This window comes from Streptomyces litmocidini, from assembly GCF_014649755.1.
Lineage (GTDB): Bacteria > Actinomycetota > Actinomycetes > Streptomycetales > Streptomycetaceae > Streptomyces > Streptomyces litmocidini.
The window spans coordinates 1-56,834 of record NZ_BMTQ01000023.1; the positions used below are offsets into that span (position 1 = coordinate 1).

Below are 56,834 nucleotides of genomic sequence, written 5' to 3' on the forward strand. Positions count from 1 at the left end.
CGCGACTGCCGCAGCCCTCGTCATCTGGCTCCGCACATGATCGGCCGGACAAGTCCTAGGTGGTTGCGGCGGGACCGGGCTGCGGTCGGCCGCATCGGCGCGCCGGCCGCAGATCGACCCAACTCACCCGGTCGCGGGGTACACGTTCATGTCGATGCTCACGGCGGCGTACTCGTTGATCACGTATGTGCTCGCGCCGTTGTAGAGGCCGCGGTCCTTGCCCGTGCGCGCGTCGAGGATGACGCCGTCGGCACCGGCGGTGGCGTAGACGGCGCCGTGGAAGGCATTGTGAACCTCGGGCTTCTTCCGTGAGGGGTCGTCCTCCGAGATGGTCCAGAGCACCTTGCGACTCTGGGCGTCGATGGCCCGAGCGACCTCCTTGGTGTCGCACACGATCACGGACCGCTGGTCGTTGAAGCAGTGGATGAAGCTGCCGTTCGGCGCGCTGGGGACGGGCTGGCCCGTGCGGCTGTCGCGCAGCGAGCCCGCGACGAAGAAGCCGCCGCCCACCTGCTCGACCTCCACGCTGGTACGGCCGTCCTGCTTCCAGCGCGGGGCGCCGTCCGTGAGGGCCAGACCCGCGAGGGCGAGGGCATCGTTGTTGGCGTGCCAGCCGTCTATGGCCTGGAAAGTCGCGTCGTCGCCGAGCTGGGCACCGATGACGACGCCGCTGTCCAGCGCGCCGCCTGCGAAGCCGTCCTTCTGCCAGGTGACGTGATGGGTCTTGAGGTCGACTCCGTAGGTGGTGGCACTCTGGCCGCCGTCACTGCTGGAATCGTCCGTGCTGGTGATGACCCTGACGGCCGCGGTGCCGCCCTCGGCACCGATCACCGCGGGCTCCAGGTCCCCGACGGTCGCTCCCTTTGGCGCGGGCAGCCGGACGGTCCAGGACACCTTGCCGCTGTCCGCGTCGACGGAACGCAGGTAGACGTCGGTCCGGTCGCGCTCGGTGCCCGAGCCCTTTGTGTAGTCGGCGTATGCGAAGAGGACGCCCGTGTGCCCGTCCTGCTGGGCGAAGACCGGGGGGATGGTCTGGTCGTCGCTCGGCTGGCCCTCCTTGCCGGTGTACCAGTCCTTGCGTCCCAGGGCGGACGACCAGAGCTTCCGTCCGGAGTGGGTGTCGTAGGCGTCGAGGGCCTCGGAGGTCCGGTGGTACAGGGTTGGCCCGAGCAGGGCGAACCCCCAGGCCTTGATGTCATCATCCACGGGCAGCGCGATCTCGTTGCCGAACTTCGCGGGAGGATCGAAAGCCTTCGCCTTCGCCGCGGCCGGAGGTTTGGCGCCGGACACCGCACCCGGTGCACCGGCGTCCGCATCCGCCCCGGACGCACCGTCGGAACAGCCTGCCAAAACGGTCAGTACGGTCACGAGAGCCAGATGTAGGACGTGCCGGTGCGTCGCTCGCACAGTGATCCCTCCGTTTGGACAACTCCGCGGCATCCTAGTGCCGTTGTCCACGCAGCACGTTCGCTTAAAGTTCCTGACAAAGGCGTTGGGCGTGTCGGTGGGTGATGAGGCAGGTGGCGAGGCCGAGGAAGGCTTCGTGGATGTCGTCACGTCGTTCCCAGCGGACGCGCAAGCGCCGAAAGCCGTGCAGCCAGGCGATCGTCCGCTCGACGACCCACCGGTGCACTCCGAGGCCGGAGCCGTGCGGGACGCCGCGGCGGGCGATGACCGGTTTGATGCCCTGGGCCCAGACGAGTCGGCGGTACTTGTCGTGGTCGTAGCCACGGTCGGCCAGCGGCAGGTCAGGTCGTCGTGGCCGGCCGACCAGGCCGGCCACGGAAGGGATCTTCGCGAGCAGGGGCAGCAGCTGGGTGATGTCGTTGCGGTTTCCGCCGGTCAGAGACACGGCGAGCGGGATGCCCTGTCCGTCGACGAGGACGTGGTGCTTGCTGCCCGAACGTGCTCGGTCGACCGGGCTGGGTCCACTTTTGGGCCCCTGCGGGCGGCGCGGACATGGCTGGAGTCGATCACCGCCCTCGACCGGTCCAGCTGCTTGGCCGACCGCAGCTTGGTCAGCAGGACCGTGTGGAGCCGGTCCCGGACGCCCGCCTCATTCCACGCGGCGAGCCGCCGCCGGCACGTCATGCCGGACCCGAAGCCGAGCTCCTGCGGCAGGTACTCCCACTGGATCCCGGTATGCAGCACGAACAAGATCCCGCACAGAGGAGAGTCGGCGATGACGGTGGCCTTCATGGTGTTCTGCTTCTTCTTGCCCGAGACGAACGCCCGGCGTCCGCCGCGGCCGGCCACGGGTCGGCGGACCTGGACTTCGGTGGCGTCCAGACGCAGCTCGACGCCTTCGGCCCGGGCGTAGGCGAACACATCCGTCAGGATCCGCAGCCGCAGGCCCGGACGTTCGGGGACCGCGCATCCACGTTCGGCCAGGATCCCGCGTATCTCTCCGATCGCACGGGTGACGGTGGAGCGGTCGACACCGGACAGCAGGGCGAGGACGGAGTGCGGGAGATCGTGCCGCAGATGGATCGGCGTGACGACCAGCCGGTCGACGAACACCAGCCGATGCCGGGTACCGGTCCCCGCCCCGCGTTTCCTGGCCCCGCCGCGTGCCGCGTGACGACGACCTTCGACCACGGCCTGCCACGGGACGGCCAACTCCTCGACCAGGCAAGCCGGATGCTGCTGGGAGATCCCTGTGAACAGCTGATGCGCGAGGATGTGCCGGTCGGCCGTGATCCCCACAGACTGGATCATCCCACCCTCACCCAGCCCCCCTTCCACCCCAATCACGCACCAGCTCGTAAGAGGAAAGCCCCTTCGGCTCCGGCACCTCATCTCCTGGTTCCTACACGGCGTCGGTCGACGTCACGATGAGGACAACTCAGGCGGGGCGCAGTCTCCTCGCGTGCGACAGAGTTCCAGCCCGCGCAAGAGAGCTCGCACAGGGCCGACACTTGGTGTGGCCGGATTTCCCGCATACAGTGCCGATCCTGCAGCAACCGCTACCCGAGGAACGACAGGCGCACCTGACGGTCGGGATTGTCCTTGTTGGTGTCCACCAGGCACACCGACTGCCAGGTGCCCAGCGCCAGTTCACCGCCGATCACGGGGAGCGTCGCGTGGGGCGGCACGATGGCCGGCATCACGTGGTCACGGCCGTGCCCCGGGCTTCCGTGGCGGTGCTGCCAGCGTTCGTCCGCGGGGAGGAGCTGGTGCAGGGCCGCCAGCAGGTCGCTGTCGCTGCCCGCGCCCGTTTCGATCAACGCCACGCCCATGGTCGCGTGCGGCGTGAAGACGTTCAGGAGTCCGTCTCTGCCCTGCGCCACCTCGGCCAGGAAGGAGGAGCACTCACGGGTCAGGTCGTAGACCGTCTCCGACGTCCCGGTGGTGATGTCAAGGGTGCGGGTCTGGAATCCGTGGCTCATGCCCCCATGGTGGGCGGCCGGGCCTCTCCGCTCAAACTTCACACGCGGATGACCCGACGGGGCCCCGGTCGCGGTCCGGGGCGAGGGGACGGGCCGGGGGCGGACGGAGACCGGTCGGGGTGCTCTCCTTCCGCGCCGTCGGGGGGGGGACCCGGCCGAGGTACGCCTCGCGCGCCACCGGGTCCGCGTGGGCCTCGGCCGCCGTCCCCGGCGGGGACCCGGCCGAGGCCGGGCACCGCGGCGCGTGAGCGGAGCTCCACGGCGAAGGCCGCGTCGTGCTCGACGAGCGGCGCCGCGCAGTTCTTCCCGTCGGCCGCGCGCCTACGGCAGCGGCGGGTACGGGGCGCTCCTCGCCGGCCGTCCGGCGCGCGGGATCGCGTCCGGAGCCCCACGGGAAATCTCCTCGCGCCCCGCGCGTTGAACCCTCCATGAGCCCCTTCTCCGACGGCATCCGCTTCTCCGTCCTCGACCGCTCCCGCACCCGGGAGGGCGAGGACCCCGCCCAGGCGCTGCGCGCCACCGTGCGCCTCGCCCAGGAGGTGGAGGCCCTCGGCTACCACCGCTTCTGGGTGTCGGAGCACCACGGCGTGCCCGGGGTCGCCGGTTCCGCGCCCACGGTCCTCGCCGCCGCCGTCGCCGCCGCGACCTCCGAGGTCCGGGTCGGTACGGGAGGGGTGATGCTCCCGAACCACCGGCCGCTCGTCGTGGCCGAGCAGTTCGGCGTGCTCGAATCCCTCTTCCCCGGCCGGATCGACATGGGGGTCGGCCGCTCGGTGGGCTTCACGGACGGCGTCCGGCGGGCCCTCGGCCGGGACAAGGACGCCGCCGACCGGTTCGGGGAGCAGCTCGCCGAGCTCCTCGGCTGGTTCACCGGTGAGCAGACGGCCCATCCCCGGGTGCACGCCCGGCCCGCCGAGGGCCTGCGGGTGCCGCCCTTCGTCCTCGCGACCGGGGACGGCGCCGGGATCGCCGCGGCCGCCGGGCTGCCGCTGGTCATCGGCGACCTGCGCGGCCGCGAGCGGCTGCTGAGGGCCGTCGAGACGTACCGGGCCGCCTTCCGCCCGTCCCCGTGGGCCGCCGAGCCGTACGTGGTCGTCGCCGGGACGGTCGCCGTGGCCGCCACCGAGAGGGAGGCGCGGCGGCTGCTGGTCCCGGAGGCCTGGTCCCTGGCGTACTCCCGTACCCTCGGCGTCTTCCCGCCGCTCATCGCGCCCGAGCGGATCGAGGGGCTGTCGATGTCCGAGAAGCAGCGCGGCTTCTACGAGGCGGGGCTCGACGGGCACGTGCACGGCACGGAGGAGCAGGTGGCGGAGGCGCTGGAGCGGGCGGTGAAGGAGACCGGGGCGCAGGAGGTCATGGTCACCACGAGCACGTACGACCGGGCGGCGCTGGGCGAGTCGTACCGCCGTCTCGCCCGGGCCGTCGGCCTGACCCCGCCGAACGCCTGACAGACTGGACGCCTCTCCACCCGACCAGCGGACCGCGACCACCGCCGCGGTCGAACCCCCTACGGTCCCGACCAGGACAGAAGTGAACCAACGCATGCAGGCCCCCTCCCACGACCCGTACGTCCGCGTCCGCGGCGCCCGTGAGCACAACCTCGACGGGGTCGACGTCGACATCCCGCGCGACGCGCTCGTCGTGTTCACCGGGGTCTCCGGCTCCGGCAAGTCGTCGCTGGCGTTCGGGACGATCTACGCCGAGGCTCAGCGCCGCTACTTCGAGTCGGTGGCCCCGTACGCGCGGCGGCTGATCCACCAGGTGGGCGCGCCCGCGGTCGGGGAGATCACCGGGCTGCCACCGGCGGTCTCCCTGGAGCAGCGCCGGTCCTCGCCGAACGCCCGGTCCTCCGTCGGTACGGTGACCACCCTCTCGAACTCCCTGCGGATGCTGTTCTCCCGGGCCGGCCGCTACCCGGAGGGGGCCGAGCGGCTCGACTCCGACGCCTTCTCCCCCAACACGACGGCGGGCGCGTGCCCTTCGTGCCACGGCCTCGGGCTGGTCCACGACACCAGCGAGGAACTCCTCGTCCCCGACCCCGGCCTGTCGATCCGTCAGGGTGCGATCGCCGCCTGGCCGGGCGCCTGGCAGGGGAAGAACCTGCGGGACGTGCTCGACGCCCTCGGCCACGACGTCGACCGGCCGTGGCGGGAGCTCGACGCGAAGGACCGGGAGTGGATCCTCTTCACGGACGAGCAGCCGGTCGTCACCGTGCACCCGGTGCGGGAGGCCGACCGGATCCAACGCCCCTACCAGGGGACGTACACGAGCGCCCGCCGGTACGTCCTGCGCACCTTCTCCGACTCGAAGAGCCCGTCCCTGCGGGCGAAGGCGGAGCGGTTCCTCACCAGTGCGCCCTGCCCGACGTGCGGCGGCGGCCGGCTGCGGCCCGAGGCGCTCGCGGTCACCTTCGCCGGCCGGAACGTCGCCGAGCTCGCCGCGCTCCCGCTCACGGCCCTGTCCGGCCTCCTGTCGACGGCGGCGGAGGAGGACGCCTCGGAGACCGCGCGCGTCCTCACCGCGGACCTCGTCGCCCGGATCGGCACGGTCACCGAGCTCGGCCTCGGCTACCTCAGCCTGGACCGCGCCACGCCCAGCCTGTCCAGCGGCGAGCTCCAGCGGCTGCGGCTCGCCACGCAGCTGCGCTCGGGCCTCTTCGGCGTGGTGTACGTCCTCGACGAGCCCTCCGCCGGGCTGCACCCGGCCGACACCGAGGCCCTGCTCGTGGTCCTCGACCGGCTCAAGGCCGCCGGGAACTCGGTCTTCGTCGTCGAGCACCACCTCGACGTCGTCCGCCACGCCGACTGGCTCGTGGACGTCGGCCCACGCGCCGGAGTGCACGGCGGGCGGGTGCTGCACAGCGGCCCGCCGGAGGAACTGGCCGGTGTCGAGGAGTCCGCGACGCGGCGGTTCCTCTTCGACCGGGCCCCCGCGCCCGCGCGGACGGTGCGGGAGCCGGCGGGCTGGCTGCGCCCGGGGCCGGTCACCCGGCACAACCTGCGGGCGGCGGATCCCGCCTTCCCGGTCGGCGTCCTCACCGCGGTCACCGGTGTCTCCGGTTCCGGAAAGTCCACCCTGGTGGACGCGCTCACCGAGGAGGTGGAGGGCGTGGACCGTCTGGTGACGGTGGACCAGCGTCCGATCGGCCGGACCCCGCGCTCCAACCTCGCCACGTACACCGGACTGTTCGACGTGGTGCGCAGGCTCTTCACGGAGACCGAGGAGGCGAAGGCGCGCGGGTACAAGGCGGGCCGCTTCTCCTTCAACGTGCCCGGCGGCCGCTGCGAGACCTGCCAGGGCGAGGGGTTCGTCTCGGTGGAGCTCCTCTTCCTGCCCAGTACGTACGCGCCCTGCCCCGACTGCCACGGCGCCCGCTACAACCCCGAGACCCTCCAGGTGCGGCTGCGCGGCCTCACCGTCGCGGAGGTCCTCGACCTGACCGTCGAGTCCGCCGCCGCCTTCTTCGACGACACCCCGGCCGCCGCCCGCAGCCTGCGGACCCTCCTCGACGTGGGCCTCGGCCACCTGCGGCTCGGGCAGCCGGCCACCGAGCTCTCCGGCGGCGAGGCGCAGCGCATCAAGCTCGCCTCCGAGCTCCAGCGGCCGCACCGCTCCCCCACGCTGTACGTGCTCGACGAACCGACGACCGGCCTGCACCCGGCGGACGTCGAGGTCCTGATGCGCCAGCTGCACGGCCTCGTGGACGCCGGGCACTCGGTGATCGTCGTCGAGCACGACATGGACGTCGTCGCCACCGCCGACTGGGTCGTCGACCTGGGCCCGGGCGGCGGCAACCAGGGCGGGCGGATCGTGGCGGCGGGTCCCCCGGACGGGGTGGCGCGGGCGGCGGACAGCCGCACCGCGCCGTACCTGGCCCGGGCCCTCTCCGGACGCCCCTGAGGCCCTCTCCGGACGGCCCTGGGGAGCCCCTCGCTCGGGCCGGGGCCGTGGGCGTCGCCCGTCGGTCCCTGTGGAACAGTGGCGGTCCCGAGGAAAGGCGGCACGCGATGACGAACGACGGGGACGACGGCGCCCGGGTGCTCGACGACCCGGTGGGCGAGTCGCTGCGCGGCCGCCACGCGGGGCTGGGCCGCCGGCGCGGCCGCGCCGCCACGTACCTTCCGGAGGTCGCGGGCTTCTCGGCGGTGCCCGCCGACGCGGACGCGGCGGACTGGGCCGATCTCGCCCGGCTCCTCGGCCGGGACGCCTTCGCCGACATGTTCGGCTGCACGGCGGCCCCGCCGCCGGACTGGGAGCCGGTCTTCGTCCTCGAAGGCCGGCAGATGGTGTGGCCCGCCGGTGCCCGGCCCGGGGCGACCCGTGCCGCGGTCGGCACCGAGACGGTCGAGCTCGGCGCGGCCGACGTGCCCGAGATGCTCGACCTGGTCGCGCGCACGCGGCCGGGGCCGTTCCGTCCCCGCACCCGTGAACTCGGCACCTACCTCGGGATCCGCGGGGGCGGCGGGCTGGTGGCCATGGCGGGCGAGAGGCTCCGGCCCCCGGGCTGGACCGAGCTCAGCGCCGTCTGCACGGACCCCGGGGCGCGGGGGCGGGGGTACGCCGCCCACCTCCTGGACGCGCTCGTCGCCCGCGTCCTGGAGCGGGGCGAGCGTCCCTTCCTGCACGTGGCCGAGGAGAACACGGCGGCGATCGCGCTCTACGAGCGGCTCGGCTTCACCGGCCGGAAGCACGTGACCTTCCGCGGCTTCCGCACCCCGTGACGGCGCCGGGGCCTGCCCGGATGTTCGCCCGTGGCGGTGTGTCCGCGTCAGCGCGTTCGTCCACACGTGCGTCCGCGACGGTGGGGCCTGCCCGGATGTTCGCCCACGGCGGTGGTCCGTCCGCACGTCCACGGCGGTGTGCCCGGACGTCCGGACATGCGGACGTCCGGACATGCGGACGCGAGGAGGGGCGGACGCGCGGGCGTACGGACATGTGAACATGCGGACGCGCGGACGTGCGGGGTTCAGCGCCGGGCGTCGGCGCGGCGGCTCGCCACCACGTCGGCGACGGCTACGGCGAGCGAGGCCCCGACGAAGGCGAGCGAGACGAGCAGGCCGTGGTCGTAGGCGGTGGCCCAGCCGTCCTGGGCGACCTGGTCGAAGAAGACCGAACCGACCGCGGCGATGCCGACCGCCGAGCCGACCCGCTGGCCGGTCTGCAGGGTGCCTCCGGCGCTGCCCGCGCGGCGCACCGGCACCTCGGAGAGGGTGAGGGTCTGGTTCGGGGAGATCACCAGGCCGCTGCCGAGCCCCGCGAGGAGCAGCGGGGCGAGCATCGCCCAGCCCGCGCCCCGGCCGGGCACCTGGTGCACCGCGAAGGCCGTCCCGGCGAGGCCGATCGCCACCATCACCAGGCCGAGGACCACGAGCGGCCGGCCGAAGCGGTTCACGAGCCGGCCGCCGATCCCGGCCGCGATCCCCGAGCCCAGGGCGAAGGGGGTGATGGCGAGTCCGGCCTGGAGCGCGGTGTAGTGCAGTCCGCTCTGCAGGTAGAGCGTGCTGACGAAGAAGATCGAGGTGAAGCCCGCGAAGTAGAGCAGGATCAGCAGCGAGCCGAGCCAGTAGGACCGGACGCGGAAGAGTTCCAGTTCGATGAGGGGTTCGCTGCCCGACCGCGCGCAGCGGCGCTCCCATGCCATGAAGGCCGCGAGCAGTGCGGCGGCGACGGGGAGCAGCAGGTACTTCTCGTTCCCCGGCCACTGCCGGGACTGGACGAAGGGCAGCAGCAGGGCGAGGACGGCGGCGCCGAGGAGCACCACGCCGACCGGGTCGAGGCGGCCGAGCCGCACCGGTTTGGCGTCCGGCGTGTCGGGCAGCAGCCGCCGGGCGAGGAACAGGCACACGATCCCGATCGGGAGGTTGACGTAGAAGACCCAGCGCCAGCCCTCCTCGGCTCCCGCCGTCTGGATCAGGAGCCCGCCGAGGAGGGGGCCGACGGCGGTGGAGATGCCGACGACGGTGCCGAACATCCCGAAGGCCCTGCCGCGCTCGGCCCCCCGGAACATCTGCTGGATGAGCGCGGAGATCTGCGGTGAGACGAGTCCTCCGGCGACTCCCTGCGCCAGCCGCGAGACCACCAGCCAGAGGCTCGACTGCGCCGCTCCGCAGGAGGCCGAGGCGAGCGTGAAGAGCGCGAGGCCGACGATGAAGACGCTGCGCCGGCCGCGCGCGTCGCCGAGCCGTCCGCCCGGGATGAGGGAGAGGCCGAAGGCGAGCGCGTACCCGGAGACCACCCACTGGAGGTCCGACTCGGGGGTGTCGAGGCCGGAGCGGATGGAGGGCAGCGCGACGTTCACGATCGACACGTCGAGGAGGGTCATGAAGCCCGCCACGAGGCAGACGCCGAGCGCCTTCCAGCGGTTCGGGCCGGGTTCCTCCTGCTGCCGGTGCAGGGCCTGCGCCGACTCTTGCCGGGTCACGTGTCCTCCTGGTTCCCTGGGGTACGGCCCGGTGGACGGCGCGCGACACGGACGTGTGCGCCTCCCGGCCTGCGAAAGCCCGGGTACCCCGCACACGCGTTCCCGATTCCTCCTTTTCGCCTGGATCATCCGTTGATGTCGGCAAATGCCTCGTGCCGCCGTCCCGGGACGGCCGTGGGGGCGCCCGGGGCGGCGGGGTCCGGAGCCCGTCAGGCCGCCGTGTCGAAGGTGTAGTGGGGCGTGTGGTCCAGCATGTCCGCGGGGGTCACGTCGTTCCACGGGCGCATGGTGTCGTGGAGGTCCACGACGTTCCGGGTGCCCGCGGCCGGCAGGTACGCCGAGCGGGGGTGGCGGGCCTGCCAGTCGGCCCACAGCTTGTCGACGAAGGCGTGGTGCAGCCAGAAGACGGGGTCGTTGGGGGAGACGCCGGTGGCCATCTGGCCGCCGACCCAGACGTGGACGCGGTTGTGGAGGTTCACCCCGCGCCAGCCCTCCAGGTGGTTGCGGAAGCCGTCGGAGGCGCTGTTCCAGGGGGCGGTGTCGTAGGTCTCCACGGCGAGGACGGAGTCCACCTCGGCGCGGGTGGGGAGCTGCCGGCCGCCCGCGCCGAGGTCGCGCCGGAGGTAGTCGCGTCCGTCGACGCGGACGGCTATCGGCCAGCGTCCGCCGGTCCGGGCGAAGGGGCCGTCCGTGACCTGGCCGTCGCGGGCGCGGCCGGTGCCGCCGAGGAAGTCGGGCGCCCACAGCGAGGAGCGCGGGGTGCGGTCGGCGGTCCAGTCCCAGTAGGGCAGGGTGACGGTCGCGTCGACGGACTTGAGGGCTTCCTCGAACTCGATGAGGAAGCGCCGGTGCCAGGGCAGGAAGGACGGCGAGCGGTGGCCGACGCGGTCGCCGTCGTCGGTGTCGCTCATGATGAAGGCGTTGTGCGTGGTGACGAAGGTGTCGTACCGCCCGGAGCGCTTGAGCTCCAGGAGGGCGGCGACGAAGCGCCGCTTCTCGTCGGCGGTGAGGGTGGCCTGGTTCTTGCGTACGGTCATGGTGGTGCCGCTCCTGGATCGGTCAGCCGAGGGTGAGGGGTACGAGCGGGGCGCCCTGGAGCTCCCGGACGGCCGCGCGGGCCAGTTCCCTGGGCGTGGCGACGGGCTCGTAGTGGTTGATCACGCTGATCCAGGTGCCGTCGGCGTTCCGCATGACGTGCAGTTCCCGACCGTCGATGGTGACGGTGTAGCCGCCCGCGTGGTGTCCCCCGTGGTGGCCGCCGCCGCGCGCGGGGCCGCCCTGGATGCGGCGGCCCTGGTAGACCTCGTCGAAGGAGGCGGGGTCGGGGTCGGCCGCCGGGGCGGCCGCGCGGGGAGCCGAGGCCGCGGCCGGGCCCGCCTGGGCGAGGGCCGTGACGGCGCCCGCGGCGCCGGCCGCGACGCCGAGGGCCCGGCGGCGGGTGATGCTGGACATGAGAAACCCCCAAGTGGTCGGTACGACCGGGGGTTTGGTCATATGCCCCCGGCAGGGCCCATCAGTACCCGGGGGTGCCGGCGCGTCGGAAATCGCCGACCGGCGGTTGGCCGCGAAATGGCCGACCTGCCATGGGGAGTGCAATTTTGAACGGATTCGATCTTGCTGTTCCGGAGCGCGGAAGCGCCCCGGAGCGAAGATCTTACGGAGAAGATGATCATTCCGTGAACGATCTTTCGCGCCGGGGCGCCGTATGTGGCGGAGCCCACGCCCTCGGATTGTCCGGATCCGGCCTCAGCCCCGGCCGGCCTTCCGCCGCGCCCGCAGCCACTCCCTGTTCATCGCCGCGATCGACGGGAGCGGGATGCCCTTCGGGCAGGCCGTCGCGCACTCGCCCGTCAGGGTGCAGCCGCCGAAGCCCTCCGCGTCCATTTGGGCCACCATGTCGAGGACGCGGGTCTCGCGTTCCGGGGAGCCCTGGGGCAGGACGTTGAGGTGGTTGATCTTGGCGGAGGTGAAGAGCATCGCCGAGCCGTTCGGGCAGGCCGCCACGCACGCGCCGCAGCCGATGCACTCGGCGTGCTCGAAGGCGGAGTCCGCGTCGGCCTTCGGGACCGGTGTCGCGTGGGCTTCGGGAGCCGAGCCCGTCGGCGCCGTGATGTAGCCGCCGGCCTGGATGACGCGGTCGAAGGCGGAGCGGTCGACGACGAGGTCCTTGACGACGGGGAAGGCCGAGGCGCGCCAGGGTTCCACGTCGATGGTGTCGCCGTCGCGGAAGGAACGCATGTGGAGCTGGCAGGTCGTGGTGCGCTCCGGCCCGTGCGCGTCGCCGTTGATGACGAGGCTGCACGCGCCGCAGATGCCCTCGCGGCAGTCGTGGTCGAAGGCCACGGGGTCCTCGCCGCGCAGGATGAGGTCCTCGTTGAGGGTGTCGAGCATCTCCAGGAAGGACATGTCGGGCGAGACGCCGTCCACCGCGTAGGTGACCATGGCCCCCTCGGTGTCGCCGTTCTTCTGGCGCCAGACGCGCAGGTCGATCCTCATGCGTAGCTCCGCTGGGTGGGATGGACGTACTCGAAGGTGAGGTCCTCCTTGTGGAGGACGGGGGCGGCCGTGCCGCGCTCTCCCGGGCGGCGGCCCCCGGCCCCCCGGAACTCCCAGGCCGCGGCGTACGCGAACTCCTCGTCGCGGCGGGCGGCCTCGCCGTCCGGGGTCTGGGACTCCTCGCGGAAGTGTCCGCCGCAGGACTCGGCGCGGTGGAGCGCGTCGAGGCACATGAGCTCGGCGAGCTCCAGGTAGTCGACGATCCGGTTGGCCTTCTCCAGGGACTGGTTGAACTCCTCGCCGGTGCCGGGGACCTTGACGCGGCGCCAGAACTCCTCGCGGATCTCGGGGATGCGGCGCAGCGCCTCGGTCAGGCCCTCCTCGGTGCGGGCCATGCCGCAGTGCTCCCACATGAGTTCGCCGAGTTCGCGGTGGAAGGAGTCGGGGGTGCGGTCGCCGTCGACGGAGAGGAGGAGGTTCAGGCGGTCCTCGGTCTCGGCGAGGACGTCGCGGACCACCGGGTGGTCGTCGTCGAGGGGTTCGCTCGACGGGTGACGGGCGAGGTAGTCGTTGATGGTGGCGGGGAGGACGAAGTAGCCGTCGGCGAGGCCCTGCATGAGGGCGGAGGCGCCGAGCCTGTTGGCCCCGTGGTCGGAGAAGTTGGCCTCGCCGATGGCGAAGAGGCCGGGGATCGTGGTCTGGAGGTCGTAGTCGACCCAGAGTCCGCCCATCGTGTAGTGCACGGCGGGGTAGATCCGCATGGGGACCTCGTACGGGTTCTCGGCGGTGATCCGCTCGTACATGTCGAAGAGGTTGCCGTACTTCTCCTCGACGGCCGCGCGGCCCATCCGCCGGATCGCGTCGGCGAAGTCCAGGTAGACCCCCTGCCCGCCGGGGCCGACGCCCCGCCCCTCGTCGCAGACGTTCTTGGCGGCGCGGGAGGCGATGTCGCGGGGGACGAGGTTGCCGAAGGAGGGGTAGAGGCGTTCCAGGTAGTAGTCGCGCTCGTCCTCGGGGATGTCGGCGGCCGGGCGGGTGTCGCCCTTCGCCCTCGGCACCCAGATGCGGCCGTCGTTGCGCAGCGACTCGCTCATCAGGGTCAGCTTGGACTGGTGGTCGCCGGTGCGCGGGATGCAGGTGGGGTGGATCTGGGTGAAGCAGGGGTTGGCGAAGTACGCGCCCCGCCGGTGCGCCCGCCAGACGGCGGTGGCGTTGGAGTTCATGGCGTTCGTCGACAGGTAGAAGACGTTGCCGTAGCCGCCGCTGGCGAGGACGACCGCGTCGGCGTAGTGGGTGGAGATCCGTCCGGTGATCAGGTCGCGGGCGACGATGCCGCGGGCCCGGCCGTCGACGACGATCAGGTCGAGCATCTCCGTACGGGCGTGCATCTCGACGTTGCCGGCGGCGATCTGCCGGGACAGCGCCTGGTAGGCGCCGAGGAGGAGCTGCTGCCCGGTCTGGCCGCGGGCGTAGAAGGTGCGGGAGACCTGGACGCCGCCGAAGGAGCGGGTGTCGAGGAGTCCGCCGTACTCGCGGGCGAAGGGGACGCCCTGGGCGACGCACTGGTCGATGATCTCGACGGAGATCTGGGCGAGGCGGTGGACGTTGGACTCGCGGGCCCGGAAGTCGCCGCCCTTGACGGTGTCGTAGAAGAGGCGGTGGATGGAGTCGCCGTCGTTGCGGTAGTTTTTGGCGGCGTTGATGCCGCCCTGGGCGGCGATGGAGTGGGCGCGGCGCGGGGAGTCCTGGAAGCAGAACTGGACGACCTGGTAGCCCTGTTCGGCGAGGGTGGCGCCGGCGGAGCCGCCGGCGAGTCCGGTGCCGACGACGATGATCCGGTGCTTGCGGCGGTTGGCGGGGTTGACCAACTTGGCCTGGAAGCGTCGGGTGTCCCAGCGCTCGGCGACGGGCCCGGCGGGGGCCTTGGTGTCGGCGATCGGCTCGCCGGTCACGTAGTCGGGGTAGCTCGTGTCGAGGTAGCTCATGTCAGCTCACCACTCCGGTCATGACGGCGACGGGGACGGAGACGAAGCCCGCGGTCAGGACGAGCGCGAGGGTGTCGGCGAGGGTCCTGAGGAGGCGCTCGCGGCGGGCGTTGCCGACGCCCAGCGTCTGGGCGGCGCTCCAGAAGCCGTGGCGGACGTGGAGGCCGAGGGCGAGCATGGCCACGATGTAGACCGCGTTGCCGTACCAGGTGGAGAAGGTGTCGACGACGTTCTGGTAGGGCTTGCCCTCCTCGAAGCCGCCGGGGTGGGCGGTGCCGGTGGTCAGGTCGAGGAGGTGCCAGACGATGAAGAGGGCGAGGATGATCCCGCCCCAGCGCATGGTGCGGGTGGCGTAGGAGGCGCGCCTGCGGCGGTGGACGTACGCGGTGGGGCGGGCCTTCAGGTCGCGCCGGCTGAGCTGGTACGCGGAGACGGCGTGGGCGACGACGGCGGCGAGGAGCACGGTCCGGACGATCCACAGGGCCCAGTGGTGGTGCAGGACCGGGGCGCCCATGACGCGCAGCCAGTGGCCGTAGGCGTTGAACTCCTCGGGGCCGAAGAAGACCTTGAGGTTGCCCGCGACGTGGGCGACGAGGTAGCCGAGCATGATCAGCCCGCTGACGGCCATGACCGTCTTCTTGCCGAGGGTCGACGACCAGAATCCACGGGACGGGGTCGGGGCGGGGGACGGCGGGCGGGCGGCCGTCCGCTCCCTCGTGGGTGCCAGAGCCATGTCCTCGACGCTAGGGCCGAAGGACCCGAGAGGTCCAAGACATGGTCCGGCTCATCTCGATAGGCTGTACCTATTCGTGTCCTCTACGCTGGGGCCATGCAGTTCCAGCAGCTCCTCTACTTCGTCGCCGTGGCCGAGACCCGTCACTTCACCCGGGCCGCCGAACGCGTCCACGTCTCGCAGCCCTCGCTCTCCCAGCAGATCAAGGCCCTGGAGCAGGAGCTGGGCGCGGAACTGTTCAGCCGCGCCCGGGGGAACATCGCCCTCACCGACGCGGGCGAGGCCCTGCTGCCCCTCGCGCGGCGGATCCTCGCCGACACGGAGACGGCCCGCATCGAGGTGCAGGAGCTGGCCCAGCTCAAGCGGGGCCGGGTACGGCTCGGCGCGACGCCGAGCCTGTGCACGGGGCTCCTCCCGGACGTGCTGCGGACCTTCCACGACCTGCACCCGGGGATCGAGCTGCTCATCGAGGAGGGCGGCTCGCACGACCTCGTGCGGGAGCTGGCGCGCGGCGCGCTCGACCTCGCGCTCGTCGTCCTCCCGCTGCCCTCCCCCTCCCCCGCCCTGACGACGGTCGAGCTGCTGACGGAGGACCTCGTCGTGGTCTCCGCCGCCTCGGAGCCGGCCCCGCGGCGGCCCGTACGGATCAAGGACCTGCGGGACCAGCCCCTCGTGATGTTCCGGCACGGCTACGACCTGCGGGAGCTGACCGTGGCGGCCTGCCGGGCGGAGGGCTTCGAGCCCGCGTTCACCGTCGAGGGCGGGGAGCTGGACGCGGTGCTCGGTTTCGTACGGGCGGGGCTCGGGCTCGCGGTCGTGCCGGCGATGGTCGCGGCGCGCGCGGGGCGGGACCTGCGGGTGACGGCCCTCGCCCGGCCGGGCCTGCGCCGCACCATCGCGCTGGCGCACCGCAGCGACGTGGCTCCGCCGAGAGCGGCCCGCGAACTCCAGAAACTGCTGCTCCGCCGCACCTGACCGCCCCGCCGGACGCCCGGGGGACGAGGGCCCGGGAAGCGTCCGGCCGGCCACGGCCCGCGGAGCGCGGAAGGCCCCGCGAGCCCGGCACGGGCCGAAGGACAGGCCCTACTGGACCGCGTCCGCCAGGAGGAGGGAGTGGATGCGGTCCGGGGCGCCGGGGCGGGCGTAGTACCAGCCCTGGGCCGTGTCGCAGCCCAGGTCGCGGAGTTGGCGCGCCTGGGCCCCGGTCTCCACGCCCTCGACGGTGACCGCCAGCTCCAGACTGTGGGCGAGCGAGACGATCCCCTCGACGATCTTGAGGTCGACCGGGTCCACCGGGTGCTGCTGCATCCCCCGGGTGAAGGAGCGGTCGAGCTTCAGGACGCTCACCGGCAGCCGCCGCAGATTGGCGAGGTTCGAGTAGCCGGTGCCGAAGTCGTCGAGCGCGATGTCCACGCCCATCTCGGCGAGCTGCCGCAGCGGTTTCAGCAGGTCCTCGTCGGCGCCGATGAGGGCGGACTCGGTGACCTCCAGGCAGAGAGCGCCCGGTTCGAGGCCGGAACGCTCCAGGACGTCGACGGTGTCGGCGACCAGGCGCGGGTGGTGGAGCTGCGTCGGGGAGAGGTTGACGTTGATGCGGAGCGGGCCGCCGTCGGAGTGCCGGGTCCGCCAGAAGCGGGCCTGGCGCACGGCCTCCTGGAGCACCCAGCGGCCGAGCGGCACGATGAGGCCGGTGTCCTCGGCGAGCGGGATGAACTGGTCGGGGCCGAGCACCCCGTGCTGCGGGTGGCACCATCGGACGAGGGCCTCCGCGCCGTGCACGCTGCCGTCGTCGAGGTGGACGAGCGGCTGGTACTCGATGAAGAACTCGCCGCGTTCCAGGGCGGTGGGCAGGGCGGTGGTGAGCCCGTGCCGGGTGATGGCGCGGGCGTCGGCCTCCGGGTCGGCGACCTCGAAGCGGTTGCCGCCCGCCGACTTGGCCCGGTACATGGTGATGTCGGCGCTGCGGAGCACTTCCGCAGGGGTGCGTTCCCCCGCCGGGCCCTCGACGACGCCGAGGCTGCCGCGGACGGTGAGTTCGCGGCCGTCGATGCGGAGGGGGGTGGCGAGGGCGGCGAGGATGCGGTCGGCGAGTTCGATGACGTCCCGTCGGCCGTCGGCGCCGGTGGTGAGGGCGACGAACTCGTCGCCGCCGAGCCGGGCGACCATCTCGCCGGCGCCGGTGACGCAGCTCTGCAGCCGGTCGGCGACCTCGACGAGCAGCCGGTCGCCGGTGGAGTGGCCGAGGCTGTCGTTGATGACCTTGAAGCCGTCGAGGTCGAGGTAGCAGAGGCCGAAGCGGGTGTTCTCGCCGGGGGCGAGCGCCTTCTCCAGGCGTTCGAAGAAGAGGGTCCGGTTGGGCAGTCCGGTGAGCGCGTCGTGGGTGGCCTCGTACCGCAGGCGCAGATGGAGCAGGCGCCGTTCGGTGGTGTCCTCCATGAGGGCCAGCTGGTACTGGGGGTTGCCGTCGGCGTCCCGGAGGAGCGAGACGGTGAGGTTGGTCCAGAGAACCGTTCCGTCACCCCGGTAGTACGGCTTCTCGACGCGGTAGTGCTCGCGCTCGCCGCGGACCAGTTCCTCGTACAGCTTCCAGACGTGCGGCCCGTCCTCCGGGTGGGCCCATTCGCTGACGTTCCGGCTGCGCACCTGGCCCTCCATCCCGCCGAACATGCGGGTGAGGGTCTCGTTGACCTCCAGGACGTTGCCGTCGAGGTCGGCGATGCCGATGCCGATGGCCGCCCCGTCGAAGACCGCGCGGAAGCGGCTCTCGGTGGCGTGCAGGGCGATCTCGGCGGCGCTGCGGGCGGCGAGCGCGGAGCGGGCGATGGCCTCCTGCTCGGTGAGGGTCCGTTCGCGCAGGGCGCCCGCGTAACCGGCGGCCATGGCGTGCTGGAGGCGGGCGCAGCGGGCGCGGAGTTCCTCGGTGGGGAGGTCCGACTCCGTGCCGCAGTAGAGCACCAGGTACGAGTCGACGACGCCGAGGCTGCGGCCGAGCGCGTCCGGGTCGGTGCAGTGGGCGGCGACGAGGGCCGCGCCGGTGCGCTGGGCCGGTGTCGTGTCGAAGGGCCGGGCGTGCAGGGCGTCGCACAGGGTGCGGGCCAGCGGCAGCAGGTGTCCCTCGAACTCGGCGCGGGTCAGCGAGGTGGCGGTCACCGGGAAGATCGCCCGGCTCCAGATGGTGACGAACCGCCTGAGTCTGTCCTCCGGGCCGTCGGCTTCGGCGACGGCACCGGACGGCTGCGACGGGACCTTCACGCCTTGCGCCCCACCCCTGCGAACCCGGAGAAGGCGTACGGATCCTCCTCCTCGGCCGGGCCGTCCGGCCGCCAGAGCGGCATGGGGACGAGTCCGGGCTCGATCAGTTCGGTGCCTTCGAAGAAGCGGGTGATCTCGTCGCTCGACCGCATCACCAGGGGGTTGCGGATGTCGCGGTAGACCTCGACGGTGCCGCCGGCCCGTTCCTCGGTGAGCGGGATGCCCTCGTACGAGGCGTGGGTGAGGACGACGAGGCTGCCGGGGGCGAGGGCGTCGATCAGTTCGGCGACCGCCCGGTAGGGCTCGTCCTCGTCCTCCAGGAAGTGCAGGACGGCGACGAGGAGCAGGGCCACCGGCCGGTCCAGGTCGAGGAGTCGGGCCGCCTCGGGGCTGTGGAGGATCTCGGCGGGCTTGCGCAGGTCGGCGGCGACGACGGCCGCGCTGTCGTCTCCCTCCAGGACGGCGCGGCTGTGGGCCACGGCGACGGGGTCGTGGTCGACGTAGACGACCCGGGCGGCGGGGTCGGCGGCGCGGGCGACCTCGTGCACGTTGCCGAAGGTGGGTATGCCGGAGCCGATGTCGAGGAACTGCGTGACGTCGTTGTCAACGGCGTGGCGGACGGCGCGCCGCATGAAGGCACGGTTCGCCTGCATGATCTTGGGCAGGCCCGGCATGAACTCCATGGCCTTGCGTGCCGCTTCCCGGTCCACTTCGAAATTGTGCGAGCCGCCCAGATAGAAGTCGTACATACGGGACACGCTCGGTACCGAAATGTCGATACCGGGCGGGGCCCAGGCGGGACGCTCCATCGATGTCTCCAACAAGTCGCCACGGGGATACGGCCATGTGTTCGCGGCCGGTGTTCGAGGTGAGGCTACTGATCGCCCGCCGAGAGGGCGAGTGGAAACGGAAATTCGCGGTCCGTTCTTGGTCACACGCCATTGGCACGTGCTTCCGGAACGCAGACTTCACGCCTTCAGGCCGTGCACATTCACGTGCATATGATCGTGCGTCGGTTCCCGGGAGACCGCCGACCGCGCCCGGTGGGGCCCCAGGCCCCTTCCGTACCTCGGCTGTTGCCGTTCTCGGGCCCGGTCGCCGGTGCAGGATGCCCTGCCGACCGGCCCGTCCGACAGGGCGACAACCGGACAGTTCTTCCTCCGGAGGCCTGAACGGACCGTCTCGGCCACCCGACCACAATCATCACGGCCTCCAATAACGGGCATTGCACCGAATCCGTCACCGACACCCGGTGAAACGTCAAGCCCTCACATCCGGAGATCCCCTCCATCTGGCGAATCCCGCGCGATTACGCCCCGGCGTGCCCCGCATGTGATCAAGCTCGACGGCGTGTCTCTGTACGGATCACTCCTCGCGCGGCCGCTGGCGGCCCTCGGTCTCGTGTGGTTGCTCACCGCACCGGTGCCCGCCGCCGCCGACGCCTGCGCCTACGCCTCGACCGGCCCGGGCGGTTCGCAGATCGCGGTGGCGGTCGCCGGTGGCGGCCACCACGACGTCGACGTCCGGGGGAACGGCGGCGGGAAGGGCCACGGGAAGGGCGAGGGCCACGAGCACCACGGCAACGGCAAGGGCAAGGGGCACGGGCATCACCACCACCCGACGCCCTGCGATCCCGACCCGCCCCCGCCGTGCCCGTCGCCCACGCCCACACCCACGCCTCCGCCCTCCCCGACGCCGACGCCGAAGCCGACGCCGAAGCCCGTGCCTCCTCCGCCTCCCGCGCCGGAGCCGGCCCCGCCCCGGCCGGTGCCGAAACCGCCGGCCCTCGCACCCGCGCCCCGCCCGGAGCCGCCGTCCCCCACGCCTCCGGCCCCCAGGCCGCCGGAGCCCGCGCCCCCGCCCCCGCCGTCCCCGACCCCGCCGCCCCCCGTTCGGCCCCGGCCGCCGTCCCCCTCCCCCGTGGCGCTGCCCCACTACCGCCCGGCGACGCACACCCAGCAGAAGGGGGGCACCTCCGTCGTCACCGCGACGCTGATGATCACCGCCCCGGCCGTCCTCGCGACGGCGATCCTGCGCCCGCGCTCCAAGTGACCCGCGGTCCCCTCCACCTGTCGACCCTCTGAATCCCGCCGGAGGAACCATGTCCGAATGGCTTGTTCTCTCTCTCGCGATGGCCGCAGCCTGCGCCGTCGTGCTCACCATCGTCGTCATCAACAACCGCCGGATCCCCGAGGACGACGACCCCAGCGAGACCCCGGACGTCATCGAGTACATGACGATGATGATCGGCGTGATCTACGCGATCGTCCTGGGTCTGGCCATCGCAGGCGTCTGGGAGGCCCGGGGGGCCGCCCAGGAGACCGTGCGGCAGGAGGCCCAGGCCATGCACGAGATCTCGGCGCGCGCCGAGGTGTACCCGCAGGAGGTCCGTTCCCGGATCCGTGCCGACGTCGACGCGTACGTCTCGTACGTGGTCCACGACGAGTGGGCGTACATGGCCGACAACGGCGAGCTCAGCGACGAGGGCACCGCGCTCCTGGAGAAGGTGCGGCGCAGCGTCACCGACTACCAGCCGGCCGACGACTTCGAGGGGCAGGCGTACCAGCCGCTGGTGGACCAGGTGGCCCTCGCCGACGACGCCCGGAACGCCCGCGGGCAGAACGCCGGCGAGACGATGCCGGGAGTGGTCTGGTTCGGCCTGATCATCGGGGCCCTGGTGACGGTCGGCCTGATCTTCACCCTGCAGATCCGCAGGACCGGCCGGGAGCTGCTGCTGGCCGGGCTCTTCAGCGTGCTGATCGCCTTCCTGCTGTTCCTCATCTGGGACTTCGACGCGCCGTTCGGCCGGGGCATCTCGGCCACCGCCGCGCCGTTCACCGACCTGTTCCCGCAGATCAGCGGCTGAGCCGGCCCGTGCGAATGGGCCACACGGGGGACCTCGATGCCCCATTCGCACCTCTGGGATCGCGGCTGTGGTAGTGCGCTCCTAGCGTTTCGGGCATCGAGGTGCACGGCCCTTCGCGGGAACCCCCTCCCGCGGCTGCCCCTCGGGACCCGGAGGATTCACCATGCGCGCGATACGTGCCGCGACCACCGCCCTGTTGGGAGCGGCCGCCCTCGCCCTGGCCGCCCCCACCGCCCTCGCGACGGACGGGGCGCCCGCCGCCCATCCACGGATGGCCAGGGCCAAGGCACCGGGCGATTTCGTCGTGTCGCCCTCGATCGTCGCCCCGGGAGGGCGGCTGACGCTGAGCGCCCCCGGCTGCGCCAGTACGGCGACGGCCACGGCCGGCATCTTCGACACCGCGACCATCGCACCCGGGGCGACGGTGACCGCCACCGTGGACGCCGACGCCAAGCGCGGCGCCGTGTACACGGTGCTGTTCAACTGCACGGGCGGTGTGCAGGACACCGTCGCCCTGACGATCAGCGGCGGCGCCACCGCCACCCCGACCATCAGCGCCACCGTCCTCGCTCCCCCGCGCGGGGTGCGGGGCGGTCTCGGCGGATCGATGACCCCCAGCACCACCGAACTGGCGGCCGGCGGCGCGCTGGTGCTGGCCGCGGCCTGCGGCACCGCCTATGTGGTCCGCCGCCGCCGCTCCGGCGCCGCCCGCCGTCACTGACCCGGTCTTCACGGCCGGGGGGCCGCCGATCGGACCGGGTCCTCACGGCCGGGGGGCGGCCCGCCGATCGCCCCCGGGTCCCGGTGGGGACTCGGGGGCGACGGGCACGGCGGGCCGACCGGGAGGTTCGGCCGGTCAGACTCCCGCGCCGGTCAGACGTCGGCGGCGGGCGATGAAGAGCCCTCCGCCGAGCGCGGCAGCGGCGACGAGGCTGCCGCCGACGGCCATCTCGGTGGAGCTGGGGGCCAGCGAGCCGCCGAGACCGCCGGCCGCGCCCTGGCCGGCGATGACCCGGAACGGCTGGGTGAGCGTACGGCCGCCGCACTGCACGGCCAGGTTGTACTGGCCGGGCGTGGCGTTGTTGAAGATGCGGGCGGTGGCGGTGGACACCCCGTTGACCGCGGGGCCGAGCGTGACCGTCGCGAAGGCGTTGGACGTGACCGTGCCGCCGGCGCAGCCGCGGACGGTGATCGTGAGGATCCCGCCCTGGTGGACCGCGAAGGGGGACACGGTGACGCCGTTGGAGTTGTCGCCGCCCCGCTCGACCTGGAGAGGGCTGACGGTGACGCTGCTGGGCCCGTTGGCGGCGGTGGCGAGGGGGGCCGCGAGCCCGACCGCCGCGAGCGCGGTGGCGGCCACCGCCAGAGTGCGTGCAGCACGCATGGTTGAACCTCCAGTGGAAGACGCCCCAAAGCGGTGCTCCGGGAGTTTCGACGAGTACGCCTTCCATGACGAACCATCACAAACCGGTGCGAGACATGCATGTCGGCATTGGTCCGGTCCGGTGAGGCGACACGCCGGGCAGGGGGCCCTCTGAACCGACGGAACCGCAGGTCAGGCCCACCAAGGGTGCTTATCTGACGATTACTCGGATGGGTCAGCCCGGCCGTCACCCGCCCGCCCTCCGCGCCCCCTTCCTCCGGGGTGCGCCGCCGCGTGCCCCGCGTCGGGGCCGGGGCACCCGTCCGGCGGCGGCTCCCACCCGTTCGCGCCGTCCGGCGCGACGGCCCGTGCGACCGCTCTTACCGTTCTGACGACGCCGAGAAGGGAGAACCATGCCCCCGAAGGACTTCCGCGTCTTCGAGCGCAGGAGACGCCAACCCTGGGGCGTCCTGGCCCTCGCCATGCTGTCCGGACTCGCGATGATGCGCAATGGGGTGGACGTCCCCCACGGACCGCCGCAACCCGCCGCGGCGGCCCGGCCGGTGGGGCGTCCGGCCGTCCCGCCGCCCGCCGCGAGCACCGGCCTGGAGCCGCTGCCCTACGCCCCGGCGTCCCGGGTCAAGATCCCGGCGATCCAGGTGGCGGCCCCCGTCATGGACGTGGGCCTGGACGAACAGGGCTGGGTGGCGGCCCCTCCCCCGGAGGACCCCAACCTCGCCGGCTGGTACCAGAACGGCATCGCCCCCGGCATGCGGGGCACCTCCGTCCTCGTCGGCCACGTCGACAACCTGAAGGGCCCGGCGGTCTTCTACGGCCTGGGCTCCCTCAGGAAGGGCCAGCACGTCGAGGTCGAGCGGTACGACGGCCGGGTGGCGGTCTTCGAGATCTACGGCGTCGAGGTGTACGCCAAGGACAACTTCCCCGGCGTGGAGGTCTACGCCGACACCGGCCAGCCGGAGCTGCGCGTGATCACCTGCGGCGGCGGCTACACGCGGGCGCGTGGCTACGACGGGAACGTCGTGGTCTTCGCGCGCATGGTGGGGTCGCGCTAGGGGACGCCCTCCCACCGGAGCCGATGCCGACGGATCGCGGAGCGGATCACCGGCCGTGGCGTGAGGGGCGGGGCGGTGGCGCGGGCCGGACAAACCCGGGCGCGGGGCTCGGGAGGCGCCCGGCGGGGGTCCGTACGACGCGGACTCCTTCCCCGGCGGGCTCGTCCCCCCGCGCGGGCCGGAGCACGCCGGGGCGTCGCTGCGCGGCCGGATCACCCTGCGCGGCCGGAACGGCAGGGGCCGGCCCCACGGCCTGTTCCCGGACAGCGAGGAGGGCGGGCGACGCGGCGCGGCGCGGCGCGCGGACGGCACCTGGTTCCTGGCGGCCGTCGGGCTCCAGGGCGTCGTCGTCGCCGTGGCGGGGCCGCGTCCGGGACGGCCGGCTGCTGCGGACGTGGGCGGCGCCGCCGGTCCCGGTGCTCCTCGCGGCGGGCGTCCGGCGGCACGTCCACCACCGGGTCCCGCTCGCCCCCGAGGCCGTCGACGGCACCTTCGAGCGCCTCCTCGCCGCGGCCCGGTCCCGGGCGGAGGTCGACCGGCCGGTCGCGATCGACCCACGATCGTGCGGGCCCCTCGGCACGCGGCCGCCCGAGGGGGTTCGAGGAGCGCGGCCCCGGACGCTCCCGCGGCGGGCCGGCCGGCGCGGAGGGCCCCGGCACCCGAGGGTGTCGGGGCCCTGCGCCGTCCCGGCGCGGTCAGCGTCGGGGGACGGTGATGTGGTAGCCGGCGTCGAGGAGTTCGGGCAGGTAGCGGCGGAGCGCGGCCACGCTCTGGGAGCGGTTGCCGCCGGCGTCGTGGGAGAGGACGACGACGCCGGGTGCGGCGCCGTCGAGGACGCGGCGGACGATGGTGCCGGTGCCGGGTTCCGTCCAGTCCAGGGTGTCGACGGTCCAGGCGAGCGGCTCCATGCCGAGCTCGGCGCCGATCTCGAAGGAGAGGCGGTTCCAGGCACCGTAGGGCGCGCGGTACCAGAGGGGGGCCGTGCCCAGGGCCTTCTCGATGACCTCGCTGGTGGAGCCCAGTTCGGCGCGGATCCGGGAGGGCCGCAGTTTCGGGATGAGCGGGTGGGACCAGGAGTGGTTGCCGACGACGTGGCCGTCCTCGGCCATCTCCCGCAGCAGGTCCTGGTTGTCCACGGCCATCTCGCCGCAGACGAAGAACATCGCCCGGCAGTCGTAGTGGCGCAGGGTCTCCAGGATGCCGGGGGTGTACCGGGGGTCGGGGCCGTCGTCGAAGGTCAGCACCATCGAGCGGCCGACCCCGGACATGCTGAGGAAGGGCCGCTGCCGCACCGGCGGCAGCGCGCGCCGGAAGGCCGGCGGCGCGTAGGAGGTCATGGGCTGGAGCCGGTACGTGGAGGGGCTCAGCCGGGCGGAGTGCGCCCGGGGGCCCGCGGCCGGGCCCACGCGACCCGTACCGGAGGCGCCCTGGGGCGTGGAGGCGGCGCCGGTGGCCGGGGCGGGGGCGGCGAACCGGTCCGCCGCGAGGGCTCCGACCGTGACGGTGGCCCCGAGGGCGGCGGCCAGCCGGAGCACCGCCCGACGCCCGCTGAGCATCTGATCCTTTTTCATGACCAATGGTTCGTACGGGCGAGGGTCCGAGCGGCTCAACGACACCGGCCGCCTGTCCGAAAACACCCGATGAGCCGATAACCTCGAAGGGTGAGCGCACAGCAGCCCCGCCCCTTCGAGCGCGGCACCGACGGCCCGAAAGTGATCATGGCGGGGATCGACGGCTCCGCCTCCTCCCTGCGCGCCGCGGCGTACGCGGCCGGACTCGCCCGGCGCCAGAACGCCCTGCTCGCACTCGTGTACGTCCAACCGGTGATCCCGGCGGGCGCGGCGCTCGGCGCACCCGTGACCGGGACGACCGAGGAGATCGCCGAGGACCTCGTCGCGGAGATCCGCGCCTCGGCGGAGAGGGTCAGGGACCTGTGGCGGATCCGGTGGGAGTTCCGCACCTTCCGGGGCGACGCCTACGCGGGCCTGGTCCAGGCGGCCGAGGAGCTGACGGCGGACGCCGTGGTGGTGGGCGCCTCGGAGTCGGCGGGGCACCGCTTCGTCGGCTCGGTCGCCGTCCGCCTGGTGAGGGCGGGCCGCTGGCCGGTCACGGTCGTCCCCTGACCGGCCGCACACCCGCCTTCCGGCACGCCCCTCCCCTACCGGCCGCACGCCCCCTTCGGCCGAAGCCGTTCCCGGCCGGCCGCACGCCCCTTCCGGTCGCGGTCGTCCCCGACCGGCCGTACGCCCTACTCGCCCATCACCAGGCCGTCCTCGGCGGCTCCCCGGCCGAGGACCACCTGCCGGACGGCGTCGCGGATCTCCTCCCGGTGCGCGTCCCCGCCCTCCGCCGCGCCGAGGCTCACCACGCGGCCGCGCGCGGTGTCGAACCACTGGGGGATGAACTCCGCCTTGGTGACCTCCCAGCGCCCGCCGGCGGTCCCGGGCGGGGCGAAGGTGAAGCGGCCGATGCTGCTCCGGTTGCCGCGCGGATCGTGGACGCCCTCGTGGTTGATCATGTCCCCGGCCACCTGGTCGCCCATCCCGTAGACGATCCAGGTCCCGTTGACCTTCTCGTAGGGCTGCGGGACGTGCGCGTGCGTGCCGATGACCAGATCCACGTCCGGACGCCCGCCGCTCCGTGAGGCGGTCAGCGCGCGGCCGAGGGAGAGCTGCCGTTCGTCGGGTTCGGTCTGCCACTCGGTGCCCCAGTGGACGCTGACCACCACCACGTCGGCGCCGGCCGCGCGGGCGGCGCGCGCGTCGGCGATCACCTTCTCCCCGTCGAGCAGCCGCACGGCCCAGGGCTGCCCCTCGGGCAGCGGACGGCCGTTGGTGTCGTAGGTGTAGGCCAGGTGGGCCACCGTGGCGCCGCCGGCCTTGAGCAGGGTGGGCCGCGCCGCCTCCTCGGCCGTACGGGCGGAACCGGCGTGCCGGACGCCGGCCCTGTCGAGCGCGTCGAGGGTGCGGCGGAGGCCCGCCGCCCCGTCGTCGAGGGTGTGGTTGGAGGCGGTGGAGCAGGAGTCGTAGCCGGTGGCCCCGAGCGCGGCGGCGACCTCGGGCGGCGACTTGAAGGCGGGGTAACCGGTGTAGGGCCCGCCCTCCTCTCCGTACACGGTCTCCATGTGGCAGATGGCCAGGTCGGCGCGGGAGACGACGGGCTTCGCGCCGGAGAGCATCGGGCCGAAGTCGTAGCCGGTCCCGTCCGCGTCCTCGGCGGCCCGCCGGATGATCGAGTCGTGCGGGAGCACGTCGCCGGAGGCGACGAGGGTGAAGCCGACGGGCGCGGAGGCCCGGCCGGGCGCGGCGGACGGGGTGGCGGGGTCTCCGGTGCCGGTGCGTCCGGCCGGACCGCCCGGGGTGGGTCCGCCGACGACCGGTCCGCCGCCACCGGCGCAGCCGGTCGTCGCCGCGAGCAGGAGCGCGGCGAGCGCCGCCGCCCCCGCGGGTCTGGTGCGTGAGGTCATGTACGGCGCTCCACCCGAATCATGTGATGAACATCTGTTCTGGCGAATTGACCTTTCGGGAAAGCCGCAGTCAAGGGTCAAGGCCGCACGGGGTGAGGAACCGCACCGAAACGGACGCACCGGCTCCGTCCGACCGTTCGCCGTGCCATTCGCCGCGCGGTGCGACCGTTCGTCGCAGAGCGATGTCCGTTCCCTGTCCCTCGCCGTCCGGATGCGCTCGTATACGCCCCGGACGACGAGTGCTGGAGAGGCGGGCAGAGCATGACGACGGCGACGGCGACGACCGACGAGCGGACCCTGGAGGAGTTGCAGCGGGACCACGGTCCGGCACTGCTCACCTTCCTGCTCGGCCTGACCTACGGGGACCGGCAGCGGGCCGAGGACCTCGCGCAGGAGACCCTCGTACGGGCCTGGCTCCACCCCGAGGCCTTCGACGGCCCCTACGCCTCGATGCGCCCCTGGCTGTTCACCGTGGCCCGCCGCCTCGCCATCGACGCCCGCCGCTCACGCCTCGCCCGGCCGGCCGAGATCGGCGACGGCCTCCTGGCGGCGACGCCCGACCCCGCCGACGCCACCGCCTCGACCGAGGCAGCGCTCGACGTGCGCGCGGCGGTGCGGGAGTTGAGCCCCGAGCACCGCGCGGTGCTCGTCCGCCTCTACTTCCACGGCCTGACCGTCAAGGAGGCCGCCGTCGAGCTCGGCATCCCCGCCGGAACCGTCAAGTCCCGCTCGCACTACGCCCTGCGGCAGCTCGGCCGCTCCCTGCCCGGCTACCGGCCGCGCCGCACGGCCGTTGCCCGGTCCCGCGCCGGAGCCCCACAATGACGCCGTGACGCTGACACTCGCCGCCGCCGAAAAGGTCCTCGCCGACAACTTCGCCCCCTGGGTGCTCGATCTGGGACTCACCGTCGAATCCGTCGAATCCGTCGGATCCCCCGGGCCCGCCGACGGTCACGGGGCCGTGCTCCGGCTCCCCTGGTCGGACCGGCTCGCCCGGGAGGGCGGCGGTCTCTCCGGCCAGGCCCTGATGGCCGCCGCCGACACCGCGACGGTCATCGCGGTCGCCGCGGCCCGGGGCGGCTTCGTGCCGATGACCACCGTCCAGCAGTCCATCAGCTTCCAGCGCGCGGTGATCGGCGCCGACGTCCTCGTGCGGGCCCGGCTCACCAAGGCGGGCAAGCGGATGGCCTTCGCCGACATCACCATGACGGCCGAGGGCACGGAGGAGACCGCGGCCCACGCGACCGCCGTCTACGCGCTCCTGGGCTGAGCCGGCCCGAACCGCCGGGACTCCCCCGCCCCACACGCCATCTCCGACCCGCCCGGCACCAGGAACCCCACCCGCACCGATCCGGTCGGAAAACGTATCCGAAACCACACGGGCGAGTTGAGCAAAGCGGGACCCGCGGACGCCCCTCACGGAGGAGGCTCTCCCCCGGGCCCCTGACGTCCGGGGCCCTCACGTCCGGGGAGAAGGTGGGAGCGTTGCTGCCCGAGAGCACGAACGGCGCCGGCGGCACGAGCGGCGGCGGCCTCGCCGTCCCGATGGCCTGGTTGTGCGCCGAGTACCTGGCCGACGAGGTGCTGCGGGCCGCCGCGCTCGTGGCCCCCGGCTCGCTGGAGTACCGGGCCGGCCTCCAGGCACTGGCCCTCACCGTCCACCTCGCCGGGGAACCGGACGGGCCGACCGGCCCGTGGGCCGGCCGCCGGGTCGACGAGTGGCTGCGGCACACCGCGTACGACCGGCCCTGGCCGCCCTGGGTCGAGGAGCGGCTCGCCGCGCGGCGGGCGGCCGGCGGCGACGGCCCCGACCTGGCGCTCGCGCGGACCGCCTGGGCCCGGCTGCGGGACACCTGGATCCACGCCGCCGACCTCGACGGCCGGACCGGCCCCGAAGGCCCGGTCGACGAGGCCGAGCAGGTCTGGCTCCCGGCATGGAAGCTGGGCCTCCCGCTCGCGCACCTCTCGCTGTACCTGCGCTGACACCTGCTGGACCGTGCGTCGAAGGCAGATCTCGAGCGCTGGATGATCACGGTTCGGGGCTCGGGGAGATCTTACGGACGGGCAGTGGGCGGTGTCGGAGCCGTTGCTGCCGAAAGGAACGAGGACGGGACGGCCGCCGGTCCGGCCGCGACGGCGGCTGATCGACGGCGTACGGTCTCGGGCCCGGGCCGCTCGCGCGGCGGGTTCGCCACAGAGCTGCGTCTCGACCCGGTCGGCTCCCGCGGGCGTCATGCGGTCGAGCGCGGGACCAACCGCCTCAAGAGACACCGCGCCGTCGTCACCCGGTACGACGAACTCGCGGTCCGCCACGGGGCCACTGTCCCCGTAGCGGCCGTCGACGCGTGGCTGTGATCGGCACGCTTCGCCCGAGGCAGTTCAGAGCTCGATGCCCAAGCCGTCCAGGAACTCCTGGGCCGCGTTCACGCAAGGAGGGGTGATTGTCGCAGAACTCCACTGTCGAACGGCCGAGCGCCCAGTTCCTCGGCTTGTCCGGCCGAGCCCTCTTGTCAGGTCCGACCAAGCTTCCACTCTCGGGCGAGCACCGCGTAGACGTACTCGCTGCCCCAGCGCTCGTCGTCGAGATCGTTCTCGACGAGGTGCGCCTCCCGGCGCATGGCGAGGCGCTCGCAGACCCGCACCGAACCGGTGTTGAGCACGTCGAGGCGGGCGAAGAGCCGGTGAGCACCCAGCTCGGCGAAGGCCAGCTCGGCGATCGCGCGCGCCGCCTCGGTGGCGTAACCCCGACCGCCGTACACCGGGTTGAAGATCCAGCCGATCTCCACCTGGCGCGCCCGCGCGCTCGCGAGCTTCAGGACGACCTCGCCGACGACCTTCGCCTCACCGACCGGGCAGACGGCGACCACCAGGTCGTCACCGTCCTTGGTCCACGCCGTGCCGGCCGCACGCCGCGCCAGGCTCTGCACGCACTGTTCACGAGTGAGCGGCGGCCGGTGGAGGTAGCGAGCGACTTCGGAGAGGCCCTGATACGCGTACAAGTCATCGAAGTCGTCCGGCGTGAACAGACGCAGCAGGAGCCGTTCCGTACTGAACGGCAGCGAAGACGTGGTCATCGATCTGGTGTTCCCTCCCCGAGAGCCGTCCGTCACCCTAACTGATCCGACCGCGGTGCCCTCGACACGAACGACGTCGTTCCACCGGGCCCACCACCCACGGCGGGAGGGCGGCCCGCCGGTCCCCTCGGCACCGGCTGCGCAACCGTAATTCCATGTCCTTGCGCTTCAGGGGGCGGAAGGGTGCACCCCGGGACGGTACTTGGGGATCCGCACCGTCACCTTCATCCCGGCGCCGACGCCGGTCTCGATGACGAGCCCGTGCTCCGCCCCGTACACCTGGCGAAGCCGCTCGTCCACGTTGGACAGGCCGATGCCGGAGCCCGCCGGGTGCTCCCCGCGCAGGACGGCGCGCAGCCGCTCGGGGTCCATGCCGATGCCGTCGTCCTCGACCGTCACCACCGCCTCGGCGCCCGCGTCCCGGGCGGCGATCGTGACGCGGCAGCCCCGCTCCCGTTCCTGGAGGCCGTGCTTCACCGCGTTCTCCACGAGCGGCTGGAGGCAGAGGAACGGCAGGGTCACCGGCAGCACCTCGGGGGCGATCTGCAGGGTCACCTTCAGACGGTCCCCGAAACGGGCCCCCGCCAGCGCCAAGTACTGCTCGATGGAACGCAGTTCGTCGGCGAGCTGGGCGAACTCCCCGTGCTTGCGGAAGGAGTAGCGGGTGAAGTCGGCGAACTCCAGGAGGAGTTCCCGGGCCCGCTCGGGATCGGTGCGGACGAACGAGGCGATGGCGGCGAGGGAGTTGAAGATGAAGTGCGGGGAGATCTGGGCGCGCAGGGCGCGGATCTCGGCCTCCACCATCCGGGTGCGCGAGCGGTCGAGTTCGGCCAGTTCCAGCTGGACGGAGACCCATCGGGCCACCTCGGTCGCGGCCCGGACGAGGACGGCCGACTCCCGCGAGCCGTAGGCGACGAGCGCGCCGAGGACGCCGTCCTCCCCGGTGAGCGGGGCGATCACCGCCCAGCGCAGCGGACAGGCCGGGTCGTCGCAGCCGCTGTGGACGGAGCGGCTGCGGCCGGTCGCCAGGGTCTCGGCGGCCTGCTCGGGGACGTGGGCCCGGTGGTGGTCCTCGCCCGGTCCGTCCCAGGCGAGGACCGCGCCCCGGTCGGTGAGGCAGAGCGCTTCGGTGCCGAGCAGCGAGCGGAGCGTGCGGGCCGCCTTGCGGGCGGTCTCCTCGGTGAGGCCGGCGCGCAGCGGGGGCGCGGCGAGCGAGGCGGTGTGCAGGGTGTGGAAGGTGGCCCGTTCGACGGGCGTGCCGAGGTCGGCGTCGGCGGCGCGCCCGCCGCGCCGGGCGGCGGACCGGCCGAGGACGAAGCCCGCGGCGAGCAGTACGGCCCCGGCGGCGGCCGCGGCGGCGAGGGCGATCCCGCTCATCGGCGGGCCCGGTCGTCGCGGACGTGCGCCTCGTGGTCGGGGCCGGGGGCGGTCATCGGCGGACCCGGCCGTCGCGGACCCGTGCCTCGTGGCCGGCGCCGGGGGACGGTCATCGGCGTGCCTCCTGGGCGGGTGCGGCCCCGGTGATCTCCTCCGGGAGGTGGAGCCGGGCGAGGATGGCGGGGGTGCCGGGCGGGATCCGGCGGGGGGTGGCGAGCGAGACGAGCACCATCGTCAGGAAGCCCAGGGGGACCGACCAGACGGCCGGCCAGGCCATCAGGGTGTGCGCCCAGCCCTCGGGGGCGAGTCCGGCCCGGGTCGCCATCACGGCCGCGAGGGCGGACCCGCCGCCGAGCAGCAGCCCGGCCATGGCACCGGGCGGGGTGAGCCGCCGCCACCAGATCCCGAGGACGAGCAGCGGGCAGAAGGAGGAGGCGGAGACGGCGAAGGCGAGGCCGACGGCGTCGGCGACCGGGACCTTGGAGGCGACCACCCCGACGGCGAGCGGGACGGCGGTGGCGAGCAGGGTCGCGAGGCGGAAGTGCCGTACGCCCCGGGAGGACGCCCGGGAGGGCAGCACGTCCTGGGTGAGGACCCCGGCGACCGACATGGTGAGCCCGGAGGCGGTGGAGAGGAAGGCGGCGAAGGCGCCGGCCGCGAGGAGCGCCCCGAGGAGGTCGCCGAGGAGTCCGCCGAGGATCCGGTCGGGCAGGACGAGGACGGCGGCGTCGGCCGAGCCGGTGAGGGCGAGTTCGGGGGCGTAGATCCGGCCGAGGGCTCCGTACAGGCCCGGCAGCAGGTAGAAGGCGCCGACGAGGCCGAGCACGACGAGGGTGGTGCGGCGGGCGGCGCGGCCGTGCGGGCTGGTGTAGAAGCGGACGGCGACGTGCGGCAGGCCCATGGTGCCGAGGAACGTGGCGAGGATCAGCCCGTACGTGGCGTACAGCTGGTGTCCGTCGCGGCCCCCGGCGAGCGGCTGGGACCAGCCGAGGGGGTCGGAGCCGTCGGCGGCCCGCTCGGGCAGGGTCGATCCCGGCGCGAAGGCGAGCGAGGTGCCGCCGAGGACGTGGTGGGCGCCGGGGGCGAGGGTGACGGTCCGGCCGGTGTACGCGACGGAGTCGACGCTGCCGGTGACGGTGACCGTGAGCGGGGCGGCGAGCCCGATCCGCACCGTGTCGGCGATCCGGACGACGGTGTGGTCGCGGAGCACGGCGGGGGCGTCGAAACGGGCCCGGGGCGCCCCGTCCCCGTACCAGGCGGCGAGCAGGAAGAGGGCGGGGACGAGGAGGGCGGTGAGCTTGAGCCAGTACTGGAAGGCCTGGACGAAGGTGATGCTGCGCATCCCGCCCGCGGCGACGGTGCCGGTGACGACGAGGGCGACGAGCAGTCCCCCGACCCAGTCGGGGGCGCCGGTGAGGATCTCCAGGGTGAGCCCGGCGCCCTGGAGCTGCGGCAGCAGGTACAGCCAGCCGATGCCGACGACGAGGAGGCTGGCGAGCCGCCGAGCCCGCCGGGATTCGAGGCGGGCCTCGGCGAAGTCGGAGAGGGTGTACGCCCCCGAGCGGCGCAGCGGGGCGGCGACGAGGACGAGCAGGACGAGGTATCCGGCGGTGTAGCCGACTGGGTACCAGAGCATGGCGGGGCCCTGGACGAGGACGAGTCCGGCGATGCCGAGGAAGGAGGCGGCGGAGAGGTACTCGCCGCTGATGGCGGCGGCGTTGAGGGCCGGCCGGACGGTCCGCGAGGCGACGTAGAAGTCGGAGGTGGTGCGGGAGATCCGCAGGCCGAGGGCGCCGATGAGGACGGTGGCGAGGACGACGGAGGTGACGGCGGCGACCGCGTAGGTCTGGTTCATGCGGGTCGGTTCACCGTTCGACGGAGCCGGTCCCGACGGAGCCGGTCCCGACCGGACCTGTCCCGGCCGAGCCGGTCTCGGCCGAGCCGGTCTCGGCTGAGCCGGTCTCCACCAGGCCGGTGAAGTCGCGTTCGTTGCGCTCGGCCCGGCGGACGTACCAGTGGGCGACGGCCCAGACGACCGGGTACGCGCCGAAGCCGAGGGCGGCCCAGACGAGCGTCTCGGGGGCGGGCAGCGCGAGCAGCAGCGGCAGCGGGCCGACGAGCAGGACGAGGGCGCCGAGGGCGGTGAGGGCGGCACGGAGCTGACTGCGCATCAGGGAGCGCACGTAGGTGTGGCCGAGGGTGGTCTGTTCGTCGATCTCGGAGCGGGCGGGCGGGTGCGGGGTCCGGGGACGCGGGCGCGGCGGCGGCACGGGCCGGTCACCCAGGGCCGAGGCGTAGGTGACGGTCTCGCGCCGGGACCGGCGCGCGGCTTGGTGCTCGGACATCGGTGTCCGCTCCCTCACGGTCGGCCGGGCCCGTGGAGTGTACGCGGAAGGGCTCACGGGCCGGTAGGGGTCAGCCGCCCGCGCGGCGCGTCAGGAGGTCCCGCAGGTGACGGGCGTGCCGGCGGGAGACGGCGAGGTCGGTGGCACCGAGCCGCACGGAGGTGGCACCGCCGTCGACACGGAGTTCGGTGATCCGGCCGACGGCCACGAGGTGGCTGCGGTGGATGCGGACGAACCCCCGGTCGGCCCACCGCTCTTCGAGGGTGGAGAGGGGGATGCGGACGAGGTGGCTGCCGTGGTCGGTGTGGAGGCGGGCGTAGTCGCCGTGCGCCTCGACGTACGCGATGTCGTCGACGGCGACGAAGCGGGTGACTCCGCCGAGCTCCACGGGGATCTGCTCGGGGGCGGCGGGCGCGGGCGCGGGGGCGGCGTGCACGAGTCCGTGGACGCGGCGGACGGCCTCGGCGAGCCGCTCGCGGCGGACCGGCTTGAGGACGTAGTCGACCGCCTGGAGGTCGAAGGCCTGGAGCGCGAAGCCCTCGTGGGCGGTGACGAAGACGACGAGCGGCGGCCGGGCGGAGCCGGCGAGCAGCCGTGCCACGTCGAGGCCGGTGAGGCCGGGCATGTGGATGTCGAGGAAGACGACGTCGATGCCGTCGTCGGCGTCGTCGCCGTCGGGCCCGGAGTCCAGGGCGCGCCCGATCCTCCGCAGCGCGGCGGCCGCGTCCCCCGCCCCTTCGGCGGTCCGCACCCGGGGGTCGGCACGCAGCAGGTAGAGCAGTTCGCCGAGGGCGGGCTCCTCGTCGTCGACGGCCAGTACGCGCAGCATGCGCGGGAGTTTATTTCAGGAGCCTGGACATGCGGCGGTCGGCGAGGACCTTCCCGCCGGTCTGGCAGGTGGGGCAGTAATGGAGGGAGGAGTCGCTGAAGGAGACCTCGCGGATCGTGTCGCCGCAGACCGGGCAGGGCTCGCCGGTGCGGCCGTGGACGCGCAGGCCGCTCTTCTTCTCGGCCTTGAGGCGTCCGGCGGCGAGGCCGTGGGAGCGTTCGACGGCCTCGCGGAGGGTGGTGCGCAGGGCCGTGTAGAGGGTGGCCGTCTCCTCGGGGGTGAGGTTCCGGGCCGGTTTGAAGGGCGACGTCCCCGCGGCGTGGAGGATCTCGTCGCTGTAGGCGTTGCCGATGCCGGCGATGAGGCTCTGGTCGCGCAGGGCGCCCTTGATCCGGCCGCGTTCTCCGGCGAGCAGGGCGGCGAACCGCTCGGGGCCGAAGTCCTCGGCGAGGGGGTCGGGGCCGAGGCGGGCGACGCCCGGCACCTCCTGGGGATCGCGGACGAGGTGGACGGCGAGGCGCTTGGTGGTGCCGGCCTCGGTGAGGTCGAAGCCGTCGCCTCCGGTGAGGGCGGTACGCAGCGCCAACGGGCCCTTGCCGGGTCCGGGCGGTCCCGGGGGCAGCGGGTCCTGCCAGCGGAGCCATCCCGCGCGGGCGAGGTGGACGAGGAGGTGGAGTTCGCCCGCCGGGCCGCCGGTGGTGAGGTCCAGGAACTTGCCGTGCCGGCCGACCGCGGTGACCTCGACGCCCTCGACGGCGCCCAGGGGAGGGTCGTACGTCTTGAGGACGCTGATCGCGACGGGCAGGACGCGGGCGATCTCCTTGCCCACCAGGTGCGCGTCGAGGAAGACGCGCAGTGCTTCCACCTCGGGGAGTTCGGGCATGGCCCCACCCTGCCGCACGGGGGACCGGGCCGCGCGCCGGACGGGCTTCCGGACCGGCCCGGGGGGGGGAGGCTTCCGGACGGGCTCGGGACAGGCTTCCGGACCGGCTCGGGTGGAGGCTTCCGGACGGGCCCGGGGACGGACGTCCGGGCGGCCTCAGGGCGCGCGTCGTGCGTGCACCGCTCGTCGAGGACGACGAAGACCTCCGGTTCGGGGTGGCCGCCGGTCTGCCCGCCGCCCTGCCCGCCGCCGGGCTCGCCGCCGACGGGGCCGCGGGCGTCTGCGGCGCGTCCGGCGTGACGGGCGAACCGGTCCGCGAGGACCGGCCGGCCAGCACCCGGCGACCGCACCGGGTGCGCGCCCCGGGCGTCTTGACGGTCTTCGTCGTGGGCACGACGGGCGACCCCGCCACGCCCTGCCAGGAGGCGGTGGGTCCGGCCCGTCGTTTCCCCGGCGGCGTGCCGCCGTCCTTCGAGGCGCCCGGCCACACCGGGTACGGCCGTGACGCCTGCGTCGACGAGAAGGTCGAGGAGTGACTGGTCCTCCTCACGAAGCTCCGGCCCGGCACGACGTGCGCGCCGCGGCGTCCGCCGGGTCCAGCAGGTCGAGTTCGTCGGTGAGCGCGGCGGCCAGCGCGTCGAGGTCCGGGACGGCCGCGCCGTCGGCGACGAGGCCGATGTGGACCTGGCCGCCGTACGGGGACATGGCGACGGCGAGGGACTGGCCGCGGGCGAGCGGGGCCATCGGGAAGAGCGCGCGCAGCGGGGCGCCGCCGAGGGAGAGCGCGGAGCGGGGCAGCGGTACCTGGGTGACGAGGAGGTCGAAGAGGAGCCGGGCGGCGCCGGCGGCGAGGGGGGCTCCGAAGCGGTGGGCGAGCGGGTGCAGCTGGTCGGCGAGGAGGGCGACGGCGCCCGCTCCGCGGAAGGGTCCGGCGGCCTTGTTGCGGTCCATGGCGCGGCGGACGGCGGCGAGCCGGGCGGCCGGGTCGGGTTCGGTGACCGGCAGGTCGAGGAGGTATCCGGAGAGGCTGTTCCCCGGGCCCGCCGGGGCGCCGGGGCGGCGGCGGGAGACCGGGACGAGGGCCCGCGGGGCGGCGTCGGGGAGGGGCAGGCCGCGCCCGTCGAACCAGCGGCGCAGGGCGCCGGCGACGAGGGCGAGGAGGACGTCGTTGGCGGTGCCGCCGGTGGTGCGGCGGATGCGGTGGACGCGGTCGAGGGGCAGGGTGGCGGTGGCGATCCGGCGCGTGCCGCTGGAGTCGGCGGCGAGCGGGGCGGCCGGCTGCCCGTCGAGGCGGCCGGCGCGGGCGACCGAGGAGCCGACGACGGAGGCGCCGACCTCGACGGCCCGGCCGAGGTCGCCGAGGCGGTCGCGGGCGATGCCGAGGAGGCGGCCCGGGCCGGGGAGCCAGGGGCGCGGGGGGACGGGGCGGCTGCTGCGGGCCGGGCGTCGGCCCGCGGCGATCTCGTCGAAGATCCCGGCGCCGATGGCGACGGCCCGCATGCCGTCGGCGAGGGCGTGGTGGAGTTTGACGAGGACGGCGAAGGAGCCGTCGGGGGCGCCGCTGAGCAGGTACATCTCCCAGGGCGGCAGGCCGCGGGCGACGGGTCGTTCCATGAGTTCGGCGGCGAGTCGGGTGGCCTCGGCGGTGAAGTCGACGCCGGGGAGGGCGATCTCGCGGACGTGCCGGCGCACGTCGAAGTCGGGGTCGGCGCTCCAGGCGGCGCCGCCGACGGGGAACAGGACGTCGCGGACGCGCATCCGGAGCCGGGGGACGGCGGCGGCCCGCCGGGCGAGCAGTTCCAGGACGTCGGTGGGCTCCTGCCCGGTGGCGGCGGGCGGGGGGCCGAAGTGGGCGAGGGCCCCGAGGTGCAGGGGGTGCTCGGTGGATTCCAGGTGCCAGAAGGCCAGGTCCAGGGGTGCCAGTAGCTCGCTGCTCAAGTTGTCCTCTTGCTCCTGCGATTTCCTGCGCGGTGAGACCGGTGGGCGAAGTCAATCGCACACCGTCAGTTACGGTCAAGTACGATCAGTTCACGCTCGGTTAACACGTTCCATGCTCCACGGTGAATTCGCACCACACGCACTTGCCGCCGCCCCGCGACTCCACGCCCCACGCGTCCGAGAGCCGGTCGACCAGGAGCAGGCCCCGCCCGGACACCCCCGCCTCCCCCGCCTCGCGGCGCCGGGGCAGCGCGCTGGACCGGTCCTCCACCTCCACCCGCAGCCGTCGCGGGGGCCCGGTCAGGATCCGCAGCGTCACGATGGCTCCGCCGTCGGTGTGCATCAGGGCGTTGGTCATCAGCTCGTCGGCGACCAGTTCGATCTCGTCCGCGCGCTCCCCCGCTCCCCAGGCCCGGACGGCCGCCCGGATCATGTGCCGGGCGGAGCTCAGCGCCTCCGGGTCGTTCTGGGCGACGTGCTGCTGGAAGCGGCCGGTGCCCTGCGGGTGGTACGTGCCCTGGCGGCGCAGCAGCAGGATCGCGACGTCGTCCTCGCCGCCCCGCTCGGCGACGACGTCGCAGAGGTGGTCGGCGAGGTGCTGGAGGTCGGCGGGGCCTCGCCGGACCAGGGAGGAGAGCCACTGCAGGCCCTCGTCGAGGTCGGCTCCGGGCTTCTCCACGAGCCCGTCGGTGTAGAGCATCAGCGTCTGGCCGGGATCCAGCTCCAGGGTGGTCACCGGATAGTCGAGGCGGCCGAACTCCGCGGAGAGCCCGAGCGGCAGCCCGCCGCCGACCGGCAGTCTGCGGCAGCCGCCGTCGATCTCCCGGACCAGCGGGTCGACGTGGCCGGCGCGCACCACCTGGACGACCCCGGTGGCGAGGTCGACCTCCGCGTAGGTGCAGGTGGCGAAGCGTTCGGTGTCGAGCTCGTGGAGGAAGACCGAGGCGCGGGCCATCACCGTGGCCGGGGGGTGGCCCTCGGCGGCGTAGGCGCGCAGCACGATCCGCAGCTGGCCCATGACGGCCGCCGCGTGGGTGTCGTGGCCCTGCACGTCGCCGATGACGCAGCCGACCCGGCCGCCGGGCAGCGCGATGAGGTCGTACCAGTCGCCGCCGACGTCCCGCCCGAGGCGGGCCGAGCGGTAGCGGACCGCCGTCTGGGCGCCGGGCACCTCGGGGATCCGGCGCGGCAGCATCGCCTGCTGGAGCCCTTCGGCGAGGTCGTGCTCCTGCTCGTAGAGCATGGCCCGCTGGAGGCTCTGGGCGATGCTGCTGCCGAGGGCGACGAGCAGGGTCCGCTCGTCCTCGCTGAAGCGGGTCTTGTCGCTGTAGAGCAGGCCGAGGGCGCCGATGGGCCGGGCCTGGGCGATGAGCGGCAGATAGGCGGCGGCGGTGATGCCGAGCCCGCTGATGTGCGGCCAGAGCACCGGGAAGGAGTGGGCGAAGTCCCGGGCCGATTCGATGAACCGGGGGCGCAGGGTCCGGACGACCTCGCTCATCGGGTACGGCTCGTCCACCCGGGTGAACCGGGTGCCCGGCACGAAGGCGCCCTCCGGCCCTTCGGCGACGAGGTGGATGCGCCCGCCTTCGAGGAGGCCCACGACGAGGCTGGCCGCGCCGAAGTGTTCGAGCGCGTGCGAGTCGTTGAGCAGGTCGATGACGTCCTGCACGGTCCGGGCGTAGGCGAGGGCCGCCGTGGTGCCCTCGACGACGCCGGCGCGCCTCCGGCGTCCCTCGTCGAGGCCGAGCCGGGCGGCGGACTCGGTGAGTTCGTGGGTGGCGTCGCGCAGGATGCCGATGATGCGGACGGGCCGGCCGGTGTCGTCGCGGTGGACGATGCCCTGGGTGTGGGTCCACTGGTGGCTGCCGTCCCGGCGGCGGATGCGGAAGTACGCGCCGTACTCCTCGCTGCCGTCCTTGAGCGCCTGGGCCACGAGGGTGTCGAGCTGGCGGCCCTCGTCCGGCAGCACGCGCGGGCCCAGGCTCTCGGGTCTGCCGTCGTACTCGTCGCGGTCCATGTCGAAGACGTCGAGGGCGGCGTCGTCCATGACCATGGTCCCGGTGAGCAGGTCCCAGTCGAAGCCGCCCATGCGGAAGGCGGAGCCGTGGTCGGCGAGGATCCGGGCGCCGGGCCGCGACCCGTTCGGCGCACGGTCCGGCCGTGCGGTCGCCTCGCCGCCCCCGCTGCCCGCGTTCATGGGGCCACGCTAGGCGCAGCCCCGCCGGTGCGCACCAGGAAGATCCCCTTCACCCCTGGAAGATCTCCGGCCGGTCGGGCACCGGACCGGCGGGGAAGAGTTCGTCGGGCGGCGCCGTCCCGTCCGGGGCGGTGGGTTCGGAGGGGAACGGTCCGAACGGGTCGGGGTAGGGCTCGGTGTACGGGTCGGGGGAGGGCTCCGTGTACGGGTCGGGAGCCGGGGGCGTCGGGGCCGTCGGATCGGTGCTCGTGCCTCCGGAGCCGGACGGGTCGGGGGCGTCGGGCAGCGGGGCGCTGGGCACGGGCCGGGCGGGATCCGGGGAGGCGGGGTGGTCGGGATCCGGGGAGGCGGGGTGGTCGGGGGTCCTCGGGCGGGGCGTGCTCGGGTCGGGCGTGCCGGAGCCGGCGAGGGCGCAGGCGTCGGGGTCGCAGTCCGGCTCCACGGCGGGCTCCTTGTCCTGGTCCCCGTCGCTGCCGGTCCGCCGCTCGATCCAGGTGCGGTCGGTGGTGTTCACGATGACCAGGCTGGTGACGACGGAGGTGGTGGGCCGGACGGTGATCACGCGGTCGGGGTCGAAGGCGTCCCAGGGGTCGCCCCGGTGGACGCCGCTCGCGGCGGCGGGGCTGCGGAGCGGGTTGCCGCAGGCGCAGCGGACGCGCGGGGCCCCGTACTGGTCGACGAGGACCGCCGTACCGGTCTGCAGCACGGCCTGGAAGGCGTGGGCGCGGTCCTCGCGGTAGCCGTGGTCGGTGACGCGGGTGTCGGCGCGCAGGGCGACCGGGGTGAGTCCGCGGAGCCAGCCGGCGACGTCGGCCTCGGGGATGCCGGCGGCTTCGGCGAAGGCGCGCGCCTTGGTGCGGTCCGCGGCGAGGAGGGCGACCTGCCGCTCGACGTCGCAGCTGCCGATCGCGCGCGTGCCGCCGTAGAGGCCGGGGGTGGAGCCGGTGACCTCGTGGGCCCGCGGACCGTCGTCGCCGGGCTGCCGGCCGGGGGCGGCGGGGGGCGCGGTGTTCCGGACGGTGGAGGCGGTGAAGGGGTCGGGTCCATGGGCGCCGAGCGGCTGGAGGAGGACGTCCTGGGCGGGGGCCGGGGCCGGTTCGCCGCCGACGCCCTCTCCCGCGGAGGAGCAGCCCGTGAGCAGCAGCGCCGAGACGAGGCCCGCGACCGCGGGGCGGGTCCGCCGCGTCCGGCGGGGGGATGAGCGCACCTTGTTCTCCCGACTCTCTCTCGGCCGGGGTTCTCCCGACTTCCCTTTCCGCCGGGCCCGGTGCCCGGTTCCGGCCAGTGCCTCATGTCTGTCGCAGCGCACGGGCCCCCGCAAGCGGAGCGCGGCCGACCGGGTCGCGACGACCAGCGGCTTGAACGCGTTCAAGAAAAGTCCTACGCTCGACTCGCCAGTTGAACACGTTCAAGTGGGGGTGGCGTCGCATGACCGCGCCTCCGGTCCCCTTCCGGCCCTTCCGCACCCGTCCCGAACGGAGCTTCCGGCATGACCCGCCTCACCCACGACCTCTCCCGCCCCGCCCCGCGCCGCCCGGGCCTCACCTACCGCGAGGTCGGCGCCACCCGCACCCCCGAGGCGCTCCCCGCCGGCTACCACCACCTGCGGCACAGCACGGTCGTCGGCCACGGCAGGGCCGCCTTCGAGACCGCCGGGGCGGCCGTCACCACCTGGCGGATGCACCGCGCCTCCGGGGCGCGCGTCCGCGCCGACGCCGACCGCGCCGGGCCCGGCGTCCACCTGGTGGTGTCGCTGGGCGCCGGCCCGCTCCGGATCGGCGTCCCCTGCTCGGTGATCTGGACGGCGTACGAGGAGAACCGCACCGGCTTCGCCTACGGCACCCTGAGCGGGCACGCCGAGTGCGGCGAGGAGTCCTTCGTCGTCGAGCTGGAGCCGGACGGCACGGTCCGCTTCACGGTCACCGCCTTCAGCCGGCCCGCCACCTGGTACACCCGGCTCGCCGGGCCCGTGGTCCCGCGGCTCCAGCACGCGTACGCCCGCCTGCTCGGCCGGACCCTCCGGCGCCTCGTCAGGGCGTGACGCCGGGCCGATACTGGAGGGGATGGAGTGGTTCACCGCGCCCGACCACTGGCTGAGCCGGATCGTCTTCCAGCGGGGCCTCGCCGGGCTGTACTGCGTGGCGTTCCTGTCGGCAGCCCTCCAGTTCCGGGCGCTGATCGGGGAGCGCGGAATGCTCCCCGTACCGGAGTACGTGCGCCGGACCCGGCCGCGCCACACCCCCTCCCTCTTCCACTGGCGCTACTCCGACCGGCTCTTCGCGGCCGTCTCCTGGTCCGGCGCCGCCCTCGCGCTCGCGCTCGTCGCGGGCGCGGGGGACGCCGTGCCGCTGCCGGTCTCGATGCTCCTGTGGTTGGTGCTCTGGGGGCTCTACCTGTCGATCGTGAACGTGGGGCAGACCTGGTACTCCTTCGGCTGGGAGTCCCTGCTGCTGGAGACCGGGTTCCTCGCGGTCCTCCTCGGCAACGACGACACGGGCCCGCCGGTCCTCGTCCTGTTCCTGCTGCGCTGGCTGCTCTTCCGCGTCGAGTTCGGCGCCGGACTCATCAAGATCCGGGGCGACCCCTGCTGGCGGAACCTGACCTGCCTCTACCACCACCACGAGACCCAGCCGATGCCCGGCCCGCTGAGCTGGTTCTTCCACCACCTGCCCCGTCCGCTGCACCGGGTCGAGGTCGCCGCCAACCACGTCGTCCAGCTGATCGTGCCGTTCCTGCTCTTCACCCCGCAGCCAGTGGCCACGATCGCGGCCGGCCTCATGGTGGCCACCCAGCTCTGGCTGGTGCTCTCCGGCAACTTCGCCTGGCTGAACTGGATCACGATCGTGCTCGCCCTGTCGGCCGTGGACGCCTCCCCGCTCACCGGCGCGCACCCCCGGCCGGACCCGCCGCTCTGGTACGTGGTCGTGGTGGTCGCGGCGACCGCCTTCGTCCTGGTCCGCAGCTACGGCCCGGCGCGCAACCTGCTCTCCCGGCGCCAGGCGATGAACCGCTCGTACGATCCGTACCACCTGGTCAACAGCTACGGCGCGTTCGGCACCGTCGGCCGGGTCCGGGACGAGATCGTCGTCGAGGGCACCGACGACCCGGAGCCGCACCCGGGCTCGGTGTGGCGCGAGTACGGCTTCAAGGGCAAGCCGGGCGATCCCCGCCGGCTGCCCCGGCAGTTCGCCCCGTACCACCTGCGGCTCGACTGGCTGATGTGGTTCGCCGCGCTCTCCCCCGGGTACGCGCGCGCGTGGTTCGGGCCGTTCGTCGAGCGGCTGCTCGACAACGACCGGGACACCCTGCGGCTGCTCGCCCACAACCCCTTCCCGGACGCCCCGCCGGCCTTCGTCCGCGCCCGGCTGTACCGCTACCGCTACACGACCTGGCGGGAACTCCGGACCACCGGGGCCTGGTGGCACCGGACGCTGGTGCGGGAGTACCTGCCGCCGACCCGGCTGCGGGCGCCCACGGGCACGTCCCGCTGAACGCACCGGTGCCCCCGGCCGGGAACGGCCGGGGGCACCCGGGGTGAAGCGGGGGATCAGTCGATGCCGGGCAGGATGTGGGGCTCGGCGAGGTCCTCCTCGTAGCCCGCGAGTCGGATCGGGGCCGCGTGGGCCCACACGTCGAGGCTTCCCAGCTCGCCGTTCCGGCGCGGCCGGTCGTTGCGTTCGGCCGGTCGCGGTTCCTGCTTCGTCAGTTCGGGTGTCACCGCGCACTCCTTTGTGTCGCGTACCTGTGGGACAAGTGCCGGTCGGTCGCGGTGGCGCCGTTCGTGGCGGGACCGCGGCCTTGGTGGCAGGCCTGTCCCGGGAAGGCCGTGAGGACGGTGTGTGTCCTCGGTGGCCGACCGTGGGCATCAGACTAACCAAATGAGCGCCCCCGCGCTCTACCGGGCTCCAAAGTGTGACGCAATCGGGTGAAGCAAGACGGAAAAGCGCCCCATCAGGCCGATGGGGCGCTCTTGCCGAGACCGTGGAGCCGTCCGTGGGGAGCGGCGTCCGGACCGCCGTCCGCGGGAACGGCCTTCGGACCGCCGCCCGCGGGGAACGGCGTCCGGGCGGTCTACCAGTTGGCGGGGGCGTAGTCCTTCAGGAAGCAGCCGTAGAGGTCCTCGCCCGCCTCGCCGCGCACGACGGGGTCGTACACCCGCGCCGCGCCGTCGACGAGGTCGAGCGGGGCGTGGAAACCGGCCTCGGCGAGGCGCAGCTTGTCGAAGTGGGGGCGCTCGTCGGTGATCCAGCCGGTGTCGACCGAGGTCATGAGGATGCCGTCGGTCTCGAACATCTCCTGGCCGCTGGTCCGCGTCACCATGTTCATCGCGGCCTTCGCGGCATTGGTGTTCGGGTGGCCGGCGCCCTTGTAGCCACGGCTGAAGACGCCCTCCATCGCCGACACGTTCACCACGTAGGAACGGCCGCTGGCCGCCTTCTTCGCCGCCTCGGCCATCACCGGACGCAGCTTGCTGATCAGGATGAACGGCGCCGTGTAGTTGCACAGCTGCGTCTCGAGGAGCTCCACCGGGGAGATCTGCTCGATGCTCTGCACCCAGGTGTTGGACTCGACGACGTCCGGCACGAGGCCGCCCGCGTCGATGGCGGTGCCGTCGAGGTGCCGGGCGATGCTGGCGTTGCCCGCGACCAGCGCGAGGTCGGCGACCTGCTGCGCCTCCAGGTCCCGCACGCCGGCGGGGAGCTCGGACGAGCCGACGAGCTCGCCGACCGCGCCCGAGTTGAAGGCGCCGATGACGTGGTGGGCGGGCAGCTCGCCGGCGGGCAGCGGGGCCGCCTCGCCGTCGACGAGGGCGGCGTAGGCGGAGGGCAGCCGGCGCACGGTCTGCGTCGCGTTGTTGATGAGGATGTCGAGCGGGCCGGCCTCGGTCATCCGGTCGGCGAGCGCGACGGCCTGCGCGGGGTCGCGCAGGTCGATGCCGACGACCTCCAGGCGGTGCATCCAGTCCGCGGAGTCCTCCATCGCCTTGAAGCGGCGGATGGCGTCCTTGGGGAAGCGGGTGGTGATGGTGGTGTGGGCGCCGTCGCGCAGCAGCCGCAGCGCGATGTACATGCCGATCTTGGCCCGGCCGCCGGTGAGCAGCGCGCGCTTGCCGGTGAGGTCGGCACTGGCGTCCCGCTTGGCCCGGTTCAGCGCCGCGCACGGCTGGCAGAGCTGGTGGTAGAAGTAGTCGACCTCGACGTACCGCGTCTTGCAGACGTAGCAGGAGCGCGGCCGCTGGAGTATCCCCGCGATCCGCCCCTCCTCGGTGACCGAGGAGGGCAGGAGGCCCTCGGTCTCGTCGTCGATGCGCTGGGCGGAGCCGGTGGCCGTGGCCTCGGTGACCGCCTTGTCGTTCGCGGTCTTCGCGGCCCGGCGCTCCTGGCGGCGGCGCTGCTTCACGGTCCGGTAGATCCCGGCGGTGGCGCGCCGGACGGTGATCGCGTCCGGGTGGTCGACGTCGATCTTGTCGAGCTCGTCGAGGACGCTCAGGCAGACGGCCAGGCGCTCGGGGTCGATGCCCGGCCCGTAGTCCTGGTTTTCTTCGGTCACCGTCATGGCCTTCGGGTTCCTCGTTCGCTCGTACGTCGCCGCTCGTGGGCTTCAGAAGGCCCAACTTTACGGAGCGGGGGGCCGCGCCTCCAAACCCGTTCGGGGGGCGTGGTCGAAGACACAGTCGCCGCACAGCCCGCCGCCCGGGGCGCGGTAGTAGAGGCAGCAGCTGGTGCGCCGCAGCCGGGGGCCGCGAACCGTCCCGGCGAGGTCCGGGTGGTCCAGGAGGCCGGAGACCAGGACGGCGGCCCGCTCGGCCGCCTCCGGCCGTCCGTGGGCGCGCGCCCAGCGGGTCAGCTCGCGCAGGGCGCCGGCGAGGGCGGAGCCGGCGTTGCCCCACAGCAGGCGCGGGGAGACGTTCCCGTCGCGGCGCAGTGCCTCGTGGAGCGGGACGAGATGGGCCTCCTGGACGGCCGCGCGCAGCTCGGCCACGGTCGCGGGGCGGGTGGCGGAGCCGGCCCACCACAGGTCGTCGGGCGAGACCGCCGCCCCGTCCCAGAACAGTTCGGCGGGGTCGAGGGCCGGGAAGCGGCCGTGGAGCGCGGCGGGGCCGAGGGCGACGGACCAGAGGCGGGCGGCGAGTCCGAGGTGGGCGACGGAGGCGCCGACGCGCCGCTCGGGGACGCCGAGCCGGGTCGCGACGTGGTCCACGCGTACGGTGAGGGGGCCGTCCTCCCCCGCGTACAGCAGGGCGAGCGGGCGGTGCGCGCCGCCGGTCGCGGGGGCGGTGGTCCGCAGGGCGAAGAAACCGCCCGGCGACCCGCTGCCGCCGCTCGCGCCGAGTCCCATGCGCCCGCTCCCCGCCCCGAAGTCCTGTGGTCGGCCCCACCGTAGCTTCTCCGCCCCTCCCCCTTCTCCGGCCCCTTCTCCGAAGTCCTCCGAGACTCCCGCGGAGTCGCCGCGAGGGGACCGTAAAGGCCGCTTTGCACCCCTTCCGACCTGCACGGGCGTACACCCCGAGGCGTACGCGGGGGCCGTGTACCGCGTCGGCGGTACCCGCGAAGACGTCCCCTGGTACGACGACGCGGACGGCCGGGAAGAGAGATCGTGGAAGGTATGAGTCCCCTCATGCTGTCCGTCGCCCTGGCCCTGACCTCCGCGGTCGCCTACGCGGCCGCGGCGATCGTGCAGGAGCGCGTCGCGGCCTCCGCCGGAGGCCCGCGCTACGCGCCGCTGCGCAGCCCCGCCTGGTGGGTGTCCGTCGCGCTGAACGGCGTCGGCGCGACCCTGCACGTCGCCGCCCTGGCGTACGGGCCGCTCAGCCTGGTCCAGCCGCTGGGCGCCCTGACGATCGTCTTCGCGCTGCCCATGGCGGCCCTGTTCGTCGGCCGCCGGGCCGGGCGGCGGGCCTGGCGCGGCGCGCTGATGGCCACGGCGGGCCTCGCCGGACTGCTGGGCCTCACCAGCGGTGCCGAGGCCGGGTCCCTGTCCGACGGGGAACGCTGGCTGCTGGCCGGCGCCGCCTTCGGCGCGGTGGCCGTCCTGTTCACGGCCGCGCGTCTGGTGGGCCGGTCCGTGCTGCGCGGCGTCGTGCTCGCCGCGGCGGCGGGCGCCTCCTTCGGCATCGCCTCGGTCCTCACGAAGGCCGTGGCCGAGGAGTGGACCCCCCGGGCCCCGCTCGCCGAGTGGACGGGACTGCTCGTCCTCTCCGTGTTCGCGGTGACCGGCCTCCTGCTCTCCCAGGCCTCCTACCGGGGCGCAGGGCTCGCCGCCCCGCTGGCCACCGTCACGGTGGTGAACCCGGTGGTCGCGGCGGCGGTGGGCCTGACGCTGTTCGGCGAGGGCTTCCGGTACGGCACGGCGGGCACCGTCGCCGCGCTGCTCTGCGGCACGGTCGCGGCGGCCGGCCTCGTCCAGCTCACGCTGGACCGCACGGCGGTCGCACCGGAGTCACCGTCATCGGCGCCGGAGGCGCCGTCCGCGTCAGACGGAGACGCCCCGCGCCCTGAGGTACGCCAGGGGGTCGATGTCGGAGCCGTACCCGGGTCCCGTCCGGATCTCGAAGTGGAGGTGCGGTCCCGAGCTGTTGCCGGTCGACCCTGAGCGCGCGATGCGCTGGCCGGCGTGCACCCGCTGGCCCTCGCGGACGGCGAGGGCGGAGAGGTGCGCGTACTGGCTGTAGCGGCCGTCGTCGTGCCGCAGGACGATCTGGTAGCCGTACGCGCCGCCCCACCCGGCGGAGACGACCCGGCCGCCGGCCACGGCCTTGACGGAGGTGCCGGTGGGCACGGGGAAGTCGACCCCGGTGTGGTAGCCGCTGGACCAGGAGGAGCCGCGGGTGCCGTACCGGGTGCCGATGTCCGCGGAGACGGGCGCGGAGTAGCGGTGTTCGGCCGGCCGGGAAGCGGGCTCGGGCCGAGGGCTCGGCTTGTGAACCGGCTTGGTGCTCGGCTTCGAGGTGTGCTGGGCGTGCGGCTTGGGACTCGGCCTGGTGGGCGGCTTGGCCGCGGGCTTCGGGGCCGGCTTGGCGGACGGCCTCGCGGAGGGGCGGGCGCCGGGCCCGGCCAGGGGCTTCTCGGGGAGCGCCGCCTTGGGTGCGGCGGCCTTGGGGGGCGTGGCCCCGGACGCCGCGGTCCTGGCCGCCTCGGGGGGCGTGGCCTTGACCGGTCGGGCGGCCCTGGGGGGCGGGTCGGCCTTCTCCGCCTTCCTGGGGGCGGTGATGCGCAGGGTCAGGCGCTGGCCCGGGTGGATGAGGTCGGGGTCGTCTCCGACGACGGACCGGTTGGCCTCGTACAGCCGCTGCCAGCCGCCCTTGACGTGCTCGTCGCGGGCGATCTCCGACAGGGAGTCGCCGGGCGTCACGGTGTACATCTCGCGCACGGTGGGCACGGTGGTCGGGCTCGCGCGGTGCGCCGCCTGCTCGGGTAAGACGCGCTGCCCCGGCAGGGACGCCGCGCGGACCGCGTTGCCGTGACCGGCCGGCTCGGCCTTCGTGGCGCGCAGGGCGGCGACGTCCGGCGACTCCCCGCCGCGGGCGAGCCCCGCCCGGGGGCCGCAGGCCGGCCACGCCCCCGGCCCCTGGCCCTTCAGGACGCGTTCGGCGATCGCGATCTGCTGGTCCTTGGAGGCGAGGTCGGCACGCGGCGCGTAGTGCGTGCCGCCGTACCGCTCCCAGGTGGACTGGCTGAACTGGAGGCCGCCGAAGTAGCCGTTGCCCGTGTTGACGTGCCAGCTGGAGGAGGACTCGCAGGACGCGACCTTCTCCCAGACGTCGAGCGAGGCGGCGTGCGCGGCGCCCGCTCCGATCAGCGGGAGCGCCATGCCGGCGCCTCCCGCCGTGACGGTGAGCGAGGCACGGTTGATCCGGCTCGGCTGGTGGCGGCGGTGACGTCCGCGTACGGCCATGGGCCCCCCTTGAACACAGCAGCAGCCGTCCAAGTTAGGGGTGGCGCACGCTCCGTGACAAGGGTCGCGCGGAAGCCCGCTTCTCTTCTGTCACCTCCGCGCCGACTCCGGCCACCCGCCGGCGGGCCCGGGTTCGGGCCGGGGTTCGGGGTCCGGTACGGGTCCGCCCGGCTGGGGGGCCGGCGGCGGCGCGGGATCCGGCGGGGCCGGCACCGGGTTCGGCGGCGGCACCGGCGGCGGCGAGGGAACCGGGGGCGGGATCGGCGACGGGGGCAGCGGATCGGGGGCGGGGTGGGTCATCACGGACCTCTCGGTCGACGGGTCTCCCTTGCGCGGGGTCTCCTTCACGGGAGCCCCCCTCCCCAGGGTGGCCCCGCCGCCGCGCCCGCGCCCGCCGGATCCCGCCCTCCGGGTCACCCGGACCCCGGTGGAGGGGCCGGGTGACCGGGCGGTCTCAGACCTGGGCGGGCACGGCGTGCGGGGGGCGCACCGTGTCGCTGCCGGGAACGGGAGCGGACGCGTCGCCTCCCAGCTCCACGATCCGGTTGTCGCCGTCGACGTGCACGACCCGCGGCACGAAGGCGCGCGCCTCCGCGTCCTCCATCTGCCCGTAGCTGATGAGGATCACCAGGTCCCCGGGGTGGACGAGGTGGGCGGCGGCGCCGTTGATCCCGATGACGCCGGAGCCGCGCTCGCCCTCGATGACATAGGTCTCGAGACGGGCCCCGTTGTCGATGTCGACGATGTGGACCAGCTCACCGGGCAGCAGATCGGCCGCTTCCATCAGCTCCGCGTCGACGGTGACCGAGCCGACGTAGTGCAGGTCGGCCTGGGTCACGGTGGCGCGGTGGATCTTGGACTTGAACATTGTCCGGAACATGAAGAAACTCCCGATATGTCTGCTCCCTGCCTGCTTCTCGCAGGTCAAGGGCGGTCTTCGGAGCGTACAGCCATTCGCATGTCCGGTCAGCTGTCCCCAGGTGTCGCAGAGCTCACGCCGACCAGTGGCTGACTTTTCCGACGCGCCATCAGGCCAGGTCGGACCCTCCTGAACAGTCGGGCCCTCCTGAACATCCGGTGGCGAGTGGTTCCCGCCCGGTTCCATGAATGCCGTGACACGTGCTCCGGGCTTCACCGAGGAAGACCTGCGCCGGCTCGCCCCACTCTGCGGACCCCGCCCCGAACGGTCACACCCACCTCTTGATCGCCAGGGAGCCGGAGGCGGCGGCCGACACACCGTGCCCCCTCACGTCGCCCACCACCAGAGCGACTCGGCCGTCGGACAGGCTGATCACGTCGTACCCGTCTCCGCCGACCTCGGTGATCCGACTGCCGGGTACGTACCGGTGGGCCACGGCCACGTACGGGCTGGTCGTCGGCGCGCTGGGCAACAACGCCCGCTGCAGGGTGAGGGCGATGTCCTGGACGCGGCCGTACAGACGGGCGTCGTCCAGGCAGATCGCAGCCCGTGAGGCGAGCTCACCGGCCAGGCTGACATCGTCCCGGGTGAAGGCCGGCCGGCCCGTGGACCGGCCGAACATGGCGATTCCCTGGACCGTGCCCCTGTCGATGAGCGGGGCGACGAGGACGCAGGCAGTCCGCTCTCGGCGAAGAGCCGGGAGCGTGACTCGATGAGGACGGTCCGGGCCAGGAACTCCTCGTTCACCACGGCGGAGACGGCGCGACCGGTCCTCAGCGTGTCGTGGATGACGGAGCCGGGCGGGTACCGCACCGTCTCCACCCCGCTCACGAGTTCGATGGCCGGAGGGGGCGGGATCGTCCCGGAGGCGATCCTGCGGGTGAACAGCGGTCGCGCCGGGTCGAAGTCCTCCACCTCGTCCATCCACTCCACGACTTCGACCACGGCGCCGTCGCAGAAGTCCGGCACGGAGGCGTCCACCAGCTCCCGGGCGGTGACGTTCACGTCCAGGGCGGTCCCGATGCGAGTGGAGGCCCCGTCCAGCAGAGCCAGCCGTCGACGGCTGGCGGTGGCTTCCAGGACGGCCCGTTCCCGGTCGGTCACGTCCAGCATCAGCCCGCCCACTCCGGGGCGCGAGCCGACCGCCCGGCCCAGGGGGGGGAGAAACCCACCGACCGCACCTGATCACGGTCCGGATGCCCCCGCGGACGCATGCCCACCGGGGTCCCCACGACCGGTGCTCCGCCCAGGGCGACGCCGCGGAGCATGCGCCGGTACTCGCCACCGTCGGACATGATCATGATTTCGTCCATGCGCCGCCCGAGGCGGGCCTCGATCGGCAGACCGTCCATGTCGGCGAGCGCCTGGTTGAGGCGGACGTACCGGAGGTCCTGATCGAGCATGACCAGACCGATGGGGCACGTCTCGAAGAGGGCGTCGAGGAAGGCGAGGTCGGTCTTGACCCGATCGAGCTCGTCACTGCGGCTCGCCGGGACCATCACCACCGAAGGTCCGCCGGATCCGGTCACGGAGAAGGCCCGGAAGCCGCAGTCGAAGACGGTGCGGTAGCGATGCCGGACCGGCAGCCGCCCCTCTCCGGTGACCCCGGGCCCGGCCTCGCTCGGTCGGCCGGGAGCACGGATCGGGGGCGCCCGGGGGCCCGTCGGCGAAGAGAACGGTGCCGGGCTTCGACAGGACGGCGGTGGCGTCACATCCGAAGAGGTCCCGCGCGCCGGGCCCCCAGCGACAGACGAGGTCCCCGTCATCGAGGCCGAAGACGGCCACGGGCACGTGCTCCAGCAGCGCCCCCGGCTCGGACCGGAACGGGCCGTGGGTCTCCTCGCCCCCCGGCCGAGCCGATGGCACGAGATGTCCCCTTCCACTCGCCGTTCCGTCCCTTGTCCGGACGCCACGGGCATTCCGCGGCACGAAGTGCGCCGTGGCGGGGGCCAAGCCGGGAGAAACGCCCCCGGCCGCCGGTGGCCGGCCCGGCGCAGCAGGGCGGAAACGGCGGCCGGCACGTCGTGGCGCTCGTCCCGTCCACCCCTCCGCTTCCCTGAACCGGCATGACTTCCTGCACAGCGTGTGGGCGTGGGGGATCCACATCAGCGCGGCGGCCCGGATCGCCGGCTCGGCGACCGTCGCTCCCCGCTGCCGACGGCCCGTGGAGGTTGGAAAATAAGGTATGAGCGACCTACTTGGACAAGTCCGACGTCGGCTGCTCGGCTCGACCCCGAGCTCTTCCTCTCCCCCTCGGCGTCCCCGCTCAGGAAGCCGCCAGGAGCGTCAGGAGCACGCCCGGCCCCCCGAGGGAAGGGCACGGCGGCCGCAGCGCCTGTCCTCCCTTCTGAGCGTGCGCAGCGTGGCCGGCGAGGTGTTCCTCCTGCAGCTGGCCGTCGTGGTGCTGCTCGTCGCCGCCGCGGTGGCGGCGCTCGTGGTGCAAGCCCGGAGCGCCGGCATGGTGGACGCCCGGCACCGTACGCTCGCCGCCGCCGGAACGTTCGCGGAATCTCCGGGAATCGTCGCGGCCCTCCGCAGCCCCCATCCGAGCGCAGCGCTGCAGCCGAGCGCCGAGGCGGCCCGGAAGATCGCCGGGGTCGACGGCATCAACGTGTACGCGCTCTCCGGGGTCACCCTCGCCCACAGCGACCCGCGACAGATCGGGAAGCACGTCGTCGGCCCGTTCTCCAAGGCGGCGGCCGGCCAGTCCTTCACCGAGACCTTCGAAGGGTCCCTGGGACAGTCCGTGGTGTCGGTGGTCCCCGTCAAGGACTCCGACGGCCGCGTCATCGCCGTCGTCTCCTCCCCGGTCACGGTCCAGAACGTGCAGAGCATGGTGAACCGGCAGCTGCCGGTCGTCCTCGGCAGTGCGGCCGCAGTGCTCGCCCTGTCCGCGGGCGGAACCGCTCTGGTGAGCCGTCGGCTGCTGCGCCGGACCCATGGCCTGGGACCGGCCGAGATGACGAGGATGTACGAGCACCACGACGCGGTGCTGCACGCGGTGCGAGAGGGCGTGCTGATCATCGGCGGCGGCGGACGGCTGCTGCTGGCCAATGACGAGGCGCGGCGGCTGCTGCACCTGCCCGTGGACGCGGAAGGCCTCCCCGTCACGGACCTGGGTCTCGAGGAGGGAATCGCCGAGCCGATCGCATCGGGCCGTTCCGCGACCGACGAGCTGCACATGGCAACCGATCGGCTGCTGTCGGTGAACGCCCGGCCCACCGCCCCCTACGGGCAGGCCGGGACCGTCGTCACGCTGCGGGACACCACCGAACTGCGGGCACTCTCCGGCAGGGCCGAGGTGGCCCGCGAGCGGCTGAAGCTGCTCTACGACGCGGGAGTGCGGGTGGGAACGACGCTGAACGTCGAGCGCACCGCGGAGGAACTGGCGGAGGTGGCGGTCCCGCGGTTCGCCGACGTGGTCACGGTCGACCTGCTGGACCCGGTGCTGCGCGGCGAGGAGCCGACCGAAGCGAGCACCGAGATGCGCCGCACCGCCGCCGTCGGCCTTCAGGGCGACCACCCGCTCTACCCCGTCGGCGAGCTGATCCGGTTCGTTCCCACCAGCCCCATGGCGGTTGGGCTGGCCGGCGGCCGTGCGGTCCTGGAGGCGGACCTGCGCACCACCCACCGCTGGCGGACCCAGGACCCGGCCAACGCCCTGCGGATCCTGGACCGCGGCATCCACTCCTTGATCACCGTGCCCCTGCGGGCCCGGGGCACGGTGCTGGGGATGGCCGGCTACTGGCGGGGGCAGGACTCCCCGCCGTTCGACGAGGAGGACGTGTCCTTCGCCGAGGAGCTGACCGCCCGGGCGGCACTGGCCGTCGACAATGCCCGCCGCTACACCCGCGAGCACACCATGGCCGTCACCCTGCAGCGCAGCCTGCTGCCCCGGGGCGTACCGGAGCAGTCCGCCGTCGAGGTCGCGCACCGCTATCTGGCCGCTCAGGCCGGTGTGGGTGGTGACTGGTTCGATGTCATCCCGCTGCCCGGCACCCGGGTGGCCCTGGTGGTCGGCGACGTCGTCGGCCACGGTCTCCACGCGGCCGCCACCATGGGCCGCCTGCGCACCGCCGTGTACAACTTCTCCACCCTCGACCTGCCTCCGGACGAACTCCTGAGCCACCTGGACGAGCTGGTCGCCCACATCGACACCGACGAGCAGGAGTGGCAGGGGATCACCGGAGCCACCTGCCTGTACGCCATCTACGATCCCGTCTCGGGGCAGGTGACGGCCGCCACCGCCGGGCATCCGGGCCCCGCTCTGGTCCACCCCGACGGAACCGTGTCCTTGCCCGAGGTGCCGATCTCCCCGCCGCTGGGCCTGGGCGAGGGCCTGCCCATGGAGACCATGACGGTCACCCTGCCCGAAGGCTCCCGGCTGGCGCTCTTCACCGACGGGCTGACCGAGAGCCGCGACCGCGATCCGGACGCGGGCCTGGCAGCGCTGCGCGCCGCCCTGGCCGGGCCCGCCCGCACCCCGGAGGAAACCTGCACCGCGGTGATCGACGCGATGCTGCCCACCAGGCCCAGCGACGACGTCGCGCTGCTGGTGGCCCGCACCCGCCGACTGGACCCCGCGCGGATCGCCGAGTGGGACGTGCGGCCCGACCCTGCGGCGGTGTCCCCGGTGCGCAACGCCTGCGCCCGCCGGCTGGCGGACTGGGGCCTGGAGGAGATCGCCTTCACCACGGAACTCATCCTCAGCGAGCTGATGACCAACGCCATCCGCTACGGCACCGAGCCCATCCGGGTGAGGCTGCTGTACGACCGCAGCCTGATCTGCGAGGTCTCCGACGGGTCCAGCACCTCCCCGCACCTGCGCCGGGCCGAGGCCACCGACGAGGGCGGTCGCGGCCTGTTCCTCGTCGCGCAGTTCGCCGAGCGCTGGGGCACCCGCTACACCGCCCGCGGCAAGATCATCTGGAGCGAGCAGGCCCTCCTCGACGGGGCCGCACCGCCCGCGATGGATCTCGGGGAGGCGCTCCTGGCCGGGTGGGACGACGAGGGGTTCTGAGAACGCGCCGGTACGGCAGCCGCAGGGAAGGCAGCGGACACCACCGTCTGGGACTGCGCTGCCGAGGCCGCCGAACGTACGCTGGCCTCGATCAGTACGCGACCGCCCGTTATGGAGCCTTTGTGCCCACACCTCGTCTCCCGACAGCCTTCGTCGCCGCCTGCCTGGTCCTCGCGGCGCCCCTCGGCGCCTGCGGGGACAAGCCCGGCACCGCGCCCAGAGCACCCGCGGTGGCCACCTCCGCCGCGGACGCCGGCGGCATGGCAGCACTGACCACAGCGGCGGAGAAAGAGGGCTCGCTCCACACGATCGCGCTCCCGAGCGACTGGGCCGGCTACGGCGCGGTGATCGACGGCTTCGAGAAGAAGTACGGGATCAAGGTCATGGTGGAGAACCCGGAAGGCACCAGCCAGGACGAGATCGACGCCCTGAAGGAGCACAGGGACGGAGGCCGCGCCCCCGATGTGATCGACGTGGGGGACTCGTTCGCGCAGTCCGCGGCACGGCAGGGCCTGCTCGCTCCGTACAAGGTCGCCGCGTACGACGAGATCCCCGAGGAACAGAAGGACGACCGGGCCCGCTGGTACAACAACTACGGCGGTTACATCTCGATCGGCTGTGACGCCAAGCGCGTCAAGACCTGCCCCGCGACCTTCGCCGACCTGCGCAAGCCCGAGTACGAGGGCAAGGTCGCGCTCAACGGCGACCCCACCCATTCCGGGTCCGCCTTCGCCGCGGTCTACGCGGCGGCCCTGGCGAACGGGGGTTCCTTCGACGACATCCAGCCCGGCATCGACTTCTTCGCCGAGCTCAGCAAGAACGGCAACTTCATCCCGGTCGAATCCACCCCGGCCACGATCGCGAAGGGCCAGACCCCGATCAGCATCGACTGGGACTTCCTCAACCTCGGATACGCCGACGAGTTCCGCGAGAACGGCACGGACGTCGACTGGCGGACCGCCATCCCCTTCGACGGCAGCTTCGCCCAGTACTACGCGAACGGGGTGAACAAAGACGCTCCGCACCCCGCGGCGGCACGTCTGTGGCAGGAGTACGTCTTCAGCCCGGAGGGCCAGAACCTCCGGCTCGGCACCTATGCACGCCCCGTCCTCATGGACGCCATGGAGAAGGACGGCACCCTCGACAAGACCGCCGCGGAGAAACTGCCGACGGTCGAGGGCACGCCGACGTTTCCGACGGAGGCGCAGACGGAGAAGGCACGAGAGGCCGTCAACCGCGGCTGGGCCGAGGCCGTCTCGAGCTGAGGGCCAAGAGCGCTCCTGGCCGGGCGTGCACCCGCCCGCCCGGGCCTCGCACCGGTGGCCACGGAACTCGCGGCCGCTGTCCGGCCCGGCTACAGGCCGTGCTCACCGTTTGACGATCAGATCGAGGAGCTCGGCGAGCCGGTCCCTGACCGCCTCACGGCGGTGAAGGGCGTCCGGTGTCGGCTCAGCGCTCGGCCGCACACCCCGGTCCGCGGAGGCACAGAGCATGCGCAGCGTGCGCGGGCAGTCGGTGAGGTGCGCGGGAACCGGGGTCGTGATGCGGATGAGCTCACCCGCCCCTGCGACATCAGCGAGAACATCATGGGCGTCGGCCTCAAGGCCGCTTCCTGGTTTCACCCGAGACCTCGCCCGCGACGGCTCCCCGGTGGCCTCCGTACGTCAGCGACCGCGAACACCGTCCGCCGGCCACGCCGGTGGAACAGCCCTCCACCCCGGTTTCCGTAGCCACGGGCGTGAACTTCTCGCGCCGAACCCGTCCGGCCGGCACACGAACCCGACCGTGCGGCGGTTCGTCCCGCTGTTCGGGGTCTCGAAGTCGGCGGCGGACCGGATCATCGATCGCCTCGGCCCGAGGCTCGCGCTCCGGCCGCGCAAGCGGTTCGCGAAGGGCGCGCAGCTCCTCGGTATCCGGCGCTCGTCCGGAGTGGCGATCCGAGGGGGCGGCCCCTCGCACGGCCGGGGCCGCCGCGAGGTCCCTGGAGCCGGCGGTGCGACGGTTGCGCGAGCTGGAGCCGGCGGTGCGACGGTTGCGCGAGGCCGGCCGGTGGCCGCCCGTGCGGGGGTTCGGTCCCGCAGAGCCGCCGTGCACTTCTCGCGGGTGCACGGATGATTCGGGACGCACGAGTGACCACCACTCGAGGACGCCGTCCTCGGGAGCATCCGAAGCAGCGGGAGTCATCGATGCGGGCGCGAGGGTTGTGTCCGAGGGGCACCTCGGACGCCGATGGAGAACACGTGCGGGTGACACCGTCCGATTGGGCCGTTCGACGTGCGGCACAGGCACGGACTAGGCGGTGAAGCCGCACGC

Annotated in this window: 48 protein-coding genes and 2 pseudogenes; 19 read left to right on the forward strand and 31 right to left on the reverse strand. The window is 73.6% G+C overall.

The genetic code is table 11. The annotated features are described in order from the left end of the window. Nucleotides 1-123 precede the first annotated feature (123 nt). The 4 genes and pseudogenes from IE180_RS32785 to IE180_RS32800 all read right to left on the reverse strand — a co-directional run bounded on the left by IE180_RS32785 (nt 124) and on the right by IE180_RS32800 (nt 3,389). On the reverse strand, nt 124-1,290 hold the full coding sequence (locus IE180_RS32785; protein ID WP_190160586.1) for a hypothetical protein: 1,167 nt from the start codon (nt 1,288-1,290) through the stop codon (nt 124-126). A 181-nt stretch (nt 1,291-1,471) separates the two neighbouring features. After that, nucleotides 1,472-2,295, reverse strand: a protein-coding gene (locus tag IE180_RS32790; RefSeq protein WP_373302851.1) for an IS5 family transposase whose coding sequence is annotated in 2 segments (ribosomal slippage) — nt 1,472-1,932 and nt 1,932-2,295 — 825 coding nt in all. Because the reading frame shifts where the segments join, the coding sequence is not laid out codon by codon here. A 90-nt stretch (nt 2,296-2,385) separates the two neighbouring features. Next, a pseudogene (locus IE180_RS36895) lies at nt 2,386-2,799 on the reverse strand (transposase family protein); the annotation flags it as partial. Nucleotides 2,800-2,966: 167 nt separating this feature from the next. After that, complete coding sequence (locus IE180_RS32800) at nt 2,967-3,389, reverse strand: YjbQ family protein (RefSeq protein WP_190160588.1); 423 nt, start codon at nt 3,387-3,389, stop codon at nt 2,967-2,969. A gap of 428 nt (nt 3,390-3,817) precedes the next feature. On the opposite strand from IE180_RS32800, the gene IE180_RS32805 reads away from it, so the two are divergent. From IE180_RS32805 to IE180_RS32815, 3 genes are all read left to right on the forward strand, one after another. Then, entirely contained in the window at nt 3,818-4,837 is a 1,020-nt protein-coding gene (locus tag IE180_RS32805) for an MsnO8 family LLM class oxidoreductase (protein WP_190160589.1), read from the forward strand. Nucleotides 4,838-4,931: 94 nt separating this feature from the next. Further along, nucleotides 4,932-7,289, forward strand: a complete 2,358-nt coding sequence (locus IE180_RS32810; RefSeq protein ID WP_190160635.1) for an ATP-binding cassette domain-containing protein — start codon at nt 4,932-4,934, stop codon at nt 7,287-7,289. 107 nt (nt 7,290-7,396) lie between these two features. Next, the gene (locus IE180_RS32815; RefSeq protein WP_190160590.1) at nt 7,397-8,110 is read left to right on the forward strand and encodes a GNAT family N-acetyltransferase; all 714 of its coding nucleotides are present in this window, start codon (nt 7,397-7,399) and stop codon (nt 8,108-8,110) included. 245 nt (nt 8,111-8,355) lie between these two features. Here the strand turns inward: IE180_RS32815 and IE180_RS32820 are convergent, their stop codons facing one another. The 6 genes from IE180_RS32820 to IE180_RS32845 all read right to left on the reverse strand — a co-directional run bounded on the left by IE180_RS32820 (nt 8,356) and on the right by IE180_RS32845 (nt 15,024). Continuing rightward, nucleotides 8,356-9,810 carry an MFS transporter gene (locus IE180_RS32820; protein ID WP_229861141.1) on the reverse strand — a complete coding sequence of 485 codons (1,455 nt, stop codon included), beginning with the start codon at nt 9,808-9,810 and terminating at the stop codon, nt 8,356-8,358. Nucleotides 9,811-10,019: 209 nt separating this feature from the next. Next, entirely contained in the window at nt 10,020-10,847 is an 828-nt protein-coding gene (gene melC2, locus IE180_RS32825; protein ID WP_190160592.1) for a tyrosinase MelC2, read from the reverse strand. 22 nt (nt 10,848-10,869) lie between these two features. Beyond that, nucleotides 10,870-11,262 carry an apotyrosinase chaperone MelC1 gene (gene melC1, locus IE180_RS32830; RefSeq protein ID WP_190160593.1) on the reverse strand — a complete coding sequence of 131 codons (393 nt, stop codon included), beginning with the start codon at nt 11,260-11,262 and terminating at the stop codon, nt 10,870-10,872. Nucleotides 11,263-11,556: 294 nt separating this feature from the next. Further along, nucleotides 11,557-12,306, reverse strand: coding sequence for a succinate dehydrogenase/fumarate reductase iron-sulfur subunit (locus IE180_RS32835; RefSeq protein ID WP_190160594.1), 750 nt, complete (start codon nt 12,304-12,306; stop codon nt 11,557-11,559). After that, the gene (locus IE180_RS32840) at nt 12,303-14,291 is read right to left on the reverse strand and encodes a fumarate reductase/succinate dehydrogenase flavoprotein subunit (RefSeq protein ID WP_190160595.1); all 1,989 of its coding nucleotides are present in this window, start codon (nt 14,289-14,291) and stop codon (nt 12,303-12,305) included. Before IE180_RS32840 ends, IE180_RS32835 begins: the two co-directional genes overlap by 4 nt. Nucleotide 14,292: 1 nt before the next feature. Continuing rightward, the gene (locus IE180_RS32845) at nt 14,293-15,024 is read right to left on the reverse strand and encodes a succinate dehydrogenase (protein ID WP_190160596.1); all 732 of its coding nucleotides are present in this window, start codon (nt 15,022-15,024) and stop codon (nt 14,293-14,295) included. Between the two features lie 96 nt (nt 15,025-15,120). Here IE180_RS32845 and IE180_RS32850 point away from each other — a divergent pair, with 96 nt between their 5' ends. Next, the gene (locus IE180_RS32850) at nt 15,121-15,999 is read left to right on the forward strand and encodes a LysR family transcriptional regulator (protein ID WP_190160597.1); all 879 of its coding nucleotides are present in this window, start codon (nt 15,121-15,123) and stop codon (nt 15,997-15,999) included. Nucleotides 16,000-16,107: 108 nt separating this feature from the next. Here the strand turns inward: IE180_RS32850 and IE180_RS32855 are convergent, their stop codons facing one another. Both IE180_RS32855 and IE180_RS32860 read right to left on the reverse strand, forming a co-directional pair. Then, the gene (locus IE180_RS32855; RefSeq protein WP_190160598.1) at nt 16,108-18,276 is read right to left on the reverse strand and encodes a putative bifunctional diguanylate cyclase/phosphodiesterase; all 2,169 of its coding nucleotides are present in this window, start codon (nt 18,274-18,276) and stop codon (nt 16,108-16,110) included. Next, nucleotides 18,273-19,085, reverse strand: a complete 813-nt coding sequence (locus IE180_RS32860) for an SAM-dependent methyltransferase (RefSeq protein WP_190160599.1) — start codon at nt 19,083-19,085, stop codon at nt 18,273-18,275. Before IE180_RS32860 ends, IE180_RS32855 begins: the two co-directional genes overlap by 4 nt. A gap of 541 nt (nt 19,086-19,626) precedes the next feature. On the opposite strand from IE180_RS32860, the gene IE180_RS32865 reads away from it, so the two are divergent. From IE180_RS32865 to IE180_RS32875, 3 genes are all read left to right on the forward strand, one after another. Beyond that, nucleotides 19,627-20,328, forward strand: coding sequence for a hypothetical protein (locus tag IE180_RS32865; protein WP_190160640.1), 702 nt, complete (start codon nt 19,627-19,629; stop codon nt 20,326-20,328). Between the two features lie 49 nt (nt 20,329-20,377). Next, nucleotides 20,378-21,142, forward strand: coding sequence for a bestrophin-like domain (locus IE180_RS32870; RefSeq protein WP_190160600.1), 765 nt, complete (start codon nt 20,378-20,380; stop codon nt 21,140-21,142). 163 nt (nt 21,143-21,305) lie between these two features. Then, complete coding sequence (locus IE180_RS32875; RefSeq protein ID WP_190160601.1) at nt 21,306-21,863, forward strand: hypothetical protein; 558 nt, start codon at nt 21,306-21,308, stop codon at nt 21,861-21,863. Between the two features lie 135 nt (nt 21,864-21,998). Here the strand turns inward: IE180_RS32875 and IE180_RS32880 are convergent, their stop codons facing one another. Next, a complete protein-coding gene (locus tag IE180_RS32880) occupies nt 21,999-22,526 on the reverse strand; it encodes a hypothetical protein (RefSeq protein ID WP_190160602.1) in 528 nt (175 codons plus the stop codon). Nucleotides 22,527-22,918: 392 nt separating this feature from the next. Between IE180_RS32880 and IE180_RS32885 the strand changes: the two genes are divergently transcribed. Further along, a complete protein-coding gene (locus IE180_RS32885) occupies nt 22,919-23,578 on the forward strand; it encodes a class F sortase (RefSeq protein ID WP_190160603.1) in 660 nt (219 codons plus the stop codon). Nucleotides 23,579-24,273: 695 nt separating this feature from the next. On the opposite strand, the gene IE180_RS32890 is transcribed toward IE180_RS32885, so the two are convergent. After that, nucleotides 24,274-25,134, reverse strand: a complete 861-nt coding sequence (locus IE180_RS32890; RefSeq protein WP_229861144.1) for a polysaccharide deacetylase family protein — start codon at nt 25,132-25,134, stop codon at nt 24,274-24,276. A gap of 162 nt (nt 25,135-25,296) precedes the next feature. On the opposite strand from IE180_RS32890, the gene IE180_RS32895 reads away from it, so the two are divergent. Beyond that, entirely contained in the window at nt 25,297-25,701 is a 405-nt protein-coding gene (locus IE180_RS32895) for a universal stress protein (RefSeq protein ID WP_373302852.1), read from the forward strand. A gap of 125 nt (nt 25,702-25,826) precedes the next feature. Here the strand turns inward: IE180_RS32895 and IE180_RS32900 are convergent, their stop codons facing one another. After that, a complete protein-coding gene (locus IE180_RS32900; protein ID WP_190160606.1) occupies nt 25,827-27,044 on the reverse strand; it encodes a CapA family protein in 1,218 nt (405 codons plus the stop codon). A gap of 261 nt (nt 27,045-27,305) precedes the next feature. Between IE180_RS32900 and IE180_RS32905 the strand changes: the two genes are divergently transcribed. From IE180_RS32905 to IE180_RS32915, 3 genes are all read left to right on the forward strand, one after another. Beyond that, complete coding sequence (locus tag IE180_RS32905; RefSeq protein ID WP_190160607.1) at nt 27,306-27,869, forward strand: sigma-70 family RNA polymerase sigma factor; 564 nt, start codon at nt 27,306-27,308, stop codon at nt 27,867-27,869. Between the two features lie 4 nt (nt 27,870-27,873). Then, nucleotides 27,874-28,314 (forward strand): PaaI family thioesterase, encoded by a 441-nt coding sequence (locus IE180_RS32910; RefSeq protein ID WP_190160608.1) that lies wholly within the window; start codon nt 27,874-27,876, stop codon nt 28,312-28,314. A 215-nt stretch (nt 28,315-28,529) separates the two neighbouring features. Further along, nucleotides 28,530-29,027: a hypothetical protein gene (locus IE180_RS32915; RefSeq protein WP_190160609.1), complete on the forward strand. Its 498-nt coding sequence runs from the start codon at nt 28,530-28,532 to the stop codon at nt 29,025-29,027. Nucleotides 29,028-29,554: 527 nt separating this feature from the next. Here the strand turns inward: IE180_RS32915 and IE180_RS32920 are convergent. The 6 genes from IE180_RS32920 to IE180_RS32945 form a co-directional block, all read right to left on the reverse strand. Next, nucleotides 29,555-30,118: a GNAT family N-acetyltransferase gene (locus IE180_RS32920; protein ID WP_190160610.1), complete on the reverse strand. Its 564-nt coding sequence runs from the start codon at nt 30,116-30,118 to the stop codon at nt 29,555-29,557. Between the two features lie 168 nt (nt 30,119-30,286). Continuing rightward, nucleotides 30,287-31,495 (reverse strand): histidine kinase, encoded by a 1,209-nt coding sequence (locus IE180_RS32925; RefSeq protein WP_190160611.1) that lies wholly within the window; start codon nt 31,493-31,495, stop codon nt 30,287-30,289. A 109-nt stretch (nt 31,496-31,604) separates the two neighbouring features. After that, the gene (locus IE180_RS32930) at nt 31,605-33,350 is read right to left on the reverse strand and encodes a sodium/solute symporter (RefSeq protein ID WP_190160612.1); all 1,746 of its coding nucleotides are present in this window, start codon (nt 33,348-33,350) and stop codon (nt 31,605-31,607) included. Nucleotides 33,351-33,360: 10 nt separating this feature from the next. Then, the gene (locus tag IE180_RS32935; protein WP_229861145.1) at nt 33,361-33,840 is read right to left on the reverse strand and encodes a hypothetical protein; all 480 of its coding nucleotides are present in this window, start codon (nt 33,838-33,840) and stop codon (nt 33,361-33,363) included. A gap of 70 nt (nt 33,841-33,910) precedes the next feature. Continuing rightward, nucleotides 33,911-34,669 carry a LytR/AlgR family response regulator transcription factor gene (locus tag IE180_RS32940; protein ID WP_190160613.1) on the reverse strand — a complete coding sequence of 253 codons (759 nt, stop codon included), beginning with the start codon at nt 34,667-34,669 and terminating at the stop codon, nt 33,911-33,913. 10 nt (nt 34,670-34,679) lie between these two features. Further along, entirely contained in the window at nt 34,680-35,552 is an 873-nt protein-coding gene (locus IE180_RS32945; RefSeq protein WP_190160614.1) for an Fpg/Nei family DNA glycosylase, read from the reverse strand. A gap of 170 nt (nt 35,553-35,722) precedes the next feature. Here IE180_RS32945 and IE180_RS32950 point away from each other — a divergent pair, with 170 nt between their 5' ends. Next, nucleotides 35,723-36,088 carry an alpha/beta hydrolase gene (locus IE180_RS32950; RefSeq protein WP_229861147.1) on the forward strand — a complete coding sequence of 122 codons (366 nt, stop codon included), beginning with the start codon at nt 35,723-35,725 and terminating at the stop codon, nt 36,086-36,088. A 10-nt stretch (nt 36,089-36,098) separates the two neighbouring features. Here the strand turns inward: IE180_RS32950 and IE180_RS32955 are convergent, their stop codons facing one another. The 3 genes from IE180_RS32955 to IE180_RS32965 form a co-directional block, all read right to left on the reverse strand. Continuing rightward, nucleotides 36,099-37,490 (reverse strand): wax ester/triacylglycerol synthase family O-acyltransferase, encoded by a 1,392-nt coding sequence (locus IE180_RS32955; protein WP_190160615.1) that lies wholly within the window; start codon nt 37,488-37,490, stop codon nt 36,099-36,101. Nucleotides 37,491-37,590: 100 nt separating this feature from the next. Further along, nucleotides 37,591-39,687, reverse strand: coding sequence for a SpoIIE family protein phosphatase (locus IE180_RS32960; RefSeq protein ID WP_190160616.1), 2,097 nt, complete (start codon nt 39,685-39,687; stop codon nt 37,591-37,593). 49 nt (nt 39,688-39,736) lie between these two features. After that, nucleotides 39,737-40,894: a DUF6777 domain-containing protein gene (locus IE180_RS32965; RefSeq protein ID WP_190160617.1), complete on the reverse strand. Its 1,158-nt coding sequence runs from the start codon at nt 40,892-40,894 to the stop codon at nt 39,737-39,739. A gap of 282 nt (nt 40,895-41,176) precedes the next feature. Here IE180_RS32965 and IE180_RS32970 point away from each other — a divergent pair, with 282 nt between their 5' ends. Together IE180_RS32970 and IE180_RS32975 are read left to right on the forward strand one after the other, a co-directional pair. After that, the gene (locus IE180_RS32970) at nt 41,177-41,728 is read left to right on the forward strand and encodes a DUF1990 domain-containing protein (RefSeq protein ID WP_190160618.1); all 552 of its coding nucleotides are present in this window, start codon (nt 41,177-41,179) and stop codon (nt 41,726-41,728) included. A 22-nt stretch (nt 41,729-41,750) separates the two neighbouring features. After that, nucleotides 41,751-43,178: a lipase maturation factor family protein gene (locus IE180_RS32975; protein ID WP_190160619.1), complete on the forward strand. Its 1,428-nt coding sequence runs from the start codon at nt 41,751-41,753 to the stop codon at nt 43,176-43,178. A 56-nt stretch (nt 43,179-43,234) separates the two neighbouring features. Here IE180_RS32975 and IE180_RS32980 read toward each other — a convergent pair whose 3' ends face one another. From IE180_RS32980 to IE180_RS32990, 3 genes are all read right to left on the reverse strand, one after another. Then, complete coding sequence (locus tag IE180_RS32980) at nt 43,235-43,405, reverse strand: hypothetical protein (RefSeq protein ID WP_185094709.1); 171 nt, start codon at nt 43,403-43,405, stop codon at nt 43,235-43,237. Between the two features lie 353 nt (nt 43,406-43,758). Continuing rightward, on the reverse strand, nt 43,759-45,243 hold the full coding sequence (locus tag IE180_RS32985; protein WP_190160620.1) for an SDR family NAD(P)-dependent oxidoreductase: 1,485 nt from the start codon (nt 45,241-45,243) through the stop codon (nt 43,759-43,761). 60 nt (nt 45,244-45,303) lie between these two features. Beyond that, nucleotides 45,304-46,026: a (2Fe-2S)-binding protein gene (locus tag IE180_RS32990; protein WP_190160621.1), complete on the reverse strand. Its 723-nt coding sequence runs from the start codon at nt 46,024-46,026 to the stop codon at nt 45,304-45,306. Nucleotides 46,027-46,293: 267 nt separating this feature from the next. Between IE180_RS32990 and IE180_RS32995 the strand changes: the two genes are divergently transcribed. Continuing rightward, nucleotides 46,294-47,280: a DMT family transporter gene (locus IE180_RS32995; protein WP_190160622.1), complete on the forward strand. Its 987-nt coding sequence runs from the start codon at nt 46,294-46,296 to the stop codon at nt 47,278-47,280. Here the strand turns inward: IE180_RS32995 and IE180_RS33000 are convergent. From IE180_RS33000 to IE180_RS36905, 4 genes are all read right to left on the reverse strand, one after another. Then, complete coding sequence (locus tag IE180_RS33000; protein WP_190160623.1) at nt 47,161-48,582, reverse strand: peptidoglycan DD-metalloendopeptidase family protein; 1,422 nt, start codon at nt 48,580-48,582, stop codon at nt 47,161-47,163. The two genes, IE180_RS32995 and IE180_RS33000, sit on opposite strands and share 120 nt — an antisense overlap. A gap of 454 nt (nt 48,583-49,036) precedes the next feature. Continuing rightward, entirely contained in the window at nt 49,037-49,462 is a 426-nt protein-coding gene (gene panD, locus IE180_RS33005; protein ID WP_190160624.1) for an aspartate 1-decarboxylase, read from the reverse strand. A 307-nt stretch (nt 49,463-49,769) separates the two neighbouring features. Further along, nucleotides 49,770-50,690, reverse strand: a complete 921-nt coding sequence (locus IE180_RS36900; RefSeq protein WP_308434458.1) for a PP2C family protein-serine/threonine phosphatase — start codon at nt 50,688-50,690, stop codon at nt 49,770-49,772. Beyond that, complete coding sequence (locus IE180_RS36905; RefSeq protein ID WP_229861153.1) at nt 50,614-51,000, reverse strand: PAS domain-containing protein; 387 nt, start codon at nt 50,998-51,000, stop codon at nt 50,614-50,616. The genes IE180_RS36900 and IE180_RS36905 overlap by 77 nt, the downstream gene beginning before the upstream one ends. Before the next feature lie 854 nt (nt 51,001-51,854). Between IE180_RS36905 and IE180_RS33015 the strand changes: the two genes are divergently transcribed. From IE180_RS33015 to IE180_RS33025, 3 genes and pseudogenes are all read left to right on the forward strand, one after another. Beyond that, the gene (locus IE180_RS33015; RefSeq protein WP_190160625.1) at nt 51,855-54,521 is read left to right on the forward strand and encodes a SpoIIE family protein phosphatase; all 2,667 of its coding nucleotides are present in this window, start codon (nt 51,855-51,857) and stop codon (nt 54,519-54,521) included. A 122-nt stretch (nt 54,522-54,643) separates the two neighbouring features. Then, nucleotides 54,644-55,786 (forward strand): ABC transporter substrate-binding protein, encoded by a 1,143-nt coding sequence (locus IE180_RS33020; protein WP_373302849.1) that lies wholly within the window; start codon nt 54,644-54,646, stop codon nt 55,784-55,786. 508 nt (nt 55,787-56,294) lie between these two features. Next, nucleotides 56,295-56,429: pseudogene (locus tag IE180_RS33025) on the forward strand (IS5/IS1182 family transposase); the annotation flags it as partial. Nucleotides 56,430-56,834 lie beyond the last annotated feature (405 nt).

Coding starts and splice junctions, on each gene's coding strand:
- IE180_RS32800 (WP_190160588.1), bottom strand. CDS start 3,389: ATGAGCCACGGATTCCAGACCCGCACCCTTGACATCACCACCGGGACG.
- IE180_RS32805 (WP_190160589.1), top strand. CDS start 3,818: ATGAGCCCCTTCTCCGACGGCATCCGCTTCTCCGTCCTCGACCGCTCC.
- IE180_RS32810 (WP_190160635.1), top strand. CDS start 4,932: ATGCAGGCCCCCTCCCACGACCCGTACGTCCGCGTCCGCGGCGCCCGT.
- IE180_RS32815 (WP_190160590.1), top strand. CDS start 7,397: ATGACGAACGACGGGGACGACGGCGCCCGGGTGCTCGACGACCCGGTG.
- melC2 (WP_190160592.1), bottom strand. CDS start 10,847: ATGACCGTACGCAAGAACCAGGCCACCCTCACCGCCGACGAGAAGCGG.
- melC1 (WP_190160593.1), bottom strand. CDS start 11,262: ATGTCCAGCATCACCCGCCGCCGGGCCCTCGGCGTCGCGGCCGGCGCC.
- IE180_RS32835 (WP_190160594.1), bottom strand. CDS start 12,306: ATGAGGATCGACCTGCGCGTCTGGCGCCAGAAGAACGGCGACACCGAG.
- IE180_RS32840 (WP_190160595.1), bottom strand. CDS start 14,291: ATGAGCTACCTCGACACGAGCTACCCCGACTACGTGACCGGCGAGCCG.
- IE180_RS32845 (WP_190160596.1), bottom strand. CDS start 15,024: ATGGCTCTGGCACCCACGAGGGAGCGGACGGCCGCCCGCCCGCCGTCC.
- IE180_RS32850 (WP_190160597.1), top strand. CDS start 15,121: ATGCAGTTCCAGCAGCTCCTCTACTTCGTCGCCGTGGCCGAGACCCGT.
- IE180_RS32860 (WP_190160599.1), bottom strand. CDS start 19,085: ATGGAGCGTCCCGCCTGGGCCCCGCCCGGTATCGACATTTCGGTACCG.
- IE180_RS32870 (WP_190160600.1), top strand. CDS start 20,378: ATGTCCGAATGGCTTGTTCTCTCTCTCGCGATGGCCGCAGCCTGCGCC.
- IE180_RS32875 (WP_190160601.1), top strand. CDS start 21,306: ATGCGCGCGATACGTGCCGCGACCACCGCCCTGTTGGGAGCGGCCGCC.
- IE180_RS32880 (WP_190160602.1), bottom strand. CDS start 22,526: ATGCGTGCTGCACGCACTCTGGCGGTGGCCGCCACCGCGCTCGCGGCG.
- IE180_RS32885 (WP_190160603.1), top strand. CDS start 22,919: ATGCCCCCGAAGGACTTCCGCGTCTTCGAGCGCAGGAGACGCCAACCC.
- IE180_RS32890 (WP_229861144.1), bottom strand. CDS start 25,134: ATGCTCAGCGGGCGTCGGGCGGTGCTCCGGCTGGCCGCCGCCCTCGGG.
- IE180_RS32895 (WP_373302852.1), top strand. CDS start 25,297: ATGGCGGGGATCGACGGCTCCGCCTCCTCCCTGCGCGCCGCGGCGTAC.
- IE180_RS32900 (WP_190160606.1), bottom strand. CDS start 27,044: ATGACCTCACGCACCAGACCCGCGGGGGCGGCGGCGCTCGCCGCGCTC.
- IE180_RS32905 (WP_190160607.1), top strand. CDS start 27,306: ATGACGACGGCGACGGCGACGACCGACGAGCGGACCCTGGAGGAGTTG.
- IE180_RS32920 (WP_190160610.1), bottom strand. CDS start 30,118: ATGACCACGTCTTCGCTGCCGTTCAGTACGGAACGGCTCCTGCTGCGT.
- IE180_RS32925 (WP_190160611.1), bottom strand. CDS start 31,495: ATGAGCGGGATCGCCCTCGCCGCCGCGGCCGCCGCCGGGGCCGTACTG.
- IE180_RS32930 (WP_190160612.1), bottom strand. CDS start 33,350: ATGAACCAGACCTACGCGGTCGCCGCCGTCACCTCCGTCGTCCTCGCC.
- IE180_RS32935 (WP_229861145.1), bottom strand. CDS start 33,840: ATGTCCGAGCACCAAGCCGCGCGCCGGTCCCGGCGCGAGACCGTCACC.
- IE180_RS32940 (WP_190160613.1), bottom strand. CDS start 34,669: ATGCTGCGCGTACTGGCCGTCGACGACGAGGAGCCCGCCCTCGGCGAA.
- IE180_RS32945 (WP_190160614.1), bottom strand. CDS start 35,552: ATGCCCGAACTCCCCGAGGTGGAAGCACTGCGCGTCTTCCTCGACGCG.
- IE180_RS32960 (WP_190160616.1), bottom strand. CDS start 39,687: ATGAACGCGGGCAGCGGGGGCGGCGAGGCGACCGCACGGCCGGACCGT.
- IE180_RS32970 (WP_190160618.1), top strand. CDS start 41,177: ATGACCCGCCTCACCCACGACCTCTCCCGCCCCGCCCCGCGCCGCCCG.
- IE180_RS32975 (WP_190160619.1), top strand. CDS start 41,751: ATGGAGTGGTTCACCGCGCCCGACCACTGGCTGAGCCGGATCGTCTTC.
- IE180_RS32985 (WP_190160620.1), bottom strand. CDS start 45,243: ATGACGGTGACCGAAGAAAACCAGGACTACGGGCCGGGCATCGACCCC.
- IE180_RS32990 (WP_190160621.1), bottom strand. CDS start 46,026: ATGGGACTCGGCGCGAGCGGCGGCAGCGGGTCGCCGGGCGGTTTCTTC.
- IE180_RS32995 (WP_190160622.1), top strand. CDS start 46,294: ATGAGTCCCCTCATGCTGTCCGTCGCCCTGGCCCTGACCTCCGCGGTC.
- IE180_RS33000 (WP_190160623.1), bottom strand. CDS start 48,582: ATGGCCGTACGCGGACGTCACCGCCGCCACCAGCCGAGCCGGATCAAC.
- panD (WP_190160624.1), bottom strand. CDS start 49,462: ATGTTCCGGACAATGTTCAAGTCCAAGATCCACCGCGCCACCGTGACC.
- IE180_RS36905 (WP_229861153.1), bottom strand. CDS start 51,000: ATGGTCCCGGCGAGCCGCAGTGACGAGCTCGATCGGGTCAAGACCGAC.